Source organism: Halorussus salinus, from assembly GCF_004765815.2.
GTDB classification, from domain to species: domain Archaea; phylum Halobacteriota; class Halobacteria; order Halobacteriales; family Haladaptataceae; genus Halorussus; species Halorussus salinus.
Window position 1 is genome coordinate 1 of record NZ_SBIS02000014.1, and the last position, 57,671, is coordinate 57,671.

A 57,671-nucleotide genomic window follows, 5' to 3' on the forward strand; every position below is an offset into this window, starting at 1 on the left:
TGTTTCGCATCTTCGTCCGATGTGTTGAGGTGGCACGCAGAGGCGTGGTCCGAATCGGACTCGATTAGCGACGGCTCGGACGTTTCGCAAGGCGTCTCGAACTCCCGAGCGAGCGACGCTTCGGCGTCCTCGAGATTCCCGTTGACGATCTTATCCAGTGCCTCCTCGAGTACCGATTCTGCGCTGGGGTCACCGAGCGACGACGGGATGTCGTGTTCGTTACGAAGCTCAGCTTTCATCGCTTCGGCCTCCTCCTTCGAGACCGATTCGTCGGCATCGAGGCCGACGAATTCCCGGAGTCCGTCGATGTCGATACCGTGGCGTTCGATCGAGACACGGAGGTCCATCACCGACCGCCACGCTTCCTGTTCGAAGTCGTATTCGTCCGGCTGGATGACTTCCGGGCACCGAGTGTAGAAGTTACACCCTTTCGGTGGGTTCGACGGGTTCGGAACGTCGCCACTGAGTCCTGCGTCGATACCTCTCTTCTCGATGTCGATCGTCGGAATCGCTTGCAGTAACGCTCGCGTGTACGGATGCTGGGGGTTCTCGAACAGCGTTTCCGTCTCGGCAATCTCGACGATTTTCCCGAGGTACATCACGGCAACTCTATCGCAGACTTCTCGAACGACGCTCAGGTCGTGGCTGATGAAGAGTATCGAGAGATCGAACTCGTCTTGAATGTCTTTCAGAAGCGTCAGTACTTCTGCTTGCACGCTCACGTCCAAGGCAGAGACCGGTTCGTCTGCAACGATGAGCCGAGGGTTCACGACGAGGGCACGGGCAAGTGCAACGCGCTGTTTTTGTCCACCGGAGAGTTCGTGCGGATAGCGGTTGGCGTCGCTCCCACTTAGCCCGACGCGCTCGAGCAGGTCGCGTGCGATCGCAAGTCGGCGCTTGCGCGGACCGACTCCATGAATCCGGAGTGGTTCGACGATGGACTCCCCGATAGACATTCTGGGGTCGAAGCTCGAATCCGGATTCTGGAAGATCATCTGGGCTTCCCGTCGGAACGCTTTGAGTTCCGTATCGCTGTACTCCGTGATATCCTCACCGTCGAACATCACCGACCCTTCCGTCGGCTCCTCGAGTCGAAGAATCGACTCCGCGGCTGTGGACTTCCCACAACCGGACTCACCGACGAGACCGACGGTCTCACCCTGCTTTACCTCGAACGAGATGCCGTCGACGGCTTTCACGCGACCGACTTCCTTACTGAGTATTCCCTTTTTGATGGGGAAGTGCTTTTTTAGCCCATCTACGTCGATGAGTGTTCGATCGGTACTCGGGTTCTGAGTACTATCGGATGACTGCGGGCTCATGTCTCGTGACCTCCATCAGCACGGGTGTCTCGTTGTGTATCGTTACGGTTGTCATGTGTTTCGAGTTCCACTTCGTCGTGTCTCGGGCCGTAGTAGATGCAGGACGCCCGATGGTCGGAGTCGTCGTCAACAGCGTACATCTCCGGTTGATCGTCTTTCGAACAGGCGTCTACGGCGTGCTCACATCGAGGATTGAACCGACAGCCCGCTGGCGGGTCCGTAACCGACGGGAGGGTTCCGTCGATCCGTTTCATCGAGGAGCCCCGACCCGGAAGGCACTCGATTAGCGCCTTCGTGTAGGGATGGGCGGGATTCTGGATGACATCCTCGACGCTCCCTTGTTCCATGATTTTACCCGAGTACATCACCACGACTCGGTCGGCGATTTCGGAGACGACTCCGAGGTCGTGCGTGACGAAGACGATACTCATCTCGTACTCCTCTTGGATGTCTTCGAGAAGATTGAGTATCTGTGCCTGAATCGTCACGTCGAGTGCGGTGGTCGGTTCGTCCGCGATGAGGAGGTCGGGGTCGCATGCAAGTGCCATTGCGATGAGCACTCGTTGTTTCATGCCGCCCGAGAACTCGTGTGGGTAATCGTCGACGCGACTGCTGGCTTCCGGAATTCCGGTTCTGTCCAAGAGGTCGATCACGCGGTCTCGAATTTCGTCTTTGGACAAGTCGTCGCGGTGAATCCGAAGTGACTCGCCGATCTGTCGGCCGACCTTGTAGACCGGGTTCAAGCCGTTCTGTGGGTTCTGGAAGATGTGGCTGATACGGTTTCCACGGATTTCCTGAAGTTGCTTGTCGGACATCGAGGTGAGGTCCTTTCCGTCGAACCTGACCGTCCCCTCGACGATTTCGCCGGGTGGCATGTCCAAGATTTTCGTGATCGACTCGCTCGTGACCGTTTTCCCGCTTCCGCTCTCGCCGACGATAGCGACGGTCTCACCGTGATCGACCTCGAAGCTAACGCCATCGACGGCGTACGCCGTCCCGTCGTCGGTGTGGAAGTGTGTTTTTAGGTCCTCGACGGTGAGTAGCGGACTCGTCACAGTCCACCACCTCCTTCGATCTCTTGACGGGGGTCCATTGCATCTCGCAGTGCTTCACCGACGTAGTAGAACGAGAGTACGGTGAAGAACAGGAAGATTCCGGGAATCGTCGAAATCCACCATGCCTGTTCGATGTTCGATTGCCCGTTGGAGATGGTGCGCCCCCACGAGAACGTGCTCGGGTCGCTGAAGCCGAGGAACGCGAGCGTGGCCTCTCCGAGGATGAAAGCCGGGATGAGAACCGACGCGCTGATGATGACGCTGTTCGCCGAGTTCGGGATGAGGTGGGCGCGAACGATGTACAGCATATTCGCACCCGAGGCACGTGCGGCCTTGATGTAGTCCTCGCTCGAACGCTGAAGCGCTTCACCACGAACTGTCCGTGCGATTCCTTCCCAGCCGAAGAATCCGTAGAGTGCGATGATCATCCAGAGTTCTCCGCCGAACAGATATATCAACAGCAACAGCAGGATGAACACCGGGAAGACCGACTGAATGTCCGTGTACCGCATGAGGAGTTCGTCCATCCAACCGATGTCCGTCGCCGTCGCCAGTGCCGCAACCGACCCGACGATGGAGCCGATGAACACGGCGATGATGGTCGAGATGAGACCGACTTCCATGCTGACTCGCATCCCGTAGACGACGAGTGCGAGGATACCTCGACCTTCCGCGGACGTTCCAAACGGATACTGCCACGTTCCAGTTTTCACGACACCATCGACCGTTGCAGTGATGCCGACCGGCGGGAGAATCCGGTTCGTGAATCGGACCTGCGGCGGATCGACGAAGATCGGGCCGAGGATGCCGATCACGAAGATGACGCCGAGGTACGCCAGAGCGACGACGGCGATTCTGTTCTTTTTGAAGCGCCGCCAGTAGAACTGTCGCATCCGTTTGTTCCTGTAGAGGGGGAGTCCGACGTGGAAGAACATCGCGACGAGCGTCCCCGCGAACAACCATTCCACGCTGAGAACGTCCCACTCTAAGATGAGGGGGCGTTCGTTCTCGACGATCGCGTAGTCGTAGGCGAACAGCGCCACTATCAGTAGGTAACACGCCAACTCGACGAGACCTTCTCTGGAGACGAGAGACGTAGAGACGTTCTGTGTCTCCCAGTCGATGTCCTCGAACGAGATGTCGTTGTTTTCAGTTGCCATGATTATCGTCCACTGTAGTCAATTCGCGGGTCCAAGAGGACGTACACGATGTCCTCGAGGAGGTTTCCGACGATGGCGATGAACACGGTGATGAGTGTCGTCGCCAGCACCAATGCGGTGTCCTGTTCGACGATGGCCGTGTACGTCATGTAGCCGAGGCCGGGAATCGCAAAGATTTGCTCGATGACGAGCGCCCCACCGAAGAATATCCCGAGCATGCGACTGACGAAACTCGTCGACAGCGGGACTGCAGCCATCCGGAGGACGTGCCAGATCATGAGCCGATAGTCGCTCGCGCCCTTCGCTTTAGCGACTTTCACGAACTCTTGGTTCATCTGTTCGAGCGCTTGCGCACGCGAGTACCGTGTCTGGAAGGCGAACGAAGCCGTGAGCAACACGATTATCGGCATTATCAGTTGCTTTATGTTCGCTATCGAGAACCACCCTTGCTGTCGGGGGATTCCGCTCTGATAGTACACTGGAAGGAAATCCAACTGGACTGCTAAAAGCATTATCAGTATGATAGCGAACCAGAAATTCGGGATGCTGATCCCGAAGAAGGCCACGAAGGAGGCACCGTAGTCTGCCTTCGTATACGGCTGGTACGCTGAGTACAACCCGAGCCCGTACCCGACGATGGTAGATATCACGATGACGGGAATGGTGTACTGTGCCGTGAACTTCCACGCGTCCAGTAGCGCCGGTATGACGTACTGTGACCGGGATTGAGACCAACCCCAGTTGAGCGTGGCGATGTTGATCATGTAGTTTTGGTACCTCTCCGTGATTGGTTTATCCAAGCCTCGCTTCTCTTGGAACTGCTCTTTACATTCCTGCGGATCCTCACCTGTCGCTGCGCAACTCGTCATCGCTCTCATCTGTTCTTGATTCGGCGATGCGGAGATCAATCCGAACGTCAAGGTGAGCGCGACCCACGTCGCAAACAGGGTAAACGCGAGGCGTTTAGCTATGTACCATTTCATGGCGTGCTGGTTAGCAAATTAATTAGTTGAACGTGTCAGCTACCGGCCGCTCGTTCCGTCCGAGAAGCGCATCTTCGCGCCCCAACGGTCCGTGTTCTTGTCCCAGTAGCTGTCAGGCGGGCTCTGACCGATGCCTTCCACGTTCTCACGGTACGCGTAGTAGTTGTACGGGTTGTACTCGAAGATGACCGGACGCTCCTCCGAGAGGTACGCGAGCATCTCTTGGATGGTGCCAGCCGCGGCTTCACGCGACTCGGCGGTCTGCGCTTCGTCACGCATGCTGGCTAAGTCCTTGTCCGGCGTGTACCCGTAGGCGTTGAAGTTTCCTTTCTCGCCGAACAGCGATTCGATCGTACTGGCTGGCGTCAGCGGGCCGTAGCTGAACCCGAGCGTGAGCATGAAGTCCCACGACTTCGAGGAGACCGCCTTGTCCCACGGGCCGCTGTTGTACGACGAGGGCTTTTCGCTACCGTCCTCGCCGAATCCGATTTTCTCGGAGTCCGAGACGCCTTCTGCAGGATTCGAGGCTTGGAAGTACGTGCCGAGCAGACTCGTCCACGAAGTCGTCTGCTGTTTCAGCTTGATACCGACCTCGCCGAGGCGCTTTTTCAGGTAGGACGCGCGGAGGTCGTCCAGCTCGTCGGACTGGTAGACGAGTTTGAGTTCGACTTGTTCGCCGTCCGGGCCGACGAAGGTGTCGCCGCTGTAGCCGTAATCGCTCGACGTGCCTTCCTTGAGGAGCTGTCTCGCCTTCTCGAGAGACCCGTCGAACGTGGTGGCCTCGTCCGGCGAGTACGTACCCCACGTCGGGTAGAGCGTGTTCTGCACTCCGGCGCGACCTTTGAGGATGTTTTTGACGATGAACTCGTTGTTGTAGATGTGAGCCATCGCGTGCCGGACTTTCTTGTTGCGAAGCTGGCTCCAGCCGTTCGCACGGTGGTTGATGCCGAGGTATCCGGACCACGAGCGGTACGGATTCTTGTAGAGTTTGAGATTGTCCTTCTCTTTGTAGGAGTTGACTTTCGTGGACGGGACGTACGCGGTGTCGATCTCGCCAGCTTCGAGTGCTTGCCGGGCGGTCTGTAACTTGTCGAAGTACTGGAAGTGGTACTCGTCGAAGAAGGGAGCCTCGGCGAACACGTCGGGGACGCGGTCGTCTTCTTTCGCCCACTTACGGAGGTAGTACTCGTCCGCTCGTTCGAACTCCATCACCGACTGTTGCGTCCAGTTCTTCAGGTCCCACGGACCGAGGTTCCCGTTGAACGTCGCCTTCATGATGGATTCGTCTTTTTCGAGACCCTCGGCGTCCTGATTCTTGACGTAGGGCTCCGCGAGTTCTTTCGGAATCGGGAACTGATAGCTGAGCGGCTCGTTGTACGGGAAGAACGGACGCGAGCTTGGAATCGTCTCTCGAATGGTGTACTTGTCCACCTTCTCGAACTGAATCGGCTCGTCCTCTTTGCCGACGTAGAACTCGTTCGTGTACGCGAAGCTCGCCCAGTCGGCCTTCCAGATGTTGTCGATACACCAGAGGAAGTCGTCGGCGGTCAGCTCACCGTATCCTTCGCCGAACTTCAGGTTCTCACGGAGTTTGATGTCGACTTGGTTGACCGGCTGTTCGACCTCGATGTCCTCGAACCAGAGGGGAAGGATGTTGTCGTACTCGGGACCCGTTCGAATGTAGCCGAGGTCCATGACCAATTCGGCACGGTCGGACGTTTCTCCGTCGCCGACACGGAAGACGTTGATTCCGTTCGTGGTGCTGTCCGTTCCGGTCTTGAATATTCCGCCAGATTGAATGTCTTCAGACGAGACCTGTTCGGTGGTCTCTTGGGAATTCGACCCGTCAGTCGTCGTTCCGTTGCCTTCGGTCGTCGTTCCCGGTGAGCCTCCGCTGCTACACCCGGCGAGACTAGCGGCCACTCCCGTCGCGCCCATGTATTTCATGAGACGGCGGCGACTGAGCGGACCGTCGCTACTTCGTTTCGTACTGCGTGGCTTTCGGTGTGAGTCGTTGCCAGACGGCATATCAAATGAATCTTATTGGGTGCATAAATATGCTATGATAACAGCTAGTCTATCATAGTAACTGGTCAACTAAATATATAAATATTAAATTTCGTGGCGTATAGTGTGCGTTAGCTAATCATCCCGGTCCGCATTTGGATGAAGTCCCCGATATTCGGATTTACGACTTGAAGGTTCTCTGTTCCGTATCGAACGACTCGCTCGGTCGTGAGCAGGTAGCGTTGGTCGTTTCGAGGACACTCCGGGAACGACCGGTTTTCGGTGCAATCGTCGTGGCCCGCCCGTTGTGTTTCGCTTCTCTGACTCTCGGAGGAGCGCGAGGAGTTCGCCGATGAATGTGACATCTCGGCGCGTCCCGTCGTCACCGGCGGAAACTGCTGACGAAGTAGCCCCACGCCGAATCTGGATATGAGTCCATGCTCGTGGTATGCTTCCCAAACGCGGGAGGTGTAGGAGAGGCTCACATCTAAACGTCGGTCACTGATTTCGATTGACCTCCTCCCGTGCCGAAAGACGTGGGAACCGTGCCAGCTACTTGACCAGCAGCTAAAGGCTCTGCGGAGGATTCTCGGGACTGGGTTCACTGTAACCCCTACCACGAGGCCGATAATGCCGCCGACGAATGCCGGAAGACCCTCTACTACCGAGACGATGACGACTTCTGCTTCGGAACTAGCAGTTTAGCCATCGGAGAATCGGGGGAACGTCTACCCGACCCCCGTTGTTAGAACTCGACCCCGAGAAACCGACCGAGGAGACTACTGCTGTCCGTCGTGTTCGAGGTTCCGTCGGGGTTCAGCGTCGAGTTGCTCGTCGTGTTGGACGAACCGTTCATCGTCGTCTCGTTCACGGTCGTCGTGGCGTCGGACGAGCGGTTCGCCGTCCCGTTGGTCGTACCGAAGTCGGCCGTGACTGTCGCCTCCGTGACCGACGAAAGTGACGCCGTAATTTCGTAGCTCGGCGTGCCGACCGTGACGGTGTCCGACTTCGAGACGCTCGCGGACGAGAACTCGACGGCGTACGAGCCGTCGTCGTCTATCTCCGCGCCCGCCACGTGGTCGGTCGCGCTGTTGTAGACGTAGGCGACGCCGCCCGCGTCGCTGGCGTCGGTCGTGCCCGTAATCGTCCACGTCTTCGCCATCGCTGAGACGCCCTTCCCGGCGGTCGGGTGGTCGGCGACCGTCCACGCTTGATAGCCGTTTTGCAGGGCGTAGACGTTCTCGTACCCCTCGTCGAGGAGGTTCGCGGCGCGCTTGACCGCGAGGTGGTGGGGGCAGTGACAGTACGCGATTATCGTGTCGGAGGTCGGCCAGTCGCCGGTCGGGTCGCCGTCGGCGCCGGTCGGCGACGGACTCCGGACCGCGCCGAGGACGTGGGAGACCTCGTAGCCGTACGTCGCTCTGGCGTCTAGCATCCGCGCTTCGCGGCGCGCGTAGAGGTTGTGCGCCACGTCGAGGGGAACCAGCGGCACGTCCACCGTCGAACCGCTCTCGGCTTCCTCCCTGCGGGTGGGCCACGAACTCGGGTCGAACTCCATCGCCGACGGCTGGTCTTCGAACTCCGGCGCGTAACCGTCGTCGGGGTTCGTGTCCTCGGGGTAGTCGTCGCTCTCGGTGGTCTCGTCGGCCGCCGTGGTCGTCTCTTTGCCCTCGGTCGTCGCGTTCCCGGTCGTCGTCTCGCCAGCGGTGGTCGTCGTCTCGCCTGCGGTCGTCGTTTCGGCTTCGGAGTCCGCACCGGATTGGCACCCGGCCAGCATCGCAGTCGCGGCCGTTCCGGCCGTCAGGAGGTAGCGCCGTCGGGTCGTAGGCTTCGAATCCATACCCGCGACTCCGACCCGAGGGCAGTTTATTATCGGCCGGATACGCGGTCGCATAGCAGGTCGATAGGTCCGCGTATCGGGTCGTTACTCCGAGTTCCGTCTCCTCGGTCGAACGCCGCTACGAAGCTCGTACTCGGTTCACTAGCGATTACGACGATAGCTTTAGTAATACTGGGAAACGTATGTACAACTAGCTATGTCGAGTAACTCTGAGAGTCCCGAAGTTGTACGCATCTCGCAGAAGGGACAGGCGACGATTCCGAAGGCGCTCCGTGAGAAGTTCGGTATCGAGACGCCCGGCGAGGTGTTCGTCTACGAGGAGGGCGACCGCATCGTCATCGAGCCAATCCCGTCGCTCGACGAACTTCACGGCATCCACGCGGGCGACCGGGAACCCGGCGAAGTACTCGAAGAAGTTCGGAGACGGAAAGACGAGGAGCGACGGCGCGAGCGCGAGCGCGTCGAGCGACTGCGCCCCCGTGACGGGGACGACGGTGACGCGAGCGCAGGCGACGGTGAAGCGAAGACGGGCGACGGCGAGGCAGGGACGGACGACGAGGATGGCGAGCGATGACCGACACCTACGTCTTCGACACCGAAGCTATCGTCGCGTTCCTCTACGGCGAACCCGGACACGAGACCGTCGCCGACCTGCTGGCCGACGTGTTCGACGGCGACGCCGAGGGGTATCTGGCGGAGGCGAACGCGAGCGAGGTGTTCTACCTCGTCGCTCGCTTCGAGGGGACCGACGACGACACGCCGACCGACGCGTCGCTCCGAACGGCGGACCGCGACGTTCGCGCCCTCGAACGACGCGGCCTGAACGTCGAGGGAGCCGACTGGCGACTCGCTGGCGAAATCAAAGCCGACGGCCACGTCTCGCTCGCGGACGCCCACGCCGTCGCGCTGGCGACCGACCGACAAGCGACACTGGTCGCCGGTGCCGACGACGATTTCGAGGAGCTTCCGGTCGCCGTGGACCTGCTCCGGTTTCGGGACCACGGCGTCTGAAAACGTAGTCCGTCCTCACGGCGTCGAACACTTCGTTCTCACGGCGTCGAACACGTCGGTCTGTCTCGGACGAGGACAACTTCTAATACCCAGTACATGGAACATGTACCGTAATGTCTACCGACGACCGACCAACGACTCCGTCCGACCCCGAGGAGACGTTCGAGGACCTCCTCACGTACGCCGAACTGCTGAACTCGCCCCGACTCGCTCGCCTCTACGTCTACGTCCTCCGGAACGGCCCGGTCGAAGTCGAGACGGTCAAGCGCGACCTCGATATGGCCCACTCGACGGCCTACAAGTACGTCGGACAGTTAGAGGAGATGGGACTCCTCGTGCGGCAGAACGCCGAGACACCGGCGACGGTCACCGTCGAGCCGATTCGCCTTCGTCTCGAAACGGACCGCGGCAACGTCGTCGCGACGCCCGCGCTGGTCGACGCCATCGGTCGCCAACTGGACGACGACGACATTCACGTGTTCGTCGAGCGACAGGGCGTCGCCAAACTGGCCGCCGCGCTCCACTACACGCTCCGAATCGTGGCGGGCGAACTCACCCAGCGGACCGCGGCGGACGAACTCGGCGTCCACCCCGTCGAAGGAATGACCGTCTTCACCGCGTTGGAGAACGTGGTTGAGGAGGCCCCGGCGTACGACCCGTATTTGGAGTTCCCCAAATAATGTCGGGCGAGCGGATTCCGAGCGGTAGCACCGCCGTCATTGACACGAGCGTCCTGTTCGCGATGGGCGGGCCGTCGAACGAGAAGTATCGGGCCTTCGAACGGTTCGTCCGCTGGCGGAACGTCACGGTCGCGGTCCCCGAGCGGGTGGCCGAGGAGTTGGGCGAGAGTCCGGGCGCGTACGCCTACCAGCGCGACCGCCTCCGGGCGGCCCGCGACGCCGGGTGGCTCGAACCCGCCCGAGTCGATTTCTCGACGCCGCGCGTTCCGGAGGTCGTGGACACGACGCGCGAGCGAATGGCGAACCTCTCGGCCGACGACGTTTCCGAGGACCGAATCGAGAAGACCGACACCGTTCTGGCCGGACTCGCGTATCAGTTCGTCGCCGACGGCGCGACTCACGTCGCGGTACTCGTGAGCGATACGGTCGCCGAACGCGCCATCGCGGACGCCCTCGCCGCGGTCGGCGTCGGCGACCGAACTGCGGTCGTCGAAGGCAGGGACTTTCTGGACGAACTCGTCACCGACGACTTCGAGTGACGGGGCGGTCCGGTGCGACCCCGTGCGGTCGCGCCGGGGTCCGACCTGACCTCACGGCGTCGAACACATCGCCACGTCGCCGTTGACGTACACCTCGCCGGTGTCCGGGCCGCAGAGCCGCGACTGGGGGATATCCCGAATCGTCCCCGACCCGTTCTCGCCGGTCAGGAAGAACGACGCGCCGTCGCGTTGGTAGTCGCGGTAGACCACGATTTCGTGGTCCACCGGCCGACTCTCGTTGACGATGGCGGGCGCGGCGGGGTAGCTCCTCGTTCTGGTGAACACCGTCTGATAGGGGTGGTCGGTGTGCAGAATCTGGCGACCGGTCAGGCTGTCGCGGTCGGGCGAACCGGTCATCGCGCCGATGGTGTCCACGGCGTCGAGTTCCTGCTCGGTGTAGCTGAGTCGTTCGCGTTCGCCCGCGAACACCGGAGCGTCCACGGTTCCGTTGCTCGACATCACCATCACGCTCGGGAACACGAGCGCGAGGAGAACCGCGAACGCGACGAAGGCTCGCGCGTCGAGCGACCGCGAGAGGTAGCCCAAGCCGACCACGCCGAGAATCGCCATCGGCGCGTACATGAACGCGATCCACCGCTGAGGAACGAAGTTGTCGATGCCGAACATCGGCAGACCGAGGACGAACACCAGCATGACCGCCGTCGAGACCAGCAGGGTGAACGTCGCCTGCGAGGCGCGCTTGCGGTGGACGACGTAGAGACACCCGACGAACGTCAGGAGCATGAACAGCAGAAAGCCCGTCGTGTCGATGTAGAGCGCGATTTCTTGGACGAGTGTCGGCGCGCCACTGCTCGCCGCGCCGCCCCCGCCGGACGCGGCGCTCGTGCCGCCGACCAGATTCAGGAAGCCAGCGCCCGACCGGAGCGTCTCCAGCAGGTAGCTCAACACGAGCGAGAGGAACGGCTGGTCGGCCCCCGCGTAGGGCGTGAACGACCACATGAACAGGGTGAACCCCGCGTCGAAGACGAGGAGACCCAGAATCTTGACCGTCTTCTCGCCGCCGAAGGGGTCGAAGACGCTCGCCGACCCCGCGAAGGGGCCGTACTCGACCAGCAGTCGGGCCACCAGCGCCGACCCGAGCAGGACGAGCATGATGAACGTCGAGACCTGATGGGTGAGGATGAGCGCCACCGAGACCACCGCCAACAGCAGGAAGTCCCGGAGGCGGTTGTCCACGCGCATCAGGCGCACCACCATGAACGCGAGACCGAGGAACAGGTACAGGCCCATGCTCGTCGGGATGACGTGGATGCCCCACTCGATGGGGTAGTCGGCGACGGCGTACAGCGCGGCCGCGAGGACCGCCCACCGCTCGCCGACCAGCAGGTTCGCCGTCGAGAAGACGAACAGCGACGCGAACGGGACGAGTAGCCCAACCGAGAGGTGGAGCGCGACGCGGAGCGACGAGTCGTACAACAGCGAACTCGCCACGACGTAGAGGTGGTAGAACGGCGCGGCGAAGTGCTTGTTGTCGTTTATCGCGTTCAGCGTCCCCTCGGTCAGGATGGCGTCGGCCAGCCGCGGGATGTGGGTGTAGAGGTCGATGCCGACGAACCCCGGATTCACGTACAGCGCCGGGAGCCGAATCGCGGCCGCCAGCACGACGACCTGCGCCAACAGCCAGTTGCGACTGTAGGCTCGCTCGCTGGCGAACAGCACCTGTCCGAGGACCAGCGTCCCGAGGAGGCCCGCGATGTCGTAGAACAGTATCGAGCGTTCGCCTGCCCGAACCGCGACGACGACCAGCGCGGCAGAGCCGACGAAGACGAGGCTCGGCAGGACGGCCGAGACGCGGGCCGGAAGTCGCGGGAGGGCGTGGTCGTCACGCGTGCGACTCCGAACCCCGACGAGGTAGAGGAGACACGCCGCGCCGAGGACGACGGGAATCGTCTCGATGTATATCTGGTCGGCGAAGAACCGGAGCGGGAACAGCGCGGCCGCCAGCAGGACGCCGAGTCCCGCCAACGCGTTGTCGATGCGGAGGTCGCGGAGGACGCCGCCCAACTGCGTTGACATCAGGTGACACCTCCGCCGTCGGGTCGCCGGACCGTCCCGGCCGACGCGCTCGCGTCGCTTCCCGACAGCACGCGCTCGTAGACCGCCCGAAGGCGCTCGCCGGTCGCCGCTAACTGCCACTCCTCGGGGAGCGTCGGCGATTCGGCGGGCGATTCCGAGGAGTCGCTCGCCGAGTCCGCGAGAGCGCGGTCGAGTTCCCGGACCAGTTCGTCGTCGGATTCACAGACCGCGACACCGGGCACGTCGCCGACGAACCCCACGTCAGTCGAGACGGTCGGCACGCCGCAGGCCGCCGCCTCCTTGACCACCATCGGGCCGCTCTCGCGCCGCGAGGTCACGAGGAGGGCGTCGCTGGCGTTCAGGTAGTGGGGCATCTCGTCGTAGGGTGCCCCGGTGACGGTCCGGAGGTCCGCCTCGGCGTCCGCCCGCTCGACCACGCGCTCGGCGCGCGAAAAGTCCTTCTCGGGGCGCTCCGGGGCGTATGGAAAGAGGACGACGATTTCGTCTGCGTCCCACTCGACTCGCTCGCGGGCCGCGTCCCGCGGAATCGGCCGGAAGCGGTCGGTGTCGATGCCGAACGGGACGCGGGTGTAGGGTCGCCCGAGCGCGTCGGCCATCCGGCGACTCGGTAGAATCGTCGCGTCGGCGAGGTCGGAGGCGTACCTGCTCAACTGGCGAATCCACTCGCGGTCGCCCATCAGGTCGGTGCCCCAGAAGGTGACGACGACCGGGCGTTTCGGGAGCGCCAGCGCGAACGGCGCGGTCAGCCCGTAGTTCGCGTGGACGAGGTCGTGGTCGTCCAGCGCCCGCAGGACCTCGGGGTAGAACCGGGCGTACTCGGCCGCGGTCCGCGGTTCGTCGGGATGGTGACTCCCCGGCACCTCACAGACCGTGGACTCGACGCCCGCCGCTTCGAGCGCGGCGACCTGCTGGTCGAAGAAGGGGCGGCGCTCCGTGACTAACTGGAGGACCTTCACTCGACGCGCACCTCCTTGTCGCGGTTCGCGCGCATGTCGAGGGTCATCGCGGTCAGCAGGGCGAGACAGCCGACCGGGAGCAGTATCGCGCCCGCGACGCTCTGCGTGGGACTGCTACCGTCGTCCGAGCAGAGCGCCGCCAGTCCCGCAATCGCGCTAGCGCCGACCGTCACGACGCCGAGGAGGTAGAACAGCGCCAGCGGGTGGAAGTCCCGGACCAGATACTTGGTGTGGAGTCGCCAGACGAACCGGTTCAGCAGGAGCGACGACAGCTTCGGGACGAACGACGAGTACTCGATACTGCTTGTCTCGTCGCCGTACACCGCGGGCATCGGCACGTCCGCGACCGTGTAGCCGCGGGCGTTGAGTTTGACCAGCACGTCGTTGCAGAACCCGTAGTCCTGATAGAACTCGTCGGGACCGAGCGTTTCGAGCGCGTCGGCCGAGATGGCGGTGTAGCCGTTCTGCGGGTCCATCGTCTTCCAGTAGCCGCTGGCGATTTTGGTGAGGAAGGTCAGCGACCAGTTGCCCAACAGCCGCCAGTCGGACATCCCCTCGCGGAACTCCGATTCGAGGAGCCGGTTGCCCTTCGCGTACGCCGCGTCGCCCTCGACCACGGGGTCCAAGAGCCGCGGGAGTTCGTCGGGGTCCATCTGGGCGTCGCCGTTCATGACCGCGATTACGTCCACGTCGTCGTCCAGCGCCTGCGCGTAACCTGTCGTGACCGCGCCGCCGACGCCCCGATTTTCCTCGTGGCGAATCGGCACGACGCGCTCGCCGACGACTCCGCCGTCGGCTTTGGCCGGACCGTCGGCTTTGGCTGAACTGTCAGCTCCGGCCGCGCCGTCGGCGACCTCCGGGCCGCGCTCGCCCGCCGCACTTTCGTCGGCGTCGGCGTCGGTTTCAGCTCCCGCTTCCTCTGCGTCCCGCCGAACGCGCTCGTTTTCGCGCTCGGCGGCCCGCTGGACGTGTTCCCACGTGTCGTCGGTCGAGCAGTCGTCCACGACGTAGATTCGGTCCACGAACTCGGGGGTCGTCGCCACGACGGTCCCGACCAGTTCCGACTCGTTGTACGCCGGGACGACGACGCCGACTCGCGTGTTTCGGTACATCTCACAACCTCCGGTAGACGAAGCCGCTCTCCTCGGCGGTCTCGGCCTCGAACATCCCGTTCACGTCCATCAACACCGGCTCGTCGCCCGCCGAGGAGGCCGCGGCGTCGAGGTCCAGCCCCTCGAAGGCGTCGTGGGCGGTCGCCAACAGCACGCAGTCGGTGCCCTCGAACGACAGCGACTCGCGGACCTCGACGCCGAAGTGGTCGGCCATCGCGTCGTCGTCGGCGTGGGGGTCGTAGCCCGTCACGTTCACGTCGTACTCGTCCAAGATGTCGATGACGCCCTGCACCTCGGAGGTCCGGATGTCGGCGACGTTGGGCTTGTAGGCCAGCCCCAGCACCAGCACGTCGCTCTGGCTGAGGACCTTCCCGGCGTCGTTGAGCGCCTTCAGCGTGACCTCGCCGACGTGCTTTGGCATGTACTCGTTTATCTCGCGGCCCTTCAGGGTGAGTTTGGGCGTGTACCCCTGCATCTCCGACCCGTAGGCGAAGTAGAAGGGATCCACGGGGATGCAGTGACCGCCGACCAGTCCGGGCGAGTAGTCGTGGAAGTTCCACTTGGTTCGGGCGGCGTCCAGCACCTCTCGGGTGTCCAGTCCCATCTGGTGGAAGACGATGGAGAGTTCGTTGACCAGCGCGATGTTGATGTCCCGCTGGACGTTCTCGATGCACTTGGCGGCCTCCGCGGCCTCGATGGAACTCACGCGGTGGACGCCCGCACCGACGACCGACTCGTAGAGGGCGGCGACCTCCTCGCGGACTTCGGGGTCGTCCGCGCCGACGACCTTGACGACCTCCCGGATGCCGTGGTCGTCGTCGCCCGGCGAGGTCCGCTCGGGGGAGTAGGCCACGTGGAACTCGTCGTCGGCGGCCAGTCCCGACACCGACTCCAGCGCCGGGACCAACACGTCGCGGGTCGCGCCCGGATACACCGTCGATTCGAGGACGACGGTGGTGTCTCGGGTCAGGTGTTCGCCGATGGTGCGACCGGCCTGCTCGACGAACCGGAAGTCGGGGTTCTGGAACTCGTCTACCGGCGTCGGCACCGTGATGAAGACGAACTCGGCGTCGGCGATGGCCGCGGGGTCGGCCGTGAATCGCACGTCGCTCTCGGCGATGGCGGCGTCGCCGACCTCGTCGGTCACGTCGATGCCGCGCCGCAGTCGTTCGATGCGCTCCTCGTCGATGTCGTATCCGAGTACCCGCTGTCCCGCGTGGTCGAACTCGACGGCCAGCGGCAGGCCGACGTAGCCCAGTCCCACGAGACAGACGGGGACTGACTTCGGCGTCGTCTCGTCTCGGTCTAGCACCGAAGTCCGGTCGGTGTTCTCGTTGTACGAACTCATGTTGTGGGGGTGAATCGCTTCTCGTAGTCGTTCGACAGGCCGCGAACGGGTTTTATTATAGAGGCGGTAAGCCGCGGAACGCGGCCGAACTCGGCGAAATCGGCGGTCGGTGGTGAATCAGACTCGGCACGCTTCATCTGGCGGCGCGCTCGACCAGTCGGTCGGTCAGCGACACCACCTCGTCGCGGACCCGCCGGGAGCGCGATCGGTCGAGTCGGGTCTCCTCGGCGTCGAGGCCCGCCACGTAGTCCGCGATGGTCTCGGCGTCCCGCGAGTGGACGATGCGCCCGTCCGCGACCAACTCGCGGTCCACCGAGAGGAGTTCGCTCGGGAAGAACGACACCGCGGGCTTGCCCATGCAGGCGGCCTCGCGCGCCATCGTCCCGGAGCCGGTCAGCACGCAGTCGGCGTGGGCGGCCAACTGGAGGCCGTCGTAGGCCTGCCGGGGGACGTGGACCTCCTCGTCGTCGTATCCGGCGGCGTACTCGCGGTCGCCGCGCCCGCGGGGCAGGTAGACCACGCTGTAGCCAGTGTCGGTGACGCCTTCCAGAATCGCGGGGACCAGCGACTCGGCGGCGTCCACGTAGGCCGCGCCCAGCGCCTCCGGCCGGACGACGACGTACTCCTCGAATGGAAGTCGGTCGGTGAACGACTCGTCCGGCTCGAAGTCGGCGACGTAGATGTCCTCCTTGTAGCCCGCGTAGGTGTATATCGAGGTCGCGTCCGCGCCGTGCTTTTCGAGTTCCGCGGTGTCGAACGCCTCCGGAACCACGGTGTAGGTCGCGCGGGCTTCGAGGAAGTTGTACAGCTCCTCGGCCCACAGGCCGTCCACGTAGGCGGTGATGTCGTTGTCCGTGAAGTGGACGGAGGGCATCCCGCGGGCCTTCGACGCGAGGACGCACATCGCGTTGCGCGAGGAGAGCGACACGTCCGCGGCTGGCGGGTCGGCCGCGAGTTGCGCGGTCCGGAGCGGAATCCCCACCTTCCGGAGCTGTGGGTTGTCGAAGTCCCGGCCCCGGACCTCGAAGTCGAACCCGGCCTCGGCGGCCAACTCGACCGTCTCGGTCTTCTCGCGCACGGTCGTCTTCAAATCGAGGTCGGGGAACGACGACAGCAGGCCCTCGAACAGGAACGGGTGGGACGGACTCACGAGGTCCACCCACGCGGTCGCGGTCCGGGTCATAGCGTCTCGACCGTGACCCCGACGCCCTGCCACCGCTCGCGGTCGAGCGCGTCGCAGGCGTCCACGATTACGTCGTCGGCCATCCTGTCGGCGACCATGCCGGGCGCGAGTTCGCCGTACTCGTCGTGGGCCGCGGTGACGACCAGCGCGTCCGCGCTCCGGGTCGCGCCGACGAGCGATTCGAGTTCGGGTGTGTCCTCGTCGCGTGCGTCTCCGCCGTCTGCCACCACGTCCCCGTCGCTCGAAGGGACGGCGTCCCCGTTCGCGTCTCCGTCCCCCTTCGCGCTCGCGGGCGCGGAAATCGCGGTGACGTGGGGGTCCTGCATCGCCACGGTCGCGCCACGCGAGCGCAACTCGTCGGCGAGCGCGAGGCCGGGACTCCCGCGGGTGTCGTCCACGTTACCCTTGTAGGCGACCCCGAGGAGCGCGACCTTCCGGCCCTCCAGCGACCCGAGTCGGTCGGTCACGCGGTCGGCGACGTAGTTCGGCATCGCGTCGTTTATCTCGCGGGCGTTCGACACGAGGTCGAGGCTGTCGGAGTGCTGGCCGAGGAACCACGGGTCCACGGGGAGGCAGTGGCCGCCGACGCCCGGTCCCGGATTCAGCAGGTCCACGCGCGGGTGGCTGTTGGCGGCCTCGATGACCGCCCGCGAACTGATGCCGTAGTCGTCGGCCAGTTTCGACACCTCGTTGGCGAGCGCGACGTTCACGTCGCGGTAGGTGTTCTGAATCAGTTTGGCGAATTCGGCGGTCGTAGGGTCCGGGACGACCGTAATCTCGCCCTCGACCACGGGGTCGTAGAGGCTCCGGGCCGCCTCGGCGGACGCTTCGTCTACCCCGCCGACGAGTCGGTCGTTCTCCCGGAGTTCCGCGAGCATGTTGCCCGGAAGCACCGTCTCGGGGCAGTGGGCCAGCGAGAAGTCCGCGCCCGCGGCGAGTCCCGACGACTCCTCGACGGCCTCGCGGAAGGGACCGGTCGTCGTGTTGGGTGGCACCGTCGATTCGAGGAGTACCGCGTCGCCCGACCGCAACCGCTCGCTCAACCCCTCGGCCGCCGCTCGGACGTACCGGAGGTCGGCCTCGCGGGTCTCGGGGTCGAAGGGCGTCGGCACGCAGACGAGGTGGTAGTCGGCGGCCGGGACCTCGCTGGCGACCGTCAGGTCGCCCGACTCGCGGACCTCGGCCACGAGGGCGGCGAGTTCGGGTTCCTCGACGTGGGAGTCGCCGCCCCGAACTATCTCGCGGACCTCCTCGTCCACGTCGAAGCCGACGACCTCGTAGCCAGCGTCGGCCAGTACCGCGGCGGTCGGCAGGCCGATGTAACCCAGACCGTGGACGCAGACGGAAGTCATTGGACGACCTCCGTCGTAGTCGCGTCCTCGGCGTCGCCCTCGCGGGTCGCCTCGTCCGTCTCTCCGGCACTCGTCGCGCTCTCAGTCCCGTCCGCGTCGCTCGGACTCGTTGCGGCCGAGGAGTCCAGAATCCTCGCGGCGGCGTCGCCGTCGCCGAAGGGGTTGTCCCAGTCGGCGTCGGTGCCGACCATCTCGCGGGCGGTCTCGAAGATGCTGGTCGGGGTCACGCCGCCGAGTCGGTTCGCGCCGACCGCGATGGTCTCGGGGCGCTCGGTGTTCTCGCGCAGGGTGACGCAGGGCACGCCCAGCACGCAGGCCTCCTCTTGGACGCCGCCCGAGTCGGTCAGCACGACCGCGGTCTCGCTTTCGAGTCGGAGGAAGTCGAGGTAGTCGAGCGGTTCCGTGACCGCGACGGAGTTGGGAACGCGAATCTCCTCCAACGTCTTCCGTGCGCGCGGGTGGGCCGGATACAACATCTTCAGTCCGTACTCGCGGGCCACGCGGTCGATGCCGGTCAGAATCGCCTCGAACCGGTCGGGGTCGTCCACGTTCTCGGCGCGGTGGAGCGTGACGAGTCCGTACTCGCCCTCCTCGACGCCGAAGTCGTCGAGCGCGGTGGTGCGCTCGGCCGCGAGGTCGCGGTGGCGTTCGAGCGCGTCCACGACCGTATTCCCCGTGACCGAGATGCGGTCGTCCGGGATGCCCTCGGCGCGCAGATTCCGGGCGGCCGCGTCGGTCGGCGGGTAGAGGGCGTCGGCGGCGTGGTCGCAGATGATGCGGTTTATCTCCTCGGGCATGTCCCGGTCGTCGCTCCGGAGTCCCGCCTCGACGTGGGCGAGTTCGGCGTCCAACTTGCTCGCCGCGACGGTCGCGGCCAGCGTCGTGTTGGTGTCGCCCTGCACGAGGACGGTCTCGGGGTCCTCGTCGAGGAGGACCGCCTCGACGCCAGCTATCATGCTCCCGGTCTGTTCGCCGTGGGTGGCCGACCCGACCCCGAGCGTGTGGTCGGGTCTGGGGAGGTCTAACTCCTCGAAGAACACCTCGGTCAGTTCCGGGGAGTAGTGCTGGCCGGTGTGGACGACGGTGTACGACGCGTCGCGATTCCGGCACTCGCGGATGACCGGCGCGAGTTTGACGATTTCGGGTCTCGTTCCGAGTACGATGGCGAGTTGTGACGAGTTCATGCGTAGATGGTGGCGTACGGGCGACCGCACGCGCTCGTCTCTCGCGTGACGGGGGACGGGCTTTATTATCGGCCGGATAAGCCGCTTTTAGGCGATTTCGAGCCGATTTAGCTCCTTCCGAACCGCACGTTCGGGAGCGCCGTTCTCGCGGGCGAGGCTCGGGACCTCCTCGTCCGAATCCGGCAGTCGCGGCTTAGTTGCTCTATAGTATTGCCTACGGAGTGCGAACCGTCGGAGAAATGAGTGCGGACACGAATCGCGTCGGGCCGACGCCGGGTCCCGGTCGCTCGCCGGTCGGGATTGCGCTCGCCCTCGCGGCGGTCGCCGTCGCCGTCGGCGTGACCTGCGGCCCGGCCGCGGGGGCGCTCTCCTCGACGCCGACGGTCGGGACGCCGCCGGACCTCGCGGTCGGCGAGGTGTCGGTCTCCGGGGCGGCGGTCGCCGGTCGCCACGAGGGAACCGTTCTCCTCTGGCCGTCCCGCCCCTACTCGCTGACGACGACGCTCGGGAACCTCCCGACGACCGCCGAGTACCGGGTCTGTGCCCTGACCGCGAACGTCGAGTTGAACTGCACGACGACGACGCTCGGCCCGGCCGACACCGCAGTCGAACTCGCGGTTCCGGGGTCGAATCTGGAAGCCGGGGCCGGGTCGAAGTCGGCGTCCGAATCGACGAGCGACGACTCGTCGGTCACGACGCTCTCGCCGGGCGCTCGGAACGTCAGCGTCTCCGTGACCCGCGTCGGCGCGAACGAGACGGTCGTGGTCAGCCGACTCGCCAGCCTCCGCGTCCTGTCGCCGTCGGGCGACTTCGACGGCGACGGCCTCCCGAACCGGGTCGAGCGCGACCGGGGCACCGACCCCGCGGCCGCCGACACCGACCGGGACCTCCTCGCCGACGGGACCGAAGTCCGACTGGGGACGAACCCGCTCACTCGCACGACCGCGGTCGGGTTCGGCGTGGTCGGTCTCTTCGCGCTCGGCGTGGCGGTCGGCCTGCTCTACCGGTTCGGCCCGCGACTCGTCGGGTCGGTGTGGCTCCTCGCCAGCGGCGCGGCGGCGACGGCGCTGTCGGCGAGTCGGTCCGGCCCGACCGGGCGGGGCGACTCGGCGAGCGACACCGAAACCGGCGCGACGAGGAGGGACACGCGAAGAGCGCAGACCGGCACCCGGACCGGAACCGACGGCGGGAGCCAGCCGAGCGCGGCAGACTCGACGGAGCGCGAGGCGGTCCCTGAGCGCCGCGAACGCGGACCGAGAGCCGACCCCTCGCCCCCGCTCTCGGACGAGGAGCGCGTCCTCGAACTCCTCGAAGCGAACGACGGGCAACTCCCGCAGAGCGAAATCGTCTCCCGGACGCCGTGGTCGAAGTCGAAGGTGAGTCGCCTCCTCGCGCGGATGGACGCCCAAGACCTCGTGGTGAAGATAAACGCCGGTCGCCGGAACGTCATCGTCCTGCCCGGCGAGGAGCCCGAGGCCCTGAAGTCGTTCCGCGACCGGGCCGACGAACGGGAACGCGGCGAAAACTAAAATCGGGCGTCAGCGCCGGACCGCGCGGCGTAGCTGTCGTTCCGTCGCCGAGAAGTCCACCGTCGGGGCGGTGACGCTCTCGTCGGTCACGACGCGCGGGACGGTGGCGACGCCGCGCTCGCGGGCCTCCTCGGTCGTCGCCTTCACTCGCTCGCGGTGCGCGCCCGTCAGGAGCGCGGTCGCCACCGCGTCGGTGTCGCCGACGTTCGCGGCCTCGGCGAACCGGACCAGTCGGTCGGCGGTCGCCCACTCGTAGCTCTCGGGGGGTTGGTTGGCGAAGACGAGCGCGAAGTAGTCCCAGAACGTCCGGGGATTCGACGCCCAGACTTCGAGACCCGCGCGGGCCGCCCGCGGGGCGTCCGCGCCGAGGAACGGTTCGCCGTCGAGGTAGCTCAGCGCCCGAAATTCGAGCGCCACGTCGCCCGGCTTCACGAACTTCCGGACGACCTCGCCCATCATCTGCCGGACGAACTCGCGGGTGTAGGGACACTTCCAGTTGCCGTACAGCGTCGCAGTCGTCTCGGCGTCTTCGCGGCCGAGTCGCGGGTAGTCGTCCGTCTCGGGGTCTGCGGGGACGAGCGACGCGGAGACCGAGAAGTCCGGCCGGTCGATGTTGACTCGACCGAGCGACGGCGACTCCGCGGTCGTGGTCGCGTCGCCCGGTCCGGAGACGTTCCCCGTCGAGTTCTGTCGGGCGGCGTCTCGTCCGGTCGTCGCGGTCTCGTCGGCCCCGGTCGTTGCGTTGGTCGCGTTGGTCGCGTTCGTCGTATTCGTCGCGTCGGTCGCGGCGGTCGTCGGCGATACTCCGGTCGTCGTCTCCGGGGCGTCGGCGGTCTCGCCGATGACGCTGGCACAGCCAGCGACCGAGGCGAGGAGCGCCGACCCGGCCGCGCCGAGGAGTTTGCGGCGGTCAGACACGGTTTCTCGGTCGTCCCGAACGGCCATTACTATCGGCCGGGTAAGACCCGCTTGGGCCGACTCGTCGGTCGAGTTGGCCGGTAGCGGTGGGCCGATTGACTGGCGGTATCGGTCGCTCCGCTCGGTATCGGCTCCGATTCGAGGAGTCGCGCGACCGACCGCCGTCTCGGTATGTGAACGTCTCTGTCGGGTATCGGTTAGAGACCGCGGAATAAGTGCAACTGTTGCAACCGGCGAATCGACGGCGGGCGTCGGGTTCGTTATCGGAGCGATAAGTGAACGCTTACTGGCTTTATAGTAATGGCCGAACCGACCGATTCGGCGAGTATGGAAGCCAACACGACTCGACGGGGACGGTCGGCGCTACAGGCGGGCACCGAGACGACGGAGGCGGGTCGCTGATGTGTGGCATCATCGCCCGCATCGGCGCGGACGACGGCGTGGACAGGCTCCTCGGCGGACTCGAACGCCTCGAATACCGCGGCTACGACTCGGCGGGCATCGCCGTCGAGAACGGTGCGGGTCTCGCGGTCCAGAAGTGTAGCGGTCGGGTCGGGGACCTCGTGGACTCTGTCGAGGACAGCGGCGTCTACGGCGGTATCGGCATCGGGCACACGCGATGGAGTACCCACGGCCCGCCGACCGACGACAACGCCCATCCCCACACCGGCGCGACCGGCGAGGTCGCGGTCGTCCACAACGGCGTCATCGAGAATCACGCCGAGTTGCGCGACGAGTTGCGCGACGCGGGCCACGAGTTCACCAGCGACACCGACACCGAGGTCATCCCGCACCTCTTCGAGCGCCACCTCGCGGACAACGACCCCGAGGAGGCCTTTCGGCAGGCCGTCCGGGACTTGGACGGGAGCTACGCCATCGCCGCGATGGTCGAGGGCGAGGACGCCGTGTTCGCCGCCAGACAGGGGTCGCCGCTCGTGTTGGGCGTGGACGACGACGAGTACTTCCTCGCCAGCGACGTGCCCGCGTTCCTCGAACACACCGACGAAGTGGTCTACTTCGAGGACGACGACGTGGGCGTCATTCGACCCGACGACGTGGAACTCTCGACGCTCGACGGCGAGGCGGTCGAACGCTCGTCGGAGGTCGTCTCGTGGGACCCCGACGAGACCGGGAAGGGCGGCTACGACCACTACATGCGAAAGGAGATAGAGAACCAGCACGTCTCGCTGGCCAACGGCATCGAGGGTCGCGTGAGCGAGGAGGGCGAGGAACCCGACTTGGACGAGTTCCCGGCGGGGACGTTCTCGGGCGTCGAGCGCGTCCAGTTCGTCGCCTGCGGCACCTCGTTCCACGCCGCGAAGTACGGCACCCAACTGCTGAACAAGGCCGGGGTCGCGGCCCAAGCGTTCCGCGCCAGCGAGTACGACGGGTCGATTCCGGTCGATAGCGACACGCTCGTCGTCGCCGTGACCCAGAGCGGCGAGACCGCCGACACGCTCGCGGCGCTCGACCGCGCGCGGCGGGCCAGCGCCCGCACCGTCGCGGTGACGAACGTGATGGGTTCGACCGCGGCCCGGACCGCCGACGACGCGCTCTTTATTCGGGCCGGACCCGAAATCGGCGTGGCGGCGACCAAGACGTTCTCGTCGCAGGTCGTCGCGCTCTCGCTACTCTCCCATCGCGTCTCGCTCGACGCGGCCGAGGAGGGACCGTGGGACGACCCCGCGGCCTACTACGATGCCTTGGAAGCCCTGCCCAATCACGTCGAGTCGGTGCTGGACTTCGAGACCGCCGAGGAGGTCGCCGACCGGTTCCTCGGGAGCGACGCGTTCTTCTTCATCGGCCGGGGACTGGCCTACCCGGTCGCCATCGAGGGCGCGCTCAAGTTCAAGGAGATAACGTACGAACACGCCGAGGGGTTCGCGGCGGGCGAACTGAAGCACGGTCCGCTCGCGCTCGTCACGCCCCGGACGCCCGTGTTCACGGTCGTCACGGGCGACGACGACGAGACCACGGTGACGAACGCCCAAGAGGCCGGGACTCGGGGCGCGCCCATCGTCGCGGTCTCGCCGTCGGACCACAAGATTACGGACGTGGCCGACGCCCACCTGCCGGTGCCCGACACACACCCGGACCTCGTGGGACTGCTGGCGAACGTCCAGCTTCAATTGCTCTCGTACCACACCGCCGACAAACTGGGGCGGGCTATCGACAAGCCGCGCAACCTCGCCAAGAGCGTCACCGTCGAGTGAGCGACCGAGTGGAAGTTACAGCGAGACAGCGATGAACACGGAACTGTTCGGCGTCTTCGGCGACGAAGACGCGTTCTCCCGATTTCGGGACTCCTCGTCGTTCGACCGCGTGGTCGAGGGCGACGCGCTCACGGTCGGCGTCCGAGACGCGGGGTTCGGAATTCCGGGTCGAACCGACGTTCACGCCAGCGAGGAGGACCTCTGTGTCCTCTGGGGCGAGGCGTACCTCCCCGAATCGACGACGCCAGCCGAGCGCGTGCTGGAGCGGGCGGGCGCGGCCGGTCCCGACGTGCTGGCCGACGTGAACGGCTCGCACCTCGCCGTCGTGGAGCGTTCGGGGTCCGGCGAGTCGGTCCGGGCGGGCGAGTCGTGCAGGTCAGGTGGGTCGGGCGAGTCGGGCGGCGCGGCCTACGTCGCCACTGACCCGGCCCGGACGTGGGACTGCTTCTACACCGACGCGCCCGGCGTCCGGGTGTTCGGGAGCGACGCCTTCGCGGTCGCGCGCACGATTCCCGAACCCACGGTGCGGCGCGACGGCCTGCTCGAATTCCTGCACTTGGGCGTGGTCTTGGGCGACGCGACGCTACTGGACGAACTCCGGCGAGTCCCCTTCGACGGCCGACTCCACGCCGACCGAACCGAGACGTTCGAGCGGTTCGTCTACGACCGGGCCGAGTTCGATTACGTCGGACAACTGGCGGCTCGGCTCGAACGCGCGCTGGCGCGCCGGGCGCGACTCCCCGGCCGGACGGGCGCGCTCCTGAGCGCGGGCTACGACTCGCGGGTTCTCCTCGCCGGAGCGCCCGACGTGGACGCGGGCTACACCGTGACGCGGCGGGGCGGCCGGGAGGCCGAGGTGGCCGCCCGCATCGCCGACCAGTACGACAGCGACCACGCCGCGTTCGAGGCCGACGGCGACTACCTGAACACCGACTTCGAGACGGTTCGGTACGGGAACGGGATTCGGGAGTCGATTCACGTCCATCAGGGCGGGTACGCCGACCGGATGGACGCCGACGCGATGTACCACGGCCTGCTGTTCGACACGTTCCTGCGGGGGCACTTCCTGCCCCGCGATTCGGTCGCGGTGTTGGGCTACAGCCTCCCGCGCGAGCGACTGGCGACCGACTTCGACCCGGCGCGCCGCCTCGTCGCCGACAAGTTCGGGTTCGTCTCGCTGACCGACCACGCCGCGGACCTCGACGGCGTGGACTTCGGCGTTGGCGTCGAGAGCGAGGAGTTCGCCCGCGACGCGGTGGCCCGCGAGTTCGACCTCCTCGATTGGCGCTTCGACTCGCAACTCGACGGCTGTGCCGCGGTGGGCATCGCCAATCAGCCGACCCTCTCGTTCCGGACGCATCTGGCGAACCACTTCCTCGAAGCGTTCCCCGCGGCCGACGCGGAACTGCTGGACTGGCACCTCCGGACGCCCCCGGAGTATCGCACCACCGAGACGTTCCGGAAGGCCCTGAAGCGCATCGACGGCGACATCCTGCGCCACCGACCGCCCGACCGCCCGCACGACTCGCACGCGCTCAACCAAATCGAGCAGTTCGTCCGCGCCCGGACGCCCCTGCTGAGCGACTTCGAGAACGCGTGGCCCGACCGCCGCGAGGAGTACGCCCGCGCGAACTTGGACGCCGAGCTATTCCCGGACCGGCCGGAACTGCACGCCCTGCCCGTCCGACTGAAGTTGCGAATCAACGACGCTCAGACGTGGCTCGGCGAGTTGGCGTCCGTGTCGGAGCCGGGCGTCGGTGAGATTTTGGCTCCTTCGGAAGAGGGGTTTCGGTTGGGGTCGGTTTGAGGCTAGGAATACGATTTCACAGGCGGCCGTTGGCCTGTGCGTATTTAGAGTAGTGTCGAAGAGTCCGACTCCGTCGAAATCATAATCTCGTCGGACGATTCGACGGTATCTCGAATACTTTCGTGGACGCCGACGTACTCTAGAAGGTCCGAGAGGGCCGCAAGCACGGTCCGAAGGTCAGCCTGTAGTCGATGATTCTTGTACTTCCCACCGGAGAGTCCTTCGTTTTGAGCGGACGACTGGATAAGCGAGAGGTCGGCCATCTCCTTCAGGAAATCGCGGACGCGACGTGACGTTAAGGGGTCGTTCCCGACGTGATGGGAGAGTTCCGAGTAGCGATCGTAAATCGTCTGCGAAGAGACGGGAGTTTCCCCAGCGCCCTCGAACGTCGCAAGCGCGTAGAGCGTGAGTTGCTGATGTTCCGCGAGATCGGCGATACCGTCCATCAGTTCTTCGCGTTCCAGTTTCTCGCGGGCGCGATTGACGTGGGATTCTTCGACTTGCTCCGCGCTCTCTGCTCGCGCGATGTCACCGGCTTCGCGCAGGAGGTCGAGAGCCTTGCGAGCATCGCCAGAGTCCTGCGCTCCGTACGCCGCACAGAGTGGGAGTACGTCGTCGGCGAGCGCACCGTCGTGGAACGCGATGTCTGCTCGCTGGCGAAGCACGTCTCGGAGTTCGTTTGCATCGTAGGGCGGGAAACTGATGGATTTCTCCGTGAGTGAGGACCGAACTTTCGCGGACAGATTGTCGCGGAACGCGAGGTCGTTGCTGATACCGATGATGCCGACCTTGGCATCTTGGAGGTTGTCGTTACTCCGCGCACGCGGGATTTGATAGAGAATCGAGTCGTCGCCACCGATGTTGTCGACTTCGTCGAGGACTATCAGGACGATGCCGCCGACGGTGTCGAGTTCGTCCCAGAGGAATTCGTAGATTTTGTATCGTGGGTGGCCGGTTTCGCTGATTTTGTCGCCTTCGTCGCGGAACTGATTCACGAGTTGGATGGCGACTTGATAGCTCTTGTTCAAGCCTTCGCAGTTGAGATAGACGACAGAGAGGTCAACGTCGAATTTCTCGGCGTCTTTTTCGAGTCGAGAGAGGAGATAGTCGGTGCTGGCGGTTTTACCGACGCCGGTTTTGCCGTAGAGGAAGATGTTGCTCGGTTGTTCGCCGTTGATTGCGGGCTGTAGTGCTTCGTGGTACTGTGCGAGTTCGTCGTCGCGGCCGACGATGGTCTCGGGGGTGTAGTCCTCGAAGAGGGTATCGCGGTCGCGGTAGAGACTATCGTCGGGTTGGAAGCTAATTTCGTGCATCGGTGGGTGCTGTTTCCAGTGTTCTTCTCGGGGTGTTGTTTCTAGTGTTTTCTCGGGGGTGTTGTTTCCAGTGCTATTCGGACAGTGGCGTTTCCAATGCAATTGGTAAAGTCGTTGTTCTTTACTGCCACCACGGTTTCCAGTGCTATCCTACACACCACTGTTTCCAGTGCTTTCCTCGGGACGACGTGACTATCGGCTGGGTTCCGCGTAGAGAGCGTTAGAAACGCTATTCTCGTTGTGCTGTGGCTACATCGGACAGTGAGAGAGTGTCGTTTCCAGTGCTTTGCGAGTTTCAACAGGAACCCGCTCAGATGTAGTCTCTGAAAGGGCAACATTTATTAAGACAGCGTTTGAATTAGTCCGTACTGCAGTTTTAAAACGAGCTATTTGCGGTGCTGAGGACCCGTCCGGGACGTTTTACTGGAAAGCACTGGAAACGATGGTCTCTCTGTTCCATCAACTGAATGGTGTCAGTTATCTTCAAACTCGCTCGCTTTAATTCTGCCCGTGAGAAATTCTCGCCCCTTGTTAGTAAGTATGAAAAGTCCCGCCTCATCCTTTTCCAAAATATCTGCTTCCATCAGCCTGCGACACCGCTTACTGGTATACTGTCTGTCGTAGTCGATGTTCGCACTGAGGACCTTCGGGGAGACGCGGATGTCGTGTTCCTCGAAGAAGAGAAGAATCTCGTAGTCGATTGGCGACATCCACTCCACTCGCTCGACCATCTCGTGTGCAGAGCGAGCAACCACGAGCGAAAAATCAGACGGGTTCAAGACCATTTCTACTACGAACGTAGTTGTTCTTGAACTACGTACGTCGTCAAGGTTATATGATGGGAGTCTCAATCGACTATCCACGGAGACAAAATCGCGGACCTGTCGCTCCTCGATAGGTCCCACTGAATCAAAACGGACCCCGATGCTTGGGACATCGGGTCCGCGTGAGCCTCCGTATCCTGCTACGAAGGCATGTACGCCAAGACCACGACGGGACTTGAAACTCCCGCACGACGCGCACCGACCACCGACTACTCCGCCCGCCCCGAGGAGACCCCATGACCTACCGCGAACTTCCCGAGGAGTTCCCCACCAACGAAAACGCGCCCGAGGAGGTCACGGTCCTGCTGGACGACGACCCGCTGACCCTCACCGACCCGGACTCCGACGACCAAGCGGACGAATCGACTGCTGAAATCACCCCCGACGACCCCGCCCGCGAGCGACCCATCGCCAGCGGACTCTGGCTCGGCGAGTGGGACGGTCGCCCCGTGAGCGTCCGCCTCGCGTGGACCGACCGACTGGTCTCGCACGCGAGCGCCCGCGTCGGCACCGACGAGGAGCTACTCGTCCTCGAACTCACCGACGCGGACCCGCCGACGTTCCGCCCCGCGGAAGGGCGCTACGAGTTCGCCGTCGAACTCCGCGCCGACGAGTCCTGACGGGGACGCCTCGTCACGCTCGGGACTCCCGAACTTTCTTCTCCTCTGGCTGAGAAGCCCCGCACGAGTCGCCCTGAACGACTCACTAACCCATGAATCTCGACCAGTTCAAGTCCGAACACGTCCCCACGGACAGCGACGAGACGTTCCAACTCGAAAACAAGTACACCCTCGACGTAGCGGTCGATGGCGAAGTGATGGCCAAGGCCGGGTCGATGGTCGCCTACACAGGCGACCTGTCGTTCACCGGCAAGGCGTCGGCCGAGGGCGGTATCACCGGCTTCCTGAAGGAGGCCGCGACCGGCGAGGGAACGCCCGTGATGACCGTCGAAGGCGACGGGCACGTCTACCTCGCCGACCACGAGAAGAAGGTGCAGGTCCTCGAACTCGGCGCGGACGACTCCATCACCGTCAACGGCGAGGACGTGCTGGCCTTCGAGTCGGACCTCTCGTACGAAATCGACACCATCGACAGCCTCGCGGGGTCGTTCGCCGGAGGACTGACGAACGTCTACCTCAGCGGCCCCGGCTACGTCGCCATCACCACCCACGGCGACCCGCTGGTGCTGTCGCCGCCGGTCTCGACCGACCCGAGCGCCACCGTCGCGTGGACCGGCACCTCGCCCGACGTGGAGGTCAACAAGAACCTCTCGGACATGGTGGGCCAAGAGTCCGGCGAGCGATTCCAGATGAACTTCGGCGGCGAGGAGGGCTTCGTCGTCGTCCAACCCTTCGAGGAACTGTAGGGACCTCGGTTTCCGCTCCTGCGTTCCGACCCCGACTCTCGCCCCGCGTTCCGGTTCCGACCCTCGCCCCGACTCTCCTCGATTTTTGCGCTACAGTTCCCGGCCGTCGTAGGCCGCCAGCGTCTCCTGCAAGTTCCGCCGAACCTCTCGCGCTCGCGCGGCGGTCCCGCAGGGAATCGCCGACGGCGGATTGTACAGTTTGTTCGCGAGCCACGAGAGCGCGTTCCCGATGGGGTCGTCGGGTAACTCTCCTGTCTTCCACTGGAGCGCGAGCCACGACCCGTCCTCCGCGAGTTCGACGCCGCGGAGATTCGTCACGCCGTAGCAACTCGTCGCGCGCCCGTCGTCGCGCTCGGCGCAGAGCGACCCGCCAGCGAGTCGCCACGCGCGGTCCTCCGCGGTCCACTCCACCTGCGGCTCCGCGGGTACCAGACACGCCGCGTGACCGTCGAGTCCGACGACTTCGCCGGGTTTGATTCCGGAACCGGATTCGCCTTCGTCGCGGAACTCGACACCCGCGAGGCGGGTCGCGTCGAGTCCCGCGTCCGAGTGGTGCGGTATCGCGTCCAGCACCGGCGTCTCGCCGTCCCGGAGTTCGATTCGGAACACGAAGTGCGCTCCGGCGATGCCGTCGGTGAGCGCGACGAGTTCCCGGAGCGCCGCGCGGCCCTCCTCGGTCGTGGTCCGACAGCGCCACGCCGAGGAGTCCGCCCCGTCGCCTCCACTCGCCGCGTCGCTTCTGTTCGTCACGTCGCCCCTGTTCGCCGCGTCACTCGCGGTCGTCTCGCCGTCCGCGCTCTCGCCGGAATCGCGGGCGACGCGCTCGAACTCCGGGGCGACCGACTCCCAGACGCGGCGACACTCGTCGCCGTCCGGGTCCATCTCCATCTCGTCTTCCCGCAACTCGACGACGGCCGTCGTCGTCTCGGGGAAGACCGACTCGACGAGCGCGCCGAACTCCTCGGCGAAGCCCTCGCTTTCGAGGTGATGAGTCCGGTTCAGGTCGGCGGGCATGCCCGAGGGAAGGTCCCCGCGGGTAATAGCTGTTACATGTCCGCGTCGAACACGCCTGTTTCGGGCGACGGTTCGGGTGCCCCGGTCGTCACGCCGGTCTGACGGCGAGGTCTTCGTCCACGACGAGGCGTCGCTCGTCGGTGCCGACGCGGATGCCGAACGCGATTTCGAGCGGGTCGGTGGCGACGACGGTCCGGTCCCACGCCGTCACGTGTTCGGTCACGCGGTAGAAGGGGAGTCGGAGCAGGTCGATGCCCTGCTCGTGGTACGCGCCGACGACGCCGGGGTCGTAGAGAAGTCGGAACTCGACCGGCGCGAAGATACACCGCTCGCAGGTCAGACACGTCGCGGCGGCGGTGTACGTTTCGGGCCGAACCGATTCGTGTCGTTCGATATCTATCTCGGTCGTGCCGCCACACTCCGGACAGACGCCGTCCAGCGCCGCGCCGTACTCGTAGTGGACCCGCCGGTCGCAGGCTCGGAGGACGGCCTCCGACGAGTCGGCATCGAAGCGGCCGGGCGACACTTCGTAGCTCGTGACGGGGCTCTCGCAGTCCACACACGAGACTTCGAGGAGCGGACGCTCGTAGGACGCGCGGAGGCGTCGGCCGCCGCAGGACGGACAGTACCCCTCGACCTCGGTGGGTTCGAAGTCGGCGGTCCGGTTGTAGCTCTCCGAGAGGAGCGCCCGGACGACGCGGTCACCCGCCTGCGTGAACGAGTAGCCCGCGTCGCTCCGCCGGAGGAAGACGCCTGCCAACTTGTCGAGGTGGTACGCGAGTTGGTTCGTGCCGTCGATGTCCACGCGGTCGTAGAGTTCCGAAAACGTCAACCGCCGCTTTTCGTCGGCGTCGGCGGCCGCGAACGCGCGGAGGATTTCGACTCGGTTCTCGTTCCCGAGCGCCGCGAACGCTTCGCCGGGCGACGCTTCGGTCGCGGTCTCCTCGTCCGCGGCCGCGTCGTCGGTCTCTCCCATTGCTCGTTCGACGGGGCGACGCGCTCTTATGCGTATCGACCCGACGCCGTTCGCGGTCGAACTCGACCGGGCTGGCGGTCTACTCGAAGAAATTCGAGTGATACGCCTGTCAAAATAACAAAACAATGACAAGACTTAACCCTCGGCGCAGGTCGGTAGTACCCATGGAAAGACCCCCTATCCCGTGGGTCGAGGACCACCCCGTGGCGGCGTTCTTCGTCGGGGCGTACGCCTACACGTGGCTCGTCTCGGCCCCCGCGGCGTTCATGGAACCGAGTTGGACCGCAGCGATTCTCGTCTACGTGGGGAGTTTCGGCCCGCCGGTCAGCGCCGCGGTCGTGACGTGGCTTCGCGGCGACGACGTGCGCGAGTGGGCCGCCCAAATCACGAAGTGGCGGGTCGGGGTTCGCTGGTGGGTAGTCGCCCTCGGCCTGCCCGTCGCGGCGGCGGCGCTCATCACCCTCGGCATCGTCGCGGTTCGCGGGCCGGTAGACCTCGGGGCGACGCTCCCCTCGCCGGTCGTGTTCGTCGGCGTGTTCCTGTTCGCGATGGTACTCAGCGGCGGCCTCAACGAGGAGCCCGGCTGGCGCGGATTCGCCCAAGCCCGACTCAACGAACGCTACGGCGCGTTTCGCGCGAGTCTCGTCGTCGGCGTGGTCTGGGCGGGCTGGCATCTCCCGTACTTCGTCATCCCCGTCACGCCCCACTCCAGTTTCCCGCTGGTCAACCAACTCGGGTGGGTCGGCGGCATCCTCACGCTCTCGGTCGTCCTCGCGTGGGCGTACAACAGCACGGGGAGCGTCCTCGTCGCGATGGTCCTCCACGCGATGGCCAACACCGCGGACATGCTCATCCCGCTGGCGGCCGACAGGATTCTGGTCGATGGCGTGGTGAACGAGCGCGCCGTCGGCGTGGTCGCGAGCGTTCACGTGGCGGTCTACGTCCTCATCGCGCTCGGACTGGTCGCGTACTACGGCCGGGAGACGCTCGCTCGCGGTTCGGTTCCGACCTCCTCGGACGTGGGCGAGTGACCCCGAGACGACCGACACCTCCGGACGACCGATTCCCTCGGACGACCGATTCCCCCGGACGACCGATTCCCCCGGACGACCGACGCCATCGGACCACCGACGCCATCGGACCACCGACGCGCTCCGCCGAAACGCAGACCCTATATTTCGACGTTCGATACGTACGAGACGACCGATGGCCCTCCAATCCTCCGAACCATGACTCCCGAAATCGGCGACCTCTCGGAACGCTGGAACGCCCGCGACGCGACCCTCCTCCGGGCGAAGGGGAGACTGGACGAGACGACCCGCTTCGAGCGCAACAACTCGCCAGCCGTGCTGCAGACGGCGCTCGACCGCGGGGCCCGGACCGTCCGAGAGACACCGCCCGAGCGCGACGGCTACGCCGTGCCGCTCCACGACGAGAACGCCCCGACCGCGAGCGACGAGTACGTCCTCTGGCGGCCCGACTCCGAACAGATCGGCTGGTACGACACCAGTTTCGGCATCGACGGCACCGTCCGGTTCGTCTCGCTCGAGGAGGCCGCGGAGACGACTATCGGCGACCGTCTCAAATTTTGGCACCCCGATTTGACCCCGGAGTCCGACGACGAATCGGACGACGCCCCAGACGACGACCGACGCGAGTTCGAACTCCCGGACGCCGAAGTCGAACCGGAATCGAAGCTCTCGGCCGACGACAAAGACGCGTTCTTCGACGAGTTGTTCGAGTTCGTGGACTCGGAACGGGAGACCGAACTTCACGCGAACCGACGACGCCACCTCGACAGCGGCATCGAGACGCTGGTCGGCGAGGGCATCGCCTCCGGTCCGTTCGTCGCGCTCGGGCGGACCAACCGCACTAACGACGTGGGCGAGTTTAAATTTCAACTGGCCGACGGCGGTGCGAACGCGGGCGGCGGGACCGCTGGCGACGTGGACCTCGTGGCGGACGAAGATATCTACCCGGACAGCGTTCTCCTCGCGGACGTGCTGGACGAGTCGGACCGCTCGACGGACGCATCCGGCGACTCGGCAGACGACTCGGGCCAGTTCCCGCTCGCGGTCCGGACGACCCGCGTCGAAGGCTCGGTCCTGACGCTCAAGGCCGACCGGACCTGCTCGGCCGACCCGGCGCGCGTCGAGGAGCTACTCACCGACGGCGACCGGGACTACTGGCTGACCCATCTCCTCAACCCCGTCCCCTTCGAGCGCCGGACCGAAGCCCTCGAATCGGTCGCGTCGAACCCGTCCAAGCGCGACCTGCTGACCGGCGACCGACCCGCGCGCTTCGCGGCCGACGACCTCTCGGTGCCGAGCGTCGAGATGGAGTTGAACGAGTACCAACGGCAGGCGCTGAAGTGGGCCGACGACGCCGAGGACTTGCTCTGCATCCACGGCCCGCCCGGCACGGGCAAGACCCGGACGCTGACCGCGTACGTCCTGCACGCGGTCTGGCACGGCGATTCCGTGCTGGTGACGGCCCACTCGAATCAGGCCGTGGACAACCTGCTGGTCGGCGACAGCACGCTCGGCGACCCCGAATCCGGGACGCTCCACGAAGTCGCACAGCGGTCCGAGGAGGATCTCTCTATCGCTCGCGTCGGGCGCAACTCCAAGAACGAGGTCGTCCGCAAGCACTACGCGAACGCCTCGGTCGCGGGAGCCGACGTGGTGGCGGCGACGACCAGCGGGGCCGCCCAGTTCGACGCCGACCGCTTCGACGTGGGCGTCGTGGACGAGGCCACCCAAGCCAGTCGGCCCGCGACCGCCATCGTCCTCGACTGCGCCGAGAAGCTGATTCTGTCGGGCGACCACCGCCAACTGCCGCCCTACTGCGCCGACGAGGAGATGAAGGACGACCGGCGACACCGCTCGCTGTTCGAGCATCTCCTCGACCGCTACGGCGACGAGATATCGGTTCTCCTCGGTCGGCAGTACCGGATGCACGCCGACATCGCGTCGTTCCCCAACGACGAGTTCTACGGCGGGAGTCTGGAGACCGCCGAGCGAAACCGCGACTGGCGAGTCGGCGAGTTAGAGCCACTGGTCGGTATCGACGTGGACGGCGACGAGCGACGCGAGACGGGCGGCGACTCGCTCTACAATCGACCCGAGGCCGAGGTCGTCGCCGAGGAGGTCGCCCGGTGCGTCGAACGCGGCCTCGCGCCCGAGGACGTGGGCGTCATCTCGATGTACCGCGGACAGGTCGGCGAGATTCGGTCCCGACTCCGGGAGAGCGACGTGGCTGGCGCGGGCCGCGTCACCGTCGATACGGTGGACTCGTTTCAGGGCGGCGAGCGCGAGGCCGTCGTGGTCTCGTTCGTCCGGAGCAACGACGCCGGAAACGGCGGGTTCCTCGAACTGCCCGACGAGGGGCCGCGCCGACTGAACGTCGCGCTCACCCGCGCCCGCAAGCGCCTCGCGCTCGTCGGCGACTGGGCGACGCTCTCGTCGGTCTCGCCCGGTCGCGCGCCCGAGAACAGTTGCGCGGACCGCTACGACCGACTTCGGAAGCAGTTGGAGCGAGCGGGTCGGATGCAGTCGCGGTGAGCGTCGGAGCGTCGGAACGGAGACCGTTCGGCTCCCGCTACGCGGTCCGCCCCTGTTCGAGGAGTTCCCGAATGCGCCGGAGTTCGTCGAGCATCGCGTCCGATTCGGCGTCCCGGCCGGTCGGCGTCGCGCCGCCGACCTCCCGCTCGCTCGCGGCGCGGCCGACGCCGGGTTCGAGGTCGCCGACCTCGCCGCTCTCGGTCGCCGCCGCTGGCCGCCCTCGGACCTTGGCGACGATTTGGTCCTTGACCTCCTCGTAGTCGGCGATGCCGTCGATGGTTAGCTCCGCGCCCATCTGGCCGCCGTACCCGGCGGTGTGGACGCCGACCTGTCCGGCACCGACGAACCGCTGAATCGGCCCCTGCGCGGTGGCGACGTTGGTGATGCGGTTGTACGGAATCGTCGTCTTCTGCCGGAAGAAGACGCCGCGGCGGTACTCGATTTCGTCGTCGGTCAGCCGGTAGTCGGCGGTGCGGTAGAACGCGCGAATCCACCACGTCAGGAACCCGAACGCGGCGACGACGACCGCTCCGGCCAGCAGGACGACGACTTGCGGAATCTCGAACAGGAGGCCCGTGGCCGCCAGAACGCCCGCGACGACGAGGACCGGCACCAGCGCGACGGCCTCGAAGACGTAGAAGTAGCTGGTCAGTTGCTCCGGTTTGAACCACTCGTTTTCCGGTCTCATACCCCTACAGACGCGCTCTGTGGACATATATCGAACTGTGGATTCTCGCGCGGTGAGAATCGAAATCGCGGTTCGGGACTCGGGGTATCGCGGAGCGGTCGGCCCGGCGTCGCGCGTCTTCAGAAGACCCGAAACACCCGCACCGTGTCGCGCTTGCCGGGTTCGCAGAGGAGTTGGGCCGCGTCCAACTCGGCGAACTCGTCCTTCCAGTTGCGGTGATACAGCGGGAAGTCGTCGTGGACGCAACTCACTTCCTTCCCCTCGCGGCCCCGCGTGGGACCGTTGCCCTCGTTCTCGGCGGTGACGACGAGGTCCGAACTGACCCGCGCTAGCTCCTCGAACACCCACTTGTTGTCGGGGTGGACGTGCTGGAGCGTCTCGACGGAGTACACCACGTCGAAGGCGTCCGCCTCGAATTCGGGCACGATGTCCTCGATGGCTCCGGTGTGGAACGTGCCCGTCTCGGCGAGTCGGGGGTAGTGGTCTTCCATCACGTCGAACGACTCGTCGTTGATGTCGATGCCCGTCAGGTTCTCGTAGCCCTGCTCCAACAGCGCCGCGAGGTGCCGCCCGGAGCTACAGCCGACTTCCAGAATCGCGGCGTCCGACGCGACGTAGTGGTCGAACACCGACGCGAGCGTCTCGGTGACCTCGTTGCGCCCGATGTCGGCGTAGTACGAGGGCGAGAACTCCTCGTCACGGTTCGCCCAGAAGCGATGGTTGTCGTCCGGTTCTAACTCCTCGGGTTCCATGCGTGACGCTACTGGGTCGGAGAATAAAGAGGGTCCGGAGTTCGACGGTGGGTTCCGGTCCGAGCGATAGAGCGGTTTGAGTCGGGTTCCCGAACAGTCCTACGCGGTCCCGTCGGTGGTCGTCTCGTTCGCGTTCGTCTCGTTCGCGTTCGTCTCGTTCGCCGACGCGTGGAGCGCCTGCACGTCGAGTACGTCGATGTCGTCGCCGTCCTCGTTGAAGTCGAACGCGAAGTCGTTGGTCCGCACCAACTCGTCGCGGTAGGCGTCGAAGAACGCCCGCACGTCGCCGGACTCGACGCTCCCGTCGCCGTCCACGTCGCGGTAGCGCCCGTCGCCGTCCACGTCCCGCGGGGCCGCCGACCCGACGAGGAGTGCGGGTCGGGGCGGGCGGACGAGCAGGGTGTCGGTCACGACGGTGGACACGCCGTCGTCGTCCACGACGACGAGGCGGACCGTGTGGTGGCCGGGGGTCCGGCCGGTCCAGTTTACGGCGGTCTCGTCCACGTCGAAGGCGGTGTCCGAGACGTTCCACTGGGTGTGGACGGCCTCGCCGTCGGCGTCACTCAGATTGGTCGCGGTGAGTTGGACGCTCTCGTCTACGTCCACGGCCGACTCGCTCATCCGAATCTCGCCGCTCGGCGGGACGAGCGTCGTGTCGAGTTTCACCCGGTCCACGACCACGTTGTCCGCGAGCGCGGTCTCGCCCGGTGCCGTCACCAGAATCTCGACCGCGTCGCCCGCGGAGACGCCCGCGAGGTCGAGCGTTACCTCGGTGAACGTCGCCACCGATGTCGAGTCCGAGGCTTCGGCGGTGACGTTCCGCGAGGCGACCAGCGCACCCGTCGAGGAGTTCCGCACCTCGACGGTCGCCGGGGTGTCGGCCAGTCCGGCGTTCGAGACGAGGACCGACGCGCGGACGGTGCCCGCTCGCTCGTAGTAACCGACCCGCCCGTCCGAGACTGTGAGGTCGGGTTGGAACAGGTACCGCGAACGCAGGTCGTCGCTGTCGTTGCCGTCGATGGCCGTTTCGTTCGGCGCGAGTTCGAACCGCGTGGTGTACGACGGATCGACATCGCTCGCCGGTACCGAGACCGTGACCGTCCGAGTCTCGCCGGGGTCGAGGCCCGGTATCGTCCCGTAGTGCTGGAGCGTCGGCCCGTTGCCGAGGCGGTACTCGACGGTCCCCGCGCGGACCGCCGACGGGTTCGTCACGTTCGCCGCGACCGTGACGGTGTCGCCGTCGCGGGTGGCCGTGACGGCGGTGACGTTCAGGTCCGGGCGGAGCGCGAGCGCCCGAACGTCGTTGTTCTCCTCGTCGAACTCGGCGAGCGCGTCGTCGGCGTCGGCCGACACCGAGAGGAGTCCCGTCTCGTCTACGGTGACGGTCGCGGTCCCCGTGACGGTCTCGCCGACCGGAACCGGCGGGAGTTCGACCGAACGGAGCGTCTCCGCGCCGGACTGGACGGTCAGGTTCGACTCCTCGGCCGCGGTGTCGCCGGTGTTCCGGACCTCGTAGGCCACCGTCACCTCGTCGCCGACGCCGACGTTCTCGGCGTCGAGCGAGGCGTTCAGCGTCAGGTCGGGCCGGAACCGGTGTTCGAAGGCGTACACGTCGGCCTGCTGGTCGGAGGTGAGGTCCTGCCCGGCGAACACCGACACGAACCCGTTTTCCGTCGGTGCCGCGCTTCCCTGCCAGAACGTGAGGTTTCGAGCCGACCCGTCGGCGTACTTGCGCGCCGGGAGCCACTCGCCGTCGATTCGGGGCTTGTAGAACGCGGCCGCCACGTCGCTCGCGTCGGGGTACGCCCGGAAGTTCACGAGGAGGTCGCCGTCCTGCTCGGTGAGTTCGACCGTCTGGGGCGTCGAGACGTTCGGGCCGGTCTCGACCGTCCGCGCGCCCGTCGCGTCGGCGACCGTTATCGACGCGTTCGTCGACCCGGTGTCGATGACGCCGACGTGGGTCGCGCTCACGTCCGCGTCGCCGAGTTTCGCCACGGGAATCGTCCGCTCGGACTGCTTCGGGAGGCCCGCCTCCGCGCCGACCGTCTCGACGGTGAGCGTCCCCGAGGTGGAACTGTCGTTCATCGCCAGATAGCCGACGCGGAACCCGTCGGCGGTGGCCGCGACGCTGGGCGCGCTCGCCGTCTCGACGGTGTGGACCGGGCCGACCGACCCGTCGGTGCCGTCGTACCGGACGTACTGGACCGACTGGTCGCGCCACGTTGTCAGGTTGCCGTCTCCGTCCTCGGTCCACGCGACGAGCCACTCGTCGCCGTGCTGGGCGACGGCGGGACCGAAGTCGAAGTCGTCGTCGTCGGTGAGGAACGTCGGCGCGCTCCACCCGGAGTCGTTCGCGGTGGCGACGCGGATTTCGCCGTGCGGGTAGACCGCCGCGGGGCCGTCGGCGTCCTCGAAGGTCCGGTCGAAGGTAGTGAACGCCGCGAGCGTCCCGTCGGCCGCCGACCCGGCGACGGCGGGGTCGAAGTCGCCCATCGCGTCGTCGGTGACGGGCGCGAGCGTCGTAATCCGGTCGCCGTCGATTCGCGCGACCTGCACGTCCCGGCCGTTGAGCGCGGACTTGCCGCCCGACTGGTGGCTCCAGACCACCGTGTGTCCGGACCCGACTCGCGTAATCGCGGGCGTCTCGTCGGCGACGGTGTTGTCGGTGACGACGCCGGTGTCCACGATTCGCGCGGGCATCGCGCCGTCGGTCTCGAAGCGAGCGTCCGCGAAGCCGGTCCACGGCCCGGCGGTCTGGCGGGTCCCGTCGGCGGTCTCGTACTCGGGTTTCGGCGGTCGGTCACCGCTGGTCTCCCGAACCTGCCACGTCGTCTCGGAACTGCCGACGCCCGCGGTCGTACTGTCCTCGGACCCGTCCTGATAGAGCGTGAACTCGGTGCTGAACTTGTTCTTCTTGCCCGACGGGAAGTACGCCGTCTTCGTGAACATGTACGCCTGCGCTCTCGCGTAGACCTGCCCGGCCAGCCCGACGGTGATGGGCGACGCCTCGGGGAGCGGAACCTTCGACGCGATCTCCTCTTCGAAGCCGACGACGAGTTGAATCTCGCTCCACTTCTTGCCGATCTCCTGTTTCGCGCCGAGTTTCGGCGCGACCTCTCCTTTCTCGAACTCGAACGCCACCTCGTCGCCGGGGCCGACGGTGTCTTTCTCGTCGAAGGTCGTCACCAGCTTCACCTCGCCCTCGAAGATGGGGTAGAGGTTCACCACGTTCGGCGGGACCGGACCGATGGGCGGGTTCGGTATCCCGTTCGGCGGGAACTCCGCGCTCCCGGTGACTTTGAGTTCGAGTTCGCCCTTGGTCAGGTCGCCCTCTTCGAGGTCGAAAAACGCCTTTCCGGCGGCGCTCCCGTTGATTTCGACCACCTTCATCTTGTAGCCCGCCTGCCCGCCGACCGACACCTCCGTCTCGGTCGTCGTCAGGTCCACCTTGACGGTGACGGTCACCCCGGCGCTCGTCGATTGGTTCTCGCCGGTCCCCGGCATGTCTATCTTGTCCTTGAACGGGAACTCGGCCGGAATCCGATTCGAGACGTTGAGCGGTCGCTCCGAACTCAAAATTAGGTAGCCGTGGGTCGGCCGCGACACCGAGACGGTCATCGTCTGGAACCACTCGGGCGTCGAGATGTGGCCGACTCGAATCCCCCGACTCGCCGTCGAGCCGTTGGTGTGGACCGCGGTCGCCACCAGCGTCTCGTCGCCGTCTACGACGCTCGGGTCCACCGGGAAGGTGTACCCGTCGCTCCCGTCGGCATCGACGTGGGTCGCGTTCCCGAGTCGGAACCGGACCTCCTCGGTGTTCGACGGTTGGCTCACCGCGGCGCGGTAGCTCAGGTCGAGCGGGAGTCCTTCGATGACGACCACGTTCTTTCGCGGGTGGCCCGACAGGTGGGGCGTCACCGAGACGACGCCGAACGACGCTGGCTCCTCGCCGACCGTTATCTGCTGGGTGACCGAGAAGCCGCGGCCCTCCTCGGTCACGGCCGAGTGGGTGACGGTGTAGACGCCCGGCGAGTCGTAGGTGTGGGCGACCTGTCTGCCCCGCGCGGTCGTGCCGTCGCCGAAGTTCCACTCGACTTTGGCGATCTCCGCGCCGGAGGTCGTGACGCCCGCGGTCTGGAAGCGCAGGCTCCGGTTGACGACCGGGTTACGAATCCCGACGTTGAACTCCAACTCGCTCGGCGACGTGTAGGAAATTCTGTCGCCGCGGACCGCTGGCGGTTTCGAGAGCGGATTCGAGCAATCGACTGCCGGGTCGCACTGCCCATCCAGCGGACCGCCCAACTGCCCCCAGTAGTTCCGGGTCGCGTCGCCGCCGTCCGACCGGTAGGCGTACACGCCCGTCGCGCTGTTGTTGGCGAGGAGACTGTCGTGAATCTCCCACGGCGCGTTCGCGTAGCGCACCCGGACGCCGTAGCTGTTGTTCACCAGATGGGAGTTGGTGATGGACACCGCTCGGTCCACGCCCGAGGCCCTGACGCCAGCGTCGAACTCGCGGACGACGAACCCCGAGACGGAAGCGCCGCCACGGTTGGACAGGGAGATGCCGTCGGAACCGCCGCCGAGCGTCGAGCCGTTGAGGACCGCGCCCCGCGGCGCGGTCAGGTTGATGTCGGTTCGAATCCGGACCGACTCCCGATAGGTGCCGGGCCGGACCTCGACGGTGTCGCCCGATTCCGCGACTTCCACCGCGTCCTGTATGGTGGCGTACGGCGCGGAGCCGTCCTCGGCCACGACGTGAACGCGAGGGCGGACGAGCGGGATATCGACGGAGCCGTCCGGACTCGGCAGGAAGTAGCCACAGTCAACGTCGCCGCGGCACTGTCCTTTCGTCGGGCCGTCGGCCTGTCCCCAGTAGTTCCCGGTGGCGTTGCCGACCTGCGACGAGTGCCCGCGCACGCCCGCGTAGGAGTTGTTGTATATCTCGCTGCGGTGGATTCCCCACGGTTCGTAGTTGTCCTCGGCGTAGAGTCCGTGACCGTTGCGCCGAAGGACGACGTTCTCGACCACGAACGGGTCGTCCACGTGGTTTGCGTCGATGCCGTGATTCCACTCCTCGACGGTGAACCCGGAAACCGTCGCGTTCGCGTGGCCGTAGAGACGAATCCCGTCTGAGTTGGAGTTCGACCCGTTCAGAACTGCGCCGTCGGGCGCGACGAACGACAGTGGTTGCCGGATGCGAACCGACTCGCGGTACGTGCCGGGACGTACCTCGACGGTCGCGTGGTTCGGGGCGGCCTGAATCGCGTCCTGCATCGTGGCGTACGGTTCGGAGCCGTCGTTAGCGACGACGTAGGTGCCCGTCCGGTTCGTCGGAACCGCCACCGATTCGTCCGGACTCGACCGGAAGTAGCCGCAGTCCACGTCGCCCCGACACTGCTCGCTGGTCGGCCCGTCGGCCCGTCCCCAGTAGTTGTCGGTGGCGTCGCCGACCTGCGACGAGTGGCCTCGAACACCGGTGTAGGAGTTGTTGTAGATTTCGCTGTGATGAATCGCCCACGGCTCGTAGTTGTCCTCGGCGTAGAACCCGTGACCGTTCCGTCGGAGGACGACGTTCTCGACGACGAACGGGTCGTCCACGTGGTTTGCGTCGATGCCGTGGTTCCACTCCTCGACAGTGAACCCGGAAATCGTCGCGTTCGCGTGACCGTAGAGCCGAATCCCGTCTGCCCCCGAGTTCGACCCGTTCAAGACCGCGCCGTCGGGTGCGACGAACGATAGGGGTTTCCGAATGCGAACCGACTCGCGGTACGTGCCGGGACGGACCTCGACGGTGGCGCGGTTCGGCGCGGCCTGAATCGCGTCCTGCATCGTGGCGTACGGTTCGGAACCGTCGTTTGCGACGACGTAGGTCCCCGACCGATTCGCCGGGACCGACACCGGGTCGTCGGGTGCGTGACGGAAGTAGCCACAGTCAACGTCGCCGCGACACTGGTCTTTCGTCGGTCCGTCGGCCTGCCCCCAGTAGTTGTCGGTGGCGTCACCGAGTTGCGACGAGTGGCCCCGAACACCGGTGTACGAGTTGTTGTATATCTTGCTGTCGTGAATCGCCCACGGCTCGTAGTTATCCTCGGCGTAGAACCCGTGACCGTTGCGTCGAAGCACGACGTTCTGGACGACGAACGGATCGTCCACGTGGTTTGCGTCGATGCCGTGGTTCCACTCCTCGATTGTGAAACCCGAGATAGTGACGTTTGCGTGGCCGTAGAGGCGAATCCCGTCCGACCCCGAGTTCGACCCGCGGAGTGTCGCGCCGTTCGGTGCCCGAACGTCGAGGGGTTGCCGGATGCGGACTGACTCGCGGTAAGTGCCGGGCCGGACCGTAACCGTCGCTCCGTTTGGCGCGGCCTGAATCGCGTCCTGCATCGTGGCGTAGGGTTCCGAGCCGTCGTTAGCCACGACGTAGGTACCAGTCCTGTCGGCTGGCACCGCGACGGAGCCGTTCGGACTCGACAGGAAGTAGCCACAGTCCACGTCGCCACGACACTGCTCGCTAGTCGGGCCGTCGGCCTGCCCCCAGTAGTTCCGGGTTGCATCGCCGAGTTGGGACGAGTGTCCGCGCACGCCCGCGTAGGAGTTGTTGTATATCTCGCTGTGATGAATCGCCCACGGTTCGTAGTTGTCCTCGGCGTAGAGTCCGTGACCGTTGCGTCGAAGCACGACGTTCTGGACGACGAACGGGTCGTCCACGTGATTGGCGTCGATGCCGTGGTTCCACTCCTCGACGGTGAACCCGGAAATCGTCGCGTTTGCGTCGCCGTAGAGTCGAATCCCGTCGTTCTGCGAGCTTTCCGACCCGTTCAATACTGCGCCGTCGGGTGCCCGGAGGTCCAGTGGCTCGTCGAGTCGCACCGATTCCCGATAGGTGCCGGGTCGGACTTCGACGGTGGCGCGGTTCGGGGCGGCCCGAATCGCGTCCTGTATGGTCGCGTACGGCTCGGTCCCGTCGTTGGCCACGACGTACGTTCCCGACCGGTCGGCCGGTACCGCGACGGAGCTGTCGGGACTCGACCGGAAGTAGCCACAATCCACGTCGCCGCGACACTGCTCGCTGGTCGGGCCGTCTGCCTGCCCCCAGTAGTTGTCGGTGGCGTCGCCCAGCGACGAACCGCTGGTCTGAATCGCGCTGTAAGAGTTGTTGACGAACTCGCTCGCCTCGACGTTCCACGCCGAGTACGTGTCGTCCACGTAGACCCCGCGGTCGTTTCGCCGGAAGACGACCTCCTCGACGGTGAAGTTCGAGTCCACGTGGTCGGCGTCGATGCCGTGATTCCACTCCTCGATGGTGAACCCGGAAATCGTCGCGTTCGCGTCGTTGTAGAGTCGAATCCCGTCGTTCTGCGAACTTTTCGACCCGTTCAGCGTCGCGCCGTCGGGCGCTCGGAACTCCAGCGGCTTGTCCAGACGCACGGACTCGCGGTAGGTGCCGGGACGGACTTCGACGGTGGCGCGGTTCGGGGCGGCCCGAATCGCGTCCTGCATCGTGGCGTACGGCTCGGAGCCGTCGGCGGCGACGACGTACGTTCCCGAGCGGTCGGCAGGCACCGCGACCGAATCGCCGGGAGCCGACCGGAAGTACCCGCAGTCTACGTCGCCGCGGCACTGCTCGCTGGCCGGGCCGTCGGCCTGCCCCCAGTAATTGTCGGTGGCGTCGCCCAGCGACGAGCCGCTCGTCTGAATCGCGCTGTAAGAGTTGTTCGTGAATTCGCTCCCCTGAACCCGCCACGTCGAGTACGTGTCGTCCACGTAGAGACCACGGTCGTTCCGCCGGAGGAGAACGTTCTCCACGGTGAAATTCGAGTCCACGTGGTCGGCGTCGATGCCGTGACTCCACTCCTCGACGGTGAACCCGGAAATCGTCACGTTCGCGTCGTTGTAGAGTCGAATCCCGTCGTTCTGTGAGGTTTCCGACCCGTTCAGGACTGCGCCGTCTGGGGCCCGGAGGTCCAGCGGTTCGTCGAGCCGTACCGATTCTCGGTAGGTGCCGGGCCGGACCTCGACGGTCGCGCGGTTCGGAGCGGCCTGAATCGCGTCCTGCATCGTGGCGTAGGGTGCCGAACCGTCGGCGGCGACGACGTAGGTGCCGCTTCGGTCGAGCGGGACGGAGACTGAATCGGTGGGGCTGGACCGGAAGTAGCCACAGTCAACGTCGCCGCGGCACTGCTCGCTGGTCGGCCCGTCGGCCTGCCCCCAGTAGTTGTCGGTGGCATCGCCGAGCGACGAACCGCTCGTCTGAATCGCGCTGTAGGAGTTGTTCGTGAACTCGCTCGCTTCGACGTTCCACGTCGAGTACGTGTCGTCCACGTAGAGCCCGCGCCTGTTCCCACGCAGGTCGATATCGACGACCGAGAAATTCCGGTCGACGTGGTCCGCGTGGATGCCGACATCGTAGCCGGTAACGGTCAGCCCCGACAGTTCGACCTTCGCGTCGCCGTAGAGTCGAATCCCGTCGGCCGAGGAGCCCAGCGACGAGCCGTCGAGCGTCGCGCCGTCGGGTGCCCGGAGGTCTAGCGGCTTGTCGAGGCGCACGGTCTGGGCGTACACGCCCGGTTCGACGCGAATCGTGTCGCCCGCACTCGCGTTGTCCACCGCGTGTTGAATCGTCCGGTAGTCGCCGGTGCCGTCGTCGTCCACGGTGAGTGTCGTCGCCGACGCGAGCGAGAACTGGCGACCCGGCCCGGACGCGTCCGCCGCGGGTTGCGCGAAGGCGTCGGCTCCGTCGAAGCGAAGCGAGAGGTCGAGTGCGCCAGACGTGTCGAAGCTCTCGGGCGTGTCGAGTCCGCTCGGGACTTCGACGCCCTGCGCGCGAGGGAGCGCGGACGCTGGCGTCGAGGCCGAAACCATCGAGACGACGAGCAGGACGGTCATAAATACGCTCTTTCGCCGACTAGACGCGGATGTCATTTCGTAGTCTCCAGTTTCCTTGGTTGCATAGAATTGTATTTCAGAGCGGGATTTCCAGAGTCATTATAAATCGTGTTGACTTGTCGGTTGTCGCGTTGCTTTTGAAAGTATATTAAATCTGCTGTTGTAAAACCGATAAAAGATAGATTGTTTACAGAAATGGGTGCTGGTACCGGTGAAATAGGCGTCGTCCGAGGAGAAGCCCACGAGCGGTTGCCATCTACGGTCGGTGGCGTCGAAGCACGGCGAGACCGGCGGTGACGAGCGCCACCAGCGTCGCGCCGAGTCCGAATCCGGGAACGTCGCCGTCCGCGTCGGCAGTCGTCGCCCGAGGAGATTCGTCGGCGGTGGCGGTCGTGGCGTTCTCACTCGCGGACGCCTCATCCGCCGCCGCGGTCGTCCCGGCCGTCGTCGGGTCCGACGACTGGTCGGCGGTCGGGTCGAGAACCACGGCGAACGGCGAGAACCCTTCCGTCGTCGCGGTGAACGTGGCACCGTCGCGCTCGACGCCGACCTCGGTCCACGACCCGTCCGCGTAGCGATACACCGCGACCTCGCTCAGCGTCGCGCCGGTCGGCAGTGCGCTCGCTGGCAGGTGAAATCGGTAGCGCGCTTCGCCGACGACCGACGGCGAGGCGTACCGCGTCTCGACGGTGACGTGACCGAGGAGTTCCTCGCCCGGCGGGGCCGGGATACCCGCTGGCGACTCGCTCGCGCCCCGCAACTCGAACAGCGCATGCGCGCTCTCGCCGGTGAACTCGAACCGGACGTGTTCGACGGTCAGACCGCCGACACCGAACTCCTCGACCGACGCGTCGAGGCGCGTCTCGGGCCGGACGTTCCGCACGTCGAACCGCACGCCGCTGTCGGTTCGCTCCTCGGTGAACTGGACCGGCGGCGGTGGTACGTTCGCGCCGCCTCCTCCGCCTCCTCCGGCACCTCCGCCACCGCCTCCGCCGCCGGAACTCGCAGTGGTCGTCGAGGTCGTCGCCGCGGTGGTCGTCGCGGTAGTCTCGGCAGTCGTGGACCGGTCCGCGGTCACGGAGAGCCGGCCCGAGGAGACGGCGACCGGGGCGTACTCGTTTCCGCTCTCGTCGCCGATGACCTCCACGCCGACGGTCACGTCCGACTCGCCGACCGCCTCGCCGACGAGCGTGACCCGCGCGATTTCGACGGTTCCGGTCTGGGCCGTATCGACGCCGTAGGCGATTGCGCGGACCGACGAGTCGTCCGCGTTGGAGTCGATTTGGGTGCCCTCCGGTCCGCCAGCGAGCGAGACCTCCTCGATGCGAGCGACCGACGAGTTCCCGAGACCGACCGACAGGTTGTACGCGCCGACGCCCGCAGTGACCGACGACGCGGTTATCGTGACCGTCGTGGTCTCGCCCGTCGTCACGCTCGTCGTCTCGGGCGACGGTTGGACCGTCACGCCACCCGCGCTCGCGGCGACCGACTCCGCTTCGAGCGGGGCGGCGACCGGTTCCGTTCCGACCACCGGACTCACCGTCCCGGAGACGACTACGACAGCGACGACCAGACCGACGACCGCCGTCCTGAGATTCTTCATTCGGTGCTTGCGTCCGAGTACGGGGCAAAGTGTGTTTCGAAGCGTTCGAATTCGTACTCCGAAGTCGCGTTCGCTAACAACATTCGGTCTCCGAGGTCGAATTAGCTAGCAACCGTTGTGCGTCGAGTACGTCGGCGCTCCCGTCGCCGTTGAGGTCGTAGTACTTCGCGGCGTCGAGGACGTTCGGCGTCCGGTACCGCTCGAAGAGGAGGGCGGCGTCGCGTCGCGTCACCGCGCCGTCGCCGTCGGTGTCCTCGTAGCTCCCGTCGCCGTCCACGTCGGTCGGCCGCCCGGTCGTCGCCGAGAGCGGCGCGACCCCCGACACGCGGAACGCCGGTCGCGCGACGCGTTCGGTGACGCTTCCGGCGGTCGTCTCGACTCGGACCGCCAGCGCCACCGTGCCCTCCGCGGAGAGTTCGAACGAGCCAGCGTACCGGGTCTCGTCGGCCGACTCGCTCGCGACCGAGACCGTCGCCTCGCTCCACGCCGACGCGACGCCGCTCTCGCCGAAGGGGTCCGACGGGACCGTCTCGCCGCCGCCCGCGTGGGCGTAGGCGATAGTCACCGACTCGACGGCGGAGCGGTCGCGGTCCACGACGAGTTCGGCCGTCGCCCGTCCCGGCGGGACCCCGTTGTCGATGCCGAGCGTCGCGGATTCGGTCGCCCCGTCCGTCCCGTTCGTCCACCGCGAGCGGACGGTCCCGACGGAGACGTTCGCCGGGCGGTAGGCGGTCGCGGCGTCGGGCCGGTAGCGGAACCGGTAGCGCGCCACCGTCTCTCCGGAGAGCGCGAAGGCGTCGCTGGCGTCGCTGGCGGTTACCGCGACGCTCGCGTTCGGCGACAGGTCGGTCCGGACCGTCTCGTTTCCGTGGCCCCGCTCGCGGACCGTCGCGTTCGCCCGCGTCGTCCCGTTCACCGCGAGCAGGAGGCGACCCGGCCGTGCGTCCGCGAGGGAGTCGCCGCCGACCCGGTTCGAGTCGGCCGCGTCGCCGACGGGAGAACGCTGGCCCGCCGAGGTCGCCGTCAGCGAGTCGGCCTCCTCGTCGATAGCGAGGTCGAGGTCCGACCGGAGCGGATGGACGTTCTTCACCACGGCGACCCGGTCGCCGCTGGCCGGGACCGGACGATTCGGGGTCGCCGGACCGTACGCCCACCCGCCGGGGTCGTCCCCGTCGCTTCCGTCCGGGTCGCCGCCGGTCGCGTTCGAGCGAAGGTGGAGACCGACGCGCTCGACCGCCGAGGAGACGTAGACCGTCTGTCCGGTTCGGTCGCCGAGGAGGCCCCGGTAGGCGTGGTCGAACTGGACCTCTCGGGGGCCGCCCGTGTCGGTGACGAGCGTCAGGTCGTAGGGGCGTCCCGTCCCGGTCCGGCGGTAGGTGACGTTCAGTTCGCCCAACTCCGAGGGTCGGACGGTGTGGGTCGTCTCGGTCGTCACCCCGGACAGCGACGACACCACGTCGTAGAGCGCCGCCCGGTCGAATCCGGTCGCGTTCCCGCTTCCGGCGTCGGAGTCGTCGCCGCTCCCGGACCCGTCTCCGCTCCCGGACTCACCTCCGTCCCCGGCCCCGTCCCGCGACCCGAGGAGTCGCTCGACGGTGACGCTCAGGTTCTCCGAGGGCGAGACCAGCGCGTCCGGACTCAACGGGCCGCGGGCCTCGACTTCGCCGACGTAGGTGAACCGCGGCGTCGAGACTCGGTAGTTGACGTTCGTCCGGAGCGGTTCGACCGCCGGGAGGAGCGACGCGTTCAACCGCGCCGCCACGGTCTCGGACTCCCGCAGGTGGACGGCGGTGTCGTTCTTCCCGGCGCGGGCCACCGTGACGACTGGTCTGCCGGTCTCCTCGTCGGTGCCGGACGAGACGACGGTGTAGCCGACCCGCTCTAACGCGGTGACGGTCGCGGTCCCGTCGGTCAGCGCGAGCGTCTGCACGTCGGCGGCGGGCGCGTCGTCGTCCGCGATTACGGTCACGGCGTCGCCGCTCGCGGTTCCCGACCCGAGCGCGTGCTTGGAGACGGTCAGCCGGTGCGTCCGCGCGAGGCCGAAGATGCCCGCCGTCGAGGCGGTCGCCCCCGACTCCGCAGTCGCGTTCGTCACGGTGATGCGGCCGCTGTAGACGCCGACCGCGTCTCCGGTCTCCACGGTGAGGGCCACGGTCGCGCGCTCGCCGGGGGCCAGCGCGAGCGTCGAGCGGTTCAGCGCGGCCGTCGCGGCGGTCTCCTCGCCGGTCGCATCGACGGGCGTGAGCGCCGCGTCGAGGGCGACGGTGCGGTCGCGGGCGGCCAGATTTCGCACCGTGACGGCGCGCGTGACCGTCCGGTTCGTCGCGTGTGCGCCGACATCGGTGACGCCCGGCGAGACGACGACGCTCGGGTCCAGCGCCCGACTCGCGTTCACGACGCCCGCGCCCCGTTCGTAGACGGTCCGATTCGGAATCGGGTCGGCGGTCGAGACGAGGAGCGACTTCACGGTCCGAGGCGCGAGCGACGGCCGCTCGTCCAACAGGAGCGCGGCGATACCCGAGACGACCGGCGTCGCCATCGAGGTGCCCGAGGAACTCACGTACTCGGCGTCGTACCCGGCGTCCGCGCTGGCCGCGCTCACGACGCTGACGCCGGGCGCGACGAGGTCGGGTTTCACGCGGAATCCGATGGGCGTCGGGCCGCGCGACGAGAAGTAGGCTAACTGGCCGTTCTTGTCGGTCGCGCCGACGGTGATGGCACCGCTGGCGACGCCGGGACTCCTGACGGTGGCGGCGTCGGGGCCGTCGTTCCCCGCGGCGACGACCACGACGGTGCCACGCGCGAGGGCGTGGTCGATGGCGGCGCGGTACGGGTCCACCGACCGCCCGCGGGTGACCGGGCCGCCGATGCTGATGCTGACCACGTCCGCGCCGGACTCGACGGACCAGTTGATGGCACGCACCACGTCCGAGGTCGAAGCGCGGCCGTCGCTCCCGACCGCGCGGGCGTCGAGGAGCGAGGCGTTCGGTGCCACGCCGACGTACTGCCCGCCGCTGGCGGTGCCGTCGCCAGCGACGATGCCAGCGACGTGGGTGCCGTGGCCGACCGGGTCGGGGGCGCTCGTCCGCGCTCCCTCGCCCGTGAAGTCGCGCTCGGCGACCACGTTCCCGAGGTCCGGATGGTCCCCGTCGATGCCGGAATCGACCACCGCGACGGTGACGTTCCGGCCCGACGCGCCGTGGGCCGCGCGCGCCTCGCCGACGCCGGTCGCGTCGGTCACTTCGTCCAAGCTGATTTCGTACTCCACGTCGAGAGCGACCCGCTCGACCCGGTCGTTCGCCGCCAACTCCTCGAAGGCGGCTCCGGCCGCTGGCTTCCGGACGGCGGCGGCCACGGCGTCGATGCTCGCCAGCGACTCGTCGTCGGTCAGCCCCGACACCTCGCGGACGGGCGGGGACCCGGACGGTCGCGTCGGGTCGGACTCCTCAGCGGCCGTCGAGACGATGACCGGAATCGTCTCGCGCTCGCGGTCGGTCAGGTTCTGGCGTCGGAGGAGGTCCACGTCGAACAGCCGCCTGTCGAAGCGCCGGAAGTCGATGCCGGTCGGGTAGACGTAGGTGCCCTCGCTCGTGACCACCTTCCGGAGGTCGGCGTCGGGCCGCGTCCGGTAGCGAATCGACCCGTTGCGCTCGACCACGCGGACGCGATGGCCCGTCACGAGCGTGACGTTCCCGACGACCGTTCCCGACGTGTCCGATACTGTCGTCGCGTTCCCGGCGTCGGTGTCGGTCGCCGGAGCGTCGAGACTCCGGACTCCCGCCGTCGGTCCATTGCGGTTGAGCGAGGCCGGGTCGGCCCCGGCGGCCGAGGAGAACGAGTCGGCCGACTCCGCTACCGGTTTCGGCTCGCTCACCGGCGGGACCGCGGCCGCGCCGACGGCCTGTCCGACCAGCGCGCAGGCGACGAGGAGCGCCAGCAGGGTCCTGCGACTCGGCCGCCGCGCTTCGCCGCGCCGCCGTCGCGTCACTCCGACCATGTCGTTCGAACTGTGCTACCAGATTTATGGGACGTAAATATAGCCGTCGAAAGTCCCTCCTCGTGACTGACCGTTCGGCTTTCCGACTGCTTCCGCCGCCATCGACGCACACTCGCCGGGCGGGTCCGTCGGTCGTGGCCACTGATTAAGAAATGTCTGCGATGGTTTAAAGTATATATAGAAGTCTACGAGCCACCTTTTACCACGTCGAAGAAAGCAGAACAATTCCGAACCGCTTGGCGGGCGCTACGCCGTCGTAATTACCGAGGAGACCGTCGCGGTCGCGTTGATGGTGGTCGTGGTCTCGGTGAGCGCGTCAGACGTAGTGGTCGTAGTTTCGGTAGCCGCGTCGGAGGTGGTCGTCTCGGACGCGGTGGTGGTGTCGGACGTAGTTGTCTCGGATGTAGTGGTCGTATCGGACGTGGTGGTGGTATCAGAGCCAGTGGTCGTGTCGGACGTAGTTGTCTCGGACGCGGTGGTCGTGTCGGAGGCAGTAGTGGTGTCCGACGTGGTCGTGGTGGTTTCGGAAGTCGTGGTAGCACCGCTCGTCGTCGTGGTCGTCTCGGCCGTGGTCGTCTCCGATGTCGTGGTGTCAGTAGTGGTCGTAGTCGTCTCGGCCGTGGTCGTCTCCGATGTCGTGGTGTCAGTAGTGGTCGTAGTCGTCTCGACAGTAGTGGTATCGGCGGTGGTCGTAGTCGTCTCGGCAATAGTAGTATCGGTGATTGTCGTGGTCGTCTTGGCAGTAGTGGTATCGGCGGTAGTCGTGATTGTCGTGGCAGTAGTGGTATCGGCGGTGGTCGTGGTCGTCTCGGACGTGGTACTCTCGGTGGTGGTGGTCGCATCGGACTCGTCGGAGTCGTCGCTCCCGTCCGATCCGTCGTCGGAGTCACCCGCGCCACCGCTCGAACCGCCAGCGTCGCCACCGTCGGCGGCGTCGCCGTCGGCCCCGCCCGAGGAGACCGCCTCGTCGGTCGTCGCGGTCGCGTTCGCGGTGGTCCCGCCGTCCGCCGACCCGCCGCCCGGCGGTTCGCCGGGCGTCGTCGCCTCGGGGGACTCGCTCGTCGTCGCGTCGGTCGTCGGGACCTCCTCGGTCGGACTCGCGGTCGCGTCCGGTTCGGGCGGTTGGGTCGTCAGCGGCACGTCCGCACCGCCGCCGTCCTCGCCGACCGGCACCGGAACGCCCGTGAGCGCCGAACTCACGCCGGCGAGGACCAGCGCCACGCCCGCGACCAGCAGGACGCGCTGGAACGTCTCCACGGCGTCGGTGCCCGACGACGAGCGGAGACGAAAGCGTAGCTCCTCGACCCGCGGGCCGACGACCGGGAGCGACGCGCCGACCTGCAACACCTCGTCGGCGTCGAGCGCGCCGGTCAGGAGCGCGAGCGTCCCGAAGACGACGAGTCCCGCGACCGGCACGACCGCGAGCGCGACGAGCGACTCGCCGAGCGACTGCGAGAGCGCGACGACCAGTCCGCCCCCGACCAGCACCGTGACGCCGCCCCGGAGCAATCTGGCGTCGGCCAGCGGGTCGAAACCGAGTCCCCGCGCGCTCCAGACGTGCAGGAAGAACATCGACCCGTAGCTGACGCTGGTCGCCACCGCCGCGCCGTGCATTCCGTAGCGGTTGATGAGGAGCCAGTTCAGGACGACGTTGGCGAGCGCGGCCGCCCCCGTCGCCGCGATGAGTCGCCCGAGGTCGCCCTTCGCCTGTCCGACCGCGAGGAGGGGCCGGGCGACGGCGAACCCGACCGCGCCGGGCAACAGGAGGTACAGCGGCGTCAGCGATGCGACGTACTCGTCGGGCCAGAGCATCGGCACCGCGACGGGCGCGAGCGACCCGATACCGACCGCCAGCAGTGCGGTGAACAGCAGGCTGTAGCGCGTGATTTTCGCGGTCATCTGGCTGATGCGTTCGGTGTCGCCGTTCGACCAGAGCTTCGAGGTCGAGTGCAACAGGACCGTCTGGAGGGCCATCGGCGCGACCCAGAGGAACTCCGCGAGGACGAGCGCGACCTTGTAGAACGCGGTGGCCGGGCCGTCCACTAACACGCGAATCATCAGCACGTCCACGTGGTACATCGACATCAACAGGGCGACCAACACGACGCTCATGCCGTTGAACGACAGCAGTTCCCGGCGGGGGAACGACCGCGGCGCGATACGCATCGACCCGCGTATCGACACCTGCCGCGCGACGATGGCGAAGCCCAACAGCGCCGAGAACGAACTCCCGACGATGTGGCCCGCCAGCACGCCCTCGACGCCGTAGCCGAGGGACGCCAGCGCGAGCGCGGCCCCGACGAACGTCAGGCGGTTGGTCACCCGGACCAACTCCGCGGAGGGTTCCAGCCCGAACCCCATCAGCGTCCGGCGGGCGTACGACCGGAACTGCGCGGCCACGACCAACCCGCCCAACAGCAGGAAGTAGCGCCGGAACTCGTCGCCCTCGACCAGTCGCGCCAGCAGGTCCGACTGGGCGAACCACGCCATTGCGCCCGCGCCGACCAGCGCCAGCAACACCGCGAGTCGGAAGTAGAACCCGACCACGCGCTCGTGCCACGACGAATCGGCGCGCTCCTCGCCCAAAAATTTCTGCACGCCGTCGGTGACGCCCGAACTGACGAAGATCATGAAGATGGAGAACACCGACAGCAGGAAGCTGTAGTCGCCGTAGTCGGCCTCCCCGAGGAGGCGCGCCAACAGCGGCGACGAGAAGATACCGACGGCTAACACGACGAGTTTCGTGCCGACGACGGAGACGAAGCCGCGGGCGATGGAGTCGCTCATGGGGTCTCAGGGAACGAAATCGAGGCAGTCGGCGGCCAGCACTATCGGTCCCGGTCCACCGTCTCGCCGGGCGGGGTCGTCGCGCCCGACGAGAGACGGACGCCGGGGTCGATGCTGGTGTCGATGCCGGTCTTGGCGTCGTCGCCGACGACCGTGCCGAACTTCCGGCGACCCGTCGAGACGCGCTCGCCTTTCACCGTCAGCTTCACCGGCTCGTCGTCGTGGCGGAGGTTCGCGGTCACGGTACCCGCGCCGAAGTTGACGCGCTCGCCCAGCACGCTGTCGCCGACGTAGCTCAGGTGGCCGACCGTCGCGCCCGCCCGGAGGAGACTGTTCTTTATCTCGACGGCGTGGCCGACTTTGGCGTCCGGGCCGACGACGGTGTTTCCCCGGACGTAGGCGTTCGGCCCCACACTCGCGCCCTCCCGGACGACCGCGGGTCCCTCGATTACCACGCCGGATTTCACGGTCGCGCCCTCCTCGACCACGACCGGGCCGTCGAGGGTCGCGTCGTCGCTCACGTCGCCCGCGACGCGCGGGGAAATCTCCGCGACGCGGCGCTCGTTGGCCGCCAGCAGTTCCCACGGGCGACCCACGTCGAGCCAGTCGCCGAGTTCGACCGGCGTCACGTCGAACTCCGCGACCACGCGGTCCAACACGTCGGTCAGTTCGTACTCGCCGCGCTCGCTTCGAGAGACGCCGAGCCAGTCGGTCGTCTCCTCGGGGAAGACGTAGGCTCCGGCGTTCGCCAGATTCGTCGGCGGGTCCGCGGGCTTCTCCACGATGTCGGTGACGCGCCCGCCGTCCGTCGAGAGGACACCGTAGTTCGACGGCTCGTCGGCCCGAAACGCGCCGACCGCGGGCGCGGAGTCGAACAGGTCCGTCAGACTCTCGGGGTCGTAGAGGTTGTCGCCGTTCAGCACGGCGAAGTCGCCGTTCAACTGCGGACTCGCGGCCCGAACCGCGTCGGCGGTGCCGGTCTGTTCGTCCTGCTCGGCGTAGGCGACCGGGACTCCGGCGTACTCCTCGCCGAAGTACTCCCGGACCTCCTCGGCCCCGTAGCCGACGACCAACACGAGTTCGTCGGCCCCGGCCCGAATCGCGGCGTCGGCGACGTGCGCGACCAGCGGCCGGTCGGCGACGGGGAGCATGGGCTTTGCCGTCTCGTCTGTCAGGGGTCGCATTCGCGTGCCTTTCCCGGCGGCGAGAATCGTGGCCTGCATTCTACTCGTCAGTTCCCCCACGAGGAGGTTTACTATTCGGCGATTAAACCGGCTCGACCGGACCCGGACCGACCCGACTCCGCCCCGGTTCGACCGGACGCGACACGACCGGACCTCCTCGCCGAGGAGGCCCCCGAATCGCGGCTCCTCCCACGTCACTCCGGTCGGTAACGAGAGGTTCTCGAACTGCGCATTCGACCGATTTCGGCCGGGAGAAGCCTTACTAGACGTATAATTAACCCGAACCGCACCGACGGTGAGAGCGATGCAGCGAGACACGACCGCGAGCGACGAATCCGCAGACGAGTTCTGGACCGACGGCGCAACTGCCGACGGCGCGACCGGCGAGAATGGCACTGTCGGCGACGGCGGGGCTGGCGACGACGGGACCGCCGACGACGGGACTGCCGACGAGCGCCCGCCGGGGTCGCTGGGCACCCGCGTCTGCTTGGCGCTGACCGACGAGGAGGACGTTCACCCGTGGAAGTCGCCGCCGCTGTACGAGGTTCTCGACCCCGGCGTGCTGGAGGCGCTCGACGGGCAGGACAACGACGAGTGGCGACTCGAATTCCGGGCCGGAACCCACACCGTCGTCGTCTCGGGGGACGGCGAGGTCCGGGTGGACGGCGAGCGGTTCACCGACCGGGACTACCGCGAGGCGCTGGCGGAACTGGACGACGGCGAGACCGGCCGTCGGCGATTCGTTCGATGACGCGCGTCGGCGACGACTCCGACGACGGCGGCGGCTTGTTCGACCGGAAACCACCTCAGAGTGCTTCGTCGCCCGCGATGGAGTCCGCGGCGCTGGCGATTCGCTCGCGTTCTGCGTGAGCCTCCCGCCAGTCTTCGACCAGTCGCGCGCCGAGTTCCCGGAGGTCGTCGTTTCGACACTCGCTGGTCTCGCCGGTGTCGAGGTCGTAGAGTTCGTCGGTGTGCGGGTACCAGATGTACTTCCAGCCCTCGCCGCGGACCGCGACCGTCGGCATCCGGTTGTGCGAGAAGACGTGGGTGTCGAGCGCGTCGTCGTACTCCTCGCCCCGCGCCAGCGACCCGAGGAGGTCCGGGAGGTTCCGCAACGAGAACGGTTTCTCGACGGTGCCCTCGGGACCGTTGGCGACGACGAGGGGCACGTCGGTTAGCTCCTCGTAGAGGTCCCGGCCGTGGCCGTACATCCCGTGGTCGCCGAACGCCTCGCCGTGGTCGCCGTGGATTACTAACAGCGGGTCGTCGGCGAGGTCCCGCTCAGCGCGCCCGACGAACTCGTCGGTGTAGCGAATCGTGTCCTCGTAGGTGTCGGTCAGCACGTCGTGGAATTTGGGAGTGAGACCGTCGCCGTCCCGGTCGGCGAACAGCGCGAGGTTGGCCGGGTAGCTCGCCAACCGCGAGCGCGACCGGTAGCCCCTCGGCGGGAGGTAGGGCAGGTGAACGTCCACGAGGAACACCCAGCAGAAGTACGGCTCGTCGGCCGATTCGGTCCACGACACGATGTCGTCGTAGAACGCCTCCCACGACATGAACATGTCTTGGCCCTGCCACCAGTTCATCGCCTTGACAGCCAGCGACGACAGGGCGTTGGTCTGCTCGCCGTCCTTCAGGAAGCTCTCGGAGGCGTCGTCGTCCATGAAGTCCTCGAAGTGGTCGAACCCCTCGTCGAAGCCGAAGTACCGGGAAGTCCACGGGTTCGCCGTGAACGCCGCGGTCTCGTAGCCCATCCGGGAGAACTGTTGGGCCACCGTGTCGCGGGCCGAGAGGTGGTCGCGGATGTGGGCCTTCATCGACGCGCGGTCGGAGCCTTTCGCGCCCTCGCGCTCTATCGGGAACTCGCCGGTCAGGAACGTGGTCGCCGAACCGTGGGTCGCCGGGGCCGGAGCGACGGCGTTCTCGAAGGTCAACCCCTCGTCGGCGAGGCGGTCCATGTGGGTCGTCAGGTTCCCGTCGCCGCCCGCGAACCCGCAGTGGTCGGCGCGGATGCTGTCTATCGTGAGCAACACGACGTTTCGCTCGTCGGACATGACTCACTCCACGCGGTCCCCGCCGATTATTATCCCGTCGCTAAGTCCGTCTATCCCGTCTCTAAGGCGACTCCCGCGGAGTCGCCCCGCTCGTAACGATGACGCCGACTTTTGTGTGCCGGGGTCGGGTGTCCGGACATGGGCAAGGCAGAACAGCAGTCCGCCGACGCCGCCGTATCGGCCGATTCAGACGACCAGTCCGCTGGCGACGACACCCGGAGTCTCGCAGTCCCCGACCGCCTCGTGAGTCGCGTCGAGCGACGACTCCCCCGGACCGACTTCGACGCGCCCGAGGAGTACGTCGCCTACGTCCTCGAAGAGGTGCTGGCGCAGGTCGAGTCGGAAGCCAGTGATAGCTACGAACAAGTAGACGACGACGAGGTCGAACAGCGACTTCAATCGTTGGGCTA

Annotated in this window: 38 protein-coding genes and 1 pseudogene (1 of these 39 running past the window's edge); 13 read left to right on the plus strand and 26 right to left on the minus strand. The window is 66.4% G+C overall.

All coding sequences use genetic code 11. The features are described 5' to 3' along the window. The 6 genes from EPL00_RS22815 to EPL00_RS22840 all read right to left on the minus strand — a co-directional run. The coding region (locus EPL00_RS22815; RefSeq protein ID WP_162224320.1) for an ABC transporter ATP-binding protein at nucleotides 1–1,322 on the minus strand (1,322 nt) is incomplete at its 3' end. Then, on the minus strand, nucleotides 1,319–2,377 hold the full coding sequence (locus EPL00_RS22820) for an ABC transporter ATP-binding protein (RefSeq protein ID WP_135855413.1): 1,059 nt from the start codon (nucleotides 2,375–2,377) through the stop codon (nucleotides 1,319–1,321). The genes EPL00_RS22815 and EPL00_RS22820, both read right to left, overlap by 4 nt. Further along, nucleotides 2,374–3,537, minus strand: a complete 1,164-nt coding sequence (locus EPL00_RS22825; RefSeq protein WP_135855412.1) for an ABC transporter permease — start codon at nucleotides 3,535–3,537, stop codon at nucleotides 2,374–2,376. The genes EPL00_RS22820 and EPL00_RS22825 overlap by 4 nt, the downstream gene beginning before the upstream one ends. Before the next feature lie 2 nt (nucleotides 3,538–3,539). Further along, nucleotides 3,540–4,520 (minus strand): ABC transporter permease, encoded by a 981-nt coding sequence (locus tag EPL00_RS22830; protein WP_135855411.1) that lies wholly within the window; start codon nucleotides 4,518–4,520, stop codon nucleotides 3,540–3,542. Nucleotides 4,521–4,559: 39 nt separating this feature from the next. Continuing rightward, nucleotides 4,560–6,215 (minus strand): ABC transporter substrate-binding protein, encoded by a 1,656-nt coding sequence (locus EPL00_RS22835; protein ID WP_238398299.1) that lies wholly within the window; start codon nucleotides 6,213–6,215, stop codon nucleotides 4,560–4,562. Between the two features lie 1,057 nt (nucleotides 6,216–7,272). Continuing rightward, on the minus strand, nucleotides 7,273–8,367 hold the full coding sequence (locus tag EPL00_RS22840; protein ID WP_135855409.1) for a rhodanese-like domain-containing protein: 1,095 nt from the start codon (nucleotides 8,365–8,367) through the stop codon (nucleotides 7,273–7,275). 196 nt (nucleotides 8,368–8,563) lie between these two features. Here EPL00_RS22840 and EPL00_RS22845 point away from each other — a divergent pair. The 4 genes and pseudogenes from EPL00_RS22845 to EPL00_RS22860 all read left to right on the plus strand — a co-directional run. Then, nucleotides 8,564–8,860 (plus strand): annotated as a pseudogene (locus tag EPL00_RS22845) (AbrB/MazE/SpoVT family DNA-binding domain-containing protein); the annotation flags it as partial. Nucleotides 8,861–8,937: 77 nt separating this feature from the next. Next, nucleotides 8,938–9,378 carry a PIN domain-containing protein gene (locus tag EPL00_RS22850; RefSeq protein WP_135855407.1) on the plus strand — a complete coding sequence of 147 codons (441 nt, stop codon included), beginning with the start codon at nucleotides 8,938–8,940 and terminating at the stop codon, nucleotides 9,376–9,378. 113 nt (nucleotides 9,379–9,491) lie between these two features. Next, a complete protein-coding gene (locus EPL00_RS22855; protein WP_135855406.1) occupies nucleotides 9,492–10,058 on the plus strand; it encodes a DUF7437 domain-containing protein in 567 nt (188 codons plus the stop codon). Then, nucleotides 10,058–10,597 carry a hypothetical protein gene (locus EPL00_RS22860; protein ID WP_135855405.1) on the plus strand — a complete coding sequence of 180 codons (540 nt, stop codon included), beginning with the start codon at nucleotides 10,058–10,060 and terminating at the stop codon, nucleotides 10,595–10,597. Before EPL00_RS22855 ends, EPL00_RS22860 begins: the two co-directional genes overlap by 1 nt. 51 nt (nucleotides 10,598–10,648) lie before the next feature. Here EPL00_RS22860 and EPL00_RS22865 read toward each other — a convergent pair whose 3' ends face one another. The 7 genes from EPL00_RS22865 to wecB form a co-directional block, all read right to left on the minus strand. Next, entirely contained in the window at nucleotides 10,649–12,634 is a 1,986-nt protein-coding gene (locus tag EPL00_RS22865) for a hypothetical protein (RefSeq protein ID WP_135855404.1), read from the minus strand. Continuing rightward, nucleotides 12,634–13,611, minus strand: coding sequence for a glycosyltransferase (locus EPL00_RS22870; protein ID WP_135855403.1), 978 nt, complete (start codon nucleotides 13,609–13,611; stop codon nucleotides 12,634–12,636). The genes EPL00_RS22865 and EPL00_RS22870 overlap by 1 nt, the downstream gene beginning before the upstream one ends. Further along, nucleotides 13,608–14,723, minus strand: coding sequence for a glycosyltransferase family 2 protein (locus tag EPL00_RS22875; RefSeq protein ID WP_135855402.1), 1,116 nt, complete (start codon nucleotides 14,721–14,723; stop codon nucleotides 13,608–13,610). The genes EPL00_RS22870 and EPL00_RS22875 overlap by 4 nt, the downstream gene beginning before the upstream one ends. Before the next feature lies 1 nt (nucleotide 14,724). Continuing rightward, nucleotides 14,725–16,071 carry a nucleotide sugar dehydrogenase gene (locus EPL00_RS22880; RefSeq protein ID WP_135855401.1) on the minus strand — a complete coding sequence of 449 codons (1,347 nt, stop codon included), beginning with the start codon at nucleotides 16,069–16,071 and terminating at the stop codon, nucleotides 14,725–14,727. 133 nt (nucleotides 16,072–16,204) lie between these two features. Further along, the gene (locus EPL00_RS22885) at nucleotides 16,205–17,254 is read right to left on the minus strand and encodes a DUF354 domain-containing protein (protein ID WP_135855400.1); all 1,050 of its coding nucleotides are present in this window, start codon (nucleotides 17,252–17,254) and stop codon (nucleotides 16,205–16,207) included. Continuing rightward, entirely contained in the window at nucleotides 17,251–18,606 is a 1,356-nt protein-coding gene (locus EPL00_RS22890) for a nucleotide sugar dehydrogenase (RefSeq protein WP_135855399.1), read from the minus strand. Before EPL00_RS22890 ends, EPL00_RS22885 begins: the two co-directional genes overlap by 4 nt. Then, nucleotides 18,603–19,790, minus strand: coding sequence for a non-hydrolyzing UDP-N-acetylglucosamine 2-epimerase (wecB, locus tag EPL00_RS22895; RefSeq protein WP_135855398.1), 1,188 nt, complete (start codon nucleotides 19,788–19,790; stop codon nucleotides 18,603–18,605). The genes EPL00_RS22890 and wecB overlap by 4 nt, the downstream gene beginning before the upstream one ends. Before the next feature lie 239 nt (nucleotides 19,791–20,029). Between wecB and EPL00_RS22900 the strand changes: the two genes are divergently transcribed. Continuing rightward, on the plus strand, nucleotides 20,030–21,319 hold the full coding sequence (locus EPL00_RS22900) for a helix-turn-helix transcriptional regulator (RefSeq protein ID WP_135855397.1): 1,290 nt from the start codon (nucleotides 20,030–20,032) through the stop codon (nucleotides 21,317–21,319). A 9-nt stretch (nucleotides 21,320–21,328) separates the two neighbouring features. Here the strand turns inward: EPL00_RS22900 and EPL00_RS22905 are convergent, their stop codons facing one another. Then, nucleotides 21,329–22,237, minus strand: a complete 909-nt coding sequence (locus EPL00_RS22905) for a DsbA family protein (RefSeq protein ID WP_135855396.1) — start codon at nucleotides 22,235–22,237, stop codon at nucleotides 21,329–21,331. A gap of 401 nt (nucleotides 22,238–22,638) precedes the next feature. Here EPL00_RS22905 and glmS point away from each other — a divergent pair, with 401 nt between their 5' ends. Then, a complete protein-coding gene (gene glmS, locus EPL00_RS22910) occupies nucleotides 22,639–24,450 on the plus strand; it encodes a glutamine--fructose-6-phosphate transaminase (isomerizing) (protein WP_135855395.1) in 1,812 nt (603 codons plus the stop codon). A gap of 31 nt (nucleotides 24,451–24,481) precedes the next feature. After that, a complete protein-coding gene (locus tag EPL00_RS22915; protein ID WP_135855394.1) occupies nucleotides 24,482–26,257 on the plus strand; it encodes an asparagine synthetase B family protein in 1,776 nt (591 codons plus the stop codon). 44 nt (nucleotides 26,258–26,301) lie between these two features. On the opposite strand, the gene EPL00_RS22920 is transcribed toward EPL00_RS22915, so the two are convergent. Then, nucleotides 26,302–27,570, minus strand: coding sequence for an orc1/cdc6 family replication initiation protein (locus tag EPL00_RS22920; protein ID WP_135855393.1), 1,269 nt, complete (start codon nucleotides 27,568–27,570; stop codon nucleotides 26,302–26,304). A gap of 473 nt (nucleotides 27,571–28,043) precedes the next feature. Continuing rightward, complete coding sequence (locus tag EPL00_RS22925; protein WP_135855444.1) at nucleotides 28,044–28,301, minus strand: helix-turn-helix domain-containing protein; 258 nt, start codon at nucleotides 28,299–28,301, stop codon at nucleotides 28,044–28,046. Between the two features lie 329 nt (nucleotides 28,302–28,630). Here EPL00_RS22925 and EPL00_RS22930 point away from each other — a divergent pair, with 329 nt between their 5' ends. Both EPL00_RS22930 and EPL00_RS22935 read left to right on the plus strand, forming a co-directional pair. Continuing rightward, a complete protein-coding gene (locus tag EPL00_RS22930) occupies nucleotides 28,631–29,014 on the plus strand; it encodes a hypothetical protein (RefSeq protein ID WP_135855392.1) in 384 nt (127 codons plus the stop codon). Nucleotides 29,015–29,106: 92 nt separating this feature from the next. Then, the gene (locus tag EPL00_RS22935; RefSeq protein ID WP_135855391.1) at nucleotides 29,107–29,760 is read left to right on the plus strand and encodes an AIM24 family protein; all 654 of its coding nucleotides are present in this window, start codon (nucleotides 29,107–29,109) and stop codon (nucleotides 29,758–29,760) included. Nucleotides 29,761–29,850: 90 nt separating this feature from the next. On the opposite strand, the gene EPL00_RS22940 is transcribed toward EPL00_RS22935, so the two are convergent. Beyond that, on the minus strand, nucleotides 29,851–30,774 hold the full coding sequence (locus EPL00_RS22940) for a hypothetical protein (RefSeq protein ID WP_135855390.1): 924 nt from the start codon (nucleotides 30,772–30,774) through the stop codon (nucleotides 29,851–29,853). Between the two features lie 88 nt (nucleotides 30,775–30,862). Beyond that, nucleotides 30,863–31,750, minus strand: a complete 888-nt coding sequence (locus EPL00_RS22945; protein ID WP_135855389.1) for a winged helix-turn-helix domain-containing protein — start codon at nucleotides 31,748–31,750, stop codon at nucleotides 30,863–30,865. Between the two features lie 164 nt (nucleotides 31,751–31,914). Between EPL00_RS22945 and EPL00_RS22950 the strand changes: the two genes are divergently transcribed. Further along, nucleotides 31,915–32,781 carry a CPBP family intramembrane glutamic endopeptidase gene (locus EPL00_RS22950; protein WP_202932759.1) on the plus strand — a complete coding sequence of 289 codons (867 nt, stop codon included), beginning with the start codon at nucleotides 31,915–31,917 and terminating at the stop codon, nucleotides 32,779–32,781. Between the two features lie 198 nt (nucleotides 32,782–32,979). After that, the gene (locus tag EPL00_RS22955) at nucleotides 32,980–35,313 is read left to right on the plus strand and encodes an AAA domain-containing protein (RefSeq protein ID WP_135855388.1); all 2,334 of its coding nucleotides are present in this window, start codon (nucleotides 32,980–32,982) and stop codon (nucleotides 35,311–35,313) included. 37 nt (nucleotides 35,314–35,350) lie between these two features. Here the strand turns inward: EPL00_RS22955 and EPL00_RS22960 are convergent, their stop codons facing one another. The 7 genes from EPL00_RS22960 to glmU form a co-directional block, all read right to left on the minus strand. After that, complete coding sequence (locus EPL00_RS22960; protein ID WP_162224321.1) at nucleotides 35,351–36,001, minus strand: PH domain-containing protein; 651 nt, start codon at nucleotides 35,999–36,001, stop codon at nucleotides 35,351–35,353. Nucleotides 36,002–36,120: 119 nt separating this feature from the next. Further along, a complete protein-coding gene (locus EPL00_RS22965) occupies nucleotides 36,121–36,753 on the minus strand; it encodes a class I SAM-dependent methyltransferase (protein WP_135855386.1) in 633 nt (210 codons plus the stop codon). Between the two features lie 99 nt (nucleotides 36,754–36,852). Then, complete coding sequence (locus EPL00_RS22970) at nucleotides 36,853–45,639, minus strand: NosD domain-containing protein (RefSeq protein WP_135855385.1); 8,787 nt, start codon at nucleotides 45,637–45,639, stop codon at nucleotides 36,853–36,855. Nucleotides 45,640–45,895: 256 nt separating this feature from the next. Continuing rightward, nucleotides 45,896–47,242 carry a hypothetical protein gene (locus EPL00_RS22975; RefSeq protein ID WP_162224322.1) on the minus strand — a complete coding sequence of 449 codons (1,347 nt, stop codon included), beginning with the start codon at nucleotides 47,240–47,242 and terminating at the stop codon, nucleotides 45,896–45,898. A 73-nt stretch (nucleotides 47,243–47,315) separates the two neighbouring features. Further along, nucleotides 47,316–51,239: a S8 family serine peptidase gene (locus tag EPL00_RS22980; RefSeq protein ID WP_135855383.1), complete on the minus strand. Its 3,924-nt coding sequence runs from the start codon at nucleotides 51,237–51,239 to the stop codon at nucleotides 47,316–47,318. A 246-nt stretch (nucleotides 51,240–51,485) separates the two neighbouring features. Next, nucleotides 51,486–54,026: a lipopolysaccharide biosynthesis protein gene (locus EPL00_RS22985; RefSeq protein ID WP_202932760.1), complete on the minus strand. Its 2,541-nt coding sequence runs from the start codon at nucleotides 54,024–54,026 to the stop codon at nucleotides 51,486–51,488. Between the two features lie 41 nt (nucleotides 54,027–54,067). Then, nucleotides 54,068–55,249: a bifunctional sugar-1-phosphate nucleotidylyltransferase/acetyltransferase gene (gene glmU, locus EPL00_RS22990; protein ID WP_135855382.1), complete on the minus strand. Its 1,182-nt coding sequence runs from the start codon at nucleotides 55,247–55,249 to the stop codon at nucleotides 54,068–54,070. A 265-nt stretch (nucleotides 55,250–55,514) separates the two neighbouring features. Between glmU and EPL00_RS22995 the strand changes: the two genes are divergently transcribed. After that, nucleotides 55,515–55,961 (plus strand): HalOD1 output domain-containing protein, encoded by a 447-nt coding sequence (locus EPL00_RS22995; RefSeq protein ID WP_135855381.1) that lies wholly within the window; start codon nucleotides 55,515–55,517, stop codon nucleotides 55,959–55,961. Between the two features lie 55 nt (nucleotides 55,962–56,016). Here the strand turns inward: EPL00_RS22995 and EPL00_RS23000 are convergent, their stop codons facing one another. After that, nucleotides 56,017–57,261 carry a sulfatase gene (locus tag EPL00_RS23000; protein ID WP_135855380.1) on the minus strand — a complete coding sequence of 415 codons (1,245 nt, stop codon included), beginning with the start codon at nucleotides 57,259–57,261 and terminating at the stop codon, nucleotides 56,017–56,019. Between the two features lie 138 nt (nucleotides 57,262–57,399). Between EPL00_RS23000 and EPL00_RS23005 the strand changes: the two genes are divergently transcribed. Continuing rightward, on the plus strand, nucleotides 57,400–57,671 hold the 5' portion of the coding sequence (locus tag EPL00_RS23005; protein ID WP_135855379.1) for a hypothetical protein. Its footprint extends 10 nt past the window's final position; only the first 272 of its 282 coding nucleotides appear in the window; its start codon is at nucleotides 57,400–57,402; the stop codon falls past the right edge of the window.

Bases quoted from the DNA above. Each gene is read 5' to 3' on its own strand.
- EPL00_RS22825 (WP_135855412.1), bottom strand. From the start codon at position 3,537: ATGGCAACTGAAAACAACGACATCTCGTTCGAGGACATCGACTGGGAG.
- EPL00_RS22830 (WP_135855411.1), bottom strand. From the start codon at position 4,520: ATGAAATGGTACATAGCTAAACGCCTCGCGTTTACCCTGTTTGCGACG.
- EPL00_RS22835 (WP_238398299.1), bottom strand. From the start codon at position 6,215: ATGGACCTCGGCTACATTCGAACGGGTCCCGAGTACGACAACATCCTT.
- EPL00_RS22840 (WP_135855409.1), bottom strand. From the start codon at position 8,367: ATGGATTCGAAGCCTACGACCCGACGGCGCTACCTCCTGACGGCCGGA.
- EPL00_RS22850 (WP_135855407.1), top strand. From the start codon at position 8,938: ATGACCGACACCTACGTCTTCGACACCGAAGCTATCGTCGCGTTCCTC.
- EPL00_RS22855 (WP_135855406.1), top strand. From the start codon at position 9,492: ATGTCTACCGACGACCGACCAACGACTCCGTCCGACCCCGAGGAGACG.
- EPL00_RS22860 (WP_135855405.1), top strand. From the start codon at position 10,058: ATGTCGGGCGAGCGGATTCCGAGCGGTAGCACCGCCGTCATTGACACG.
- EPL00_RS22865 (WP_135855404.1), bottom strand. From the start codon at position 12,634: ATGTCAACGCAGTTGGGCGGCGTCCTCCGCGACCTCCGCATCGACAAC.
- EPL00_RS22875 (WP_135855402.1), bottom strand. From the start codon at position 14,723: ATGTACCGAAACACGCGAGTCGGCGTCGTCGTCCCGGCGTACAACGAG.
- EPL00_RS22880 (WP_135855401.1), bottom strand. From the start codon at position 16,071: ATGAGTTCGTACAACGAGAACACCGACCGGACTTCGGTGCTAGACCGA.
- EPL00_RS22885 (WP_135855400.1), bottom strand. From the start codon at position 17,254: ATGACCCGGACCGCGACCGCGTGGGTGGACCTCGTGAGTCCGTCCCAC.
- EPL00_RS22890 (WP_135855399.1), bottom strand. From the start codon at position 18,606: ATGACTTCCGTCTGCGTCCACGGTCTGGGTTACATCGGCCTGCCGACC.
- wecB (WP_135855398.1), bottom strand. From the start codon at position 19,790: ATGAACTCGTCACAACTCGCCATCGTACTCGGAACGAGACCCGAAATC.
- EPL00_RS22900 (WP_135855397.1), top strand. From the start codon at position 20,030: ATGAGTGCGGACACGAATCGCGTCGGGCCGACGCCGGGTCCCGGTCGC.
- glmS (WP_135855395.1), top strand. From the start codon at position 22,639: ATGTGTGGCATCATCGCCCGCATCGGCGCGGACGACGGCGTGGACAGG.
- EPL00_RS22915 (WP_135855394.1), top strand. From the start codon at position 24,482: ATGAACACGGAACTGTTCGGCGTCTTCGGCGACGAAGACGCGTTCTCC.
- EPL00_RS22920 (WP_135855393.1), bottom strand. From the start codon at position 27,570: ATGCACGAAATTAGCTTCCAACCCGACGATAGTCTCTACCGCGACCGC.
- EPL00_RS22925 (WP_135855444.1), bottom strand. From the start codon at position 28,301: ATGGTCGAGCGAGTGGAGTGGATGTCGCCAATCGACTACGAGATTCTT.
- EPL00_RS22930 (WP_135855392.1), top strand. From the start codon at position 28,631: ATGACCTACCGCGAACTTCCCGAGGAGTTCCCCACCAACGAAAACGCG.
- EPL00_RS22935 (WP_135855391.1), top strand. From the start codon at position 29,107: ATGAATCTCGACCAGTTCAAGTCCGAACACGTCCCCACGGACAGCGAC.
- EPL00_RS22940 (WP_135855390.1), bottom strand. From the start codon at position 30,774: ATGCCCGCCGACCTGAACCGGACTCATCACCTCGAAAGCGAGGGCTTC.
- EPL00_RS22945 (WP_135855389.1), bottom strand. From the start codon at position 31,750: ATGGGAGAGACCGACGACGCGGCCGCGGACGAGGAGACCGCGACCGAA.
- EPL00_RS22950 (WP_202932759.1), top strand. From the start codon at position 31,915: ATGGAAAGACCCCCTATCCCGTGGGTCGAGGACCACCCCGTGGCGGCG.
- EPL00_RS22955 (WP_135855388.1), top strand. From the start codon at position 32,980: ATGACTCCCGAAATCGGCGACCTCTCGGAACGCTGGAACGCCCGCGAC.
- EPL00_RS22960 (WP_162224321.1), bottom strand. From the start codon at position 36,001: ATGAGACCGGAAAACGAGTGGTTCAAACCGGAGCAACTGACCAGCTAC.
- EPL00_RS22965 (WP_135855386.1), bottom strand. From the start codon at position 36,753: ATGGAACCCGAGGAGTTAGAACCGGACGACAACCATCGCTTCTGGGCG.
- EPL00_RS22970 (WP_135855385.1), bottom strand. From the start codon at position 45,639: ATGACCGTCCTGCTCGTCGTCTCGATGGTTTCGGCCTCGACGCCAGCG.
- EPL00_RS22975 (WP_162224322.1), bottom strand. From the start codon at position 47,242: ATGAAGAATCTCAGGACGGCGGTCGTCGGTCTGGTCGTCGCTGTCGTA.
- EPL00_RS22980 (WP_135855383.1), bottom strand. From the start codon at position 51,239: ATGGTCGGAGTGACGCGACGGCGGCGCGGCGAAGCGCGGCGGCCGAGT.
- EPL00_RS22985 (WP_202932760.1), bottom strand. From the start codon at position 54,026: ATGAGCGACTCCATCGCCCGCGGCTTCGTCTCCGTCGTCGGCACGAAA.
- glmU (WP_135855382.1), bottom strand. From the start codon at position 55,249: ATGCAGGCCACGATTCTCGCCGCCGGGAAAGGCACGCGAATGCGACCC.
- EPL00_RS22995 (WP_135855381.1), top strand. From the start codon at position 55,515: ATGCAGCGAGACACGACCGCGAGCGACGAATCCGCAGACGAGTTCTGG.
- EPL00_RS23000 (WP_135855380.1), bottom strand. From the start codon at position 57,261: ATGTCCGACGAGCGAAACGTCGTGTTGCTCACGATAGACAGCATCCGC.